This window comes from Mumia sp. zg.B21 (assembly GCF_019550855.1).
GTDB lineage: Bacteria > Actinomycetota > Actinomycetes > Propionibacteriales > Nocardioidaceae > Mumia.
This window is the reverse complement of sequence record NZ_JAHWCJ010000002.1, coordinates 56,260-112,933: the sequence shown is the minus strand read 5'-3', so window position 1 is coordinate 112,933 and position 56,674 is coordinate 56,260. Positions and strand designations below refer to the sequence as shown.

Sequence of the window (56,674 nt, the reverse complement as noted above, 5' to 3'; positions counted from 1 at the left end):
CGCCGAGAGCACCGCGATCGCGAGCACGGCTGCGACAGCGAGAACCACGACCGGCACCCCCACCCAGAGCTCGGAGAAGGCGAACCGACGATCCTGGAACCGCACCTGAGCAACCAGCGGGACGAGCAGTGCGTACCCGACGAGCCCCGCGATTGCGCCCACGGCCGCCTGTGCGGTCGCGTCGAGGACGGTCAGCCCGGCGACCTGGCTGCGCGTCGCTCCGCACAGTCGCAGCGCGGCGAGCCGGGCATCCCGCCGTTCGGCCGCCAACCTGGCGGCGGCGGCACCGAGCGTGCCGAGCGGGACGAGGATCAGGAGGACGGCGATACCGGCGAGGAACGGGTACTGGATGGCGTACGGCGTCTCCGGGGCGTCGAGACCGGCGCGGATGCCGGGGGCACCTCCCGCCCGGTCCCAGAAGGCCTGGAAGCCGCCGATCACCAGGAGGAGGACGGCTGTCGTCGTCGCGAACGCGACGACCGCGAGCACCTCGGTGAGGCGCTGCGGGTCGCGGCGCCCGGAGCCGTGCGAGCGGAGCAGGGCCCACAGGGAGATCGTGGTCCTCATCGTGCGGCCTCCTCGTGCACGTACTCGCCCGTGACCCGGCCGTCGCGCATGGTGATCATGCGTGAGCAGTGACGAGCGACAGCCTCGTCGTGGGTGACGACCACGAGGGCGGCTCCGGTCGACCGCGTGGCGGAGGTGAGGACGCTCAGCACGTCCGCGCCGGTCGCCTGGTCCAGCGCGCCGGTCGGTTCGTCGGCGAAGACCACGCCCGGTGATCCGGCGAGCGCACGCGCGATGGCGACTCGCTGCGACTGTCCCCCGGAGAGCTCACCGGGGCGCCGTTGCTCCAACCCCGCCAGCCCGAGGTGGGCGAGCCAGGCGGCAGCGACCCGCGTCGCCTCGGTCCGTGACGTCCCCGCGAGCATGAGCGGCAGTGCGGCGTTCTCCACCGCGGGAAGCTCGGGCAGGAGCTGCCCGGACTGGAACACGAAGCCGAAGTCGGTGCGTCGCAGCGCCGTACGTCGTCGGTCGGACAGGCTTGCGAGGTCGGCTCCCTTCCACACGATCGAGCCCGAGGTCGGCGCGAGGACTCCCGCGAGACAGTGCAGCAGCGTGGTCTTGCCCGATCCGGACGGGCCCATGATCGCGAGGGACTCACCCGGCGCGACCGAGAGACTGACGCCGGCGAGGGCGTGCGTGGCGGTCGACCCCTCGCCGTAGGTCTGGACGAGGTCGGTGGCGACGAGTGGGGAGTTCATGCCACCACGCTAGGAATCGCGACGGTGTCGGTGCGTCGGTCTGCGGGACGGGCTCGCCGCGGCCACGTCATACTCCGGTCGGAGAGCGAAGAAGCCAGACGATCACCCCGTCGTGCCGAGCGGCAGCGTCGCGCCGTCCCAGCGGGCCCGCCACCAGCGGTCGTGTGTCACCAGGACGACGGGCACGCGTGAGCTGACCAGAGCGTCCTGGAGCTCGTCCACGAGAGCGACCGAGAGGTGGTTGGTGGGCTCGTCGAGCAGGAGCAGCTGCGGCGCTCCGCTCACGACCCGGGCGAGGGAGAGCCGCCGCTGCTGCCCGACGGACAGGTCGCCCACCGCCGTGTCGAGGTCGCGGGGGTGCAGCAGGCCCGTCCGGCGAAGCGCGTCCCGCCACTCCTCGACCGGACCGTCCCGCCCGTCCGCGAACACCGTGAGCGCGCTCGCGCGGGGGTCGGCGTACGCATCCTCCTGCGGCAGGTAGCCGATCCGCAGCCGTCGCTGCCGGCGCACGGTGCCCGCCTCGGGCTCGATCGCACCGGCGAGGACGCCGAGCAGCGTCGACTTGCCCGCACCGTTGGGGCCGACGACCAGCAGGCGGCTGTCGGCGGTGACGTCGAGCGCGGCGAGGCGGAGCCTTCCGCGTACCTCCACGTCGCGGACCGAGACCAGCACACCGTCAGCAGGAGAGACCCCGACGAGGCCGGCGAACGCCCTCCGCTCGGGCGGTGGCGGGACAGGACTGGCCACCAGCCGCTCCAGCCGCGCCTCGGCGTCACGCACCCGCCGCGACACCGCCGCGTCCTTGCGCTCACCGAGGAAGTGGCCGATGAACTTGTCGTTGTCGCGGGGCGCTCGGTAGCCGTGCCCGATCTGACGGCTGCCGGTGCTGAGCACCGCCTTCGCGTCGTCGTACGCGTCCTCCCAGGCGTCGCGCGCCTGCGCCCAGCGCACGAGCGCGGACGCCTTCGCGTCGAGGTACGCCGTGTAGTCGCCGGTGTAGCGCGCAGGCCCGGTGGAGGTCGTACCGTCCGGTGCCACGTGCAGCGTCGCGTCGAGGTCCAGGATCGCCGTGCAGGTCGCGTCGAGGAACGCCCGTTCGTGCGAGACCACGACGACGACACCGCGCTGGTCCTTGAGCGAGCGCTCCAGATAGCCCACCGCGGCATCGTCCAGGTGGTTGGTCGGCTCGTCCAGCAGCATCAGGTCGGCCGACGTCACCAGCGCCAGCGCGAGGGCGAGCCGAGAGCGTTGGCCCCCCGAGAGGGTCCCGAGAGGGCGGTCGTCGCCGACGTCGCCGAGCCCGAGCCCGGCGATCGCGCGCGCCGCCCGAGAGTCTGCCGACCAGCCGTCGCGCCGCTCGTACTCGTCGAGCGCGTCGCCGTACGCCTCGAGCGCCGCGGCGTCAGGATCGCCGTCGCCATCGCGTCCTCGAGGGTCCTCATCTCGCTCTCGAGACCACGGAAGTCGGCGAGCGCACCGTCGATTGCGTCCCGCACCCGGCCGGAGTCGGGGAGGTCGGGGACCTGGCCGAGGTAGGTCACGCGCGTCGGCCGGCTGACGGTGCCGTCGTCGGGCGCCTGGAGCCCGGCCAGGACGCGGAGCAGCGTGGACTTGCCCACGCCGTTCTCCCCGACCAGGCCGAGGCGCTCGCCGGGGGACGCGGTGACGTCGAGGTCGTCGAGGACGGGACGCATCCCGTACTCGACCGTGATGCCGCGGGCGACGAGAGCACGGCTGGTCGCGGCGGCTTCCGTCGTGGAGGACGGGCTGAAGGGGAGAGACACCGATGACCTCACAGGGTCAGAAGGGGCTCGCCGGGCAAGGGCCGCCGCGGACGCGAGCGGGATCGGTGTCAGATCTTCATAGCCCGTCCATCGTGGCACGGGAGGTCAAGCGGTTAAGCCGGGCACACCGCCACGGCGCGCACTCAGTCCAGGGGTCGGCGGACGACACCGACGCCGCCCCACAGCGCGAAGCCCCGGACCCGCACGGTGGGAGCACCGGGCGCGACCTCGCTGTCGTCGCGGGGCCCGCTGAAGCCACCCATGATGCCGATGCCCTCGACGACGACACGCGTCGTCGGGTTCACGGTGATCTGCGCGCCGCCCATGATCGCGTTGACGGTGATGACCACCTCGGGAGCGCTGAAGCGGGCGCGGCGCACGTCGATGTCGGCCCCGCCCATCACGGCGGTCACCGTCAGCTCGGACGGCACCAGCCAGTCGCCGCTGCGCTCGAAGCCGCTCATGATCGCGACGCCGCGCTGGTGGGTGGGCTCGCCGACCGGGGTGACGGGCGAGACGTGGCGCGCCGGAACCGGCTGCGCGTACGGCGGAGTGGCGGGAAGGTCGTCGGTCAGGGGGACCAGGTCGGCCACGGTCTTGGCGTCGTACGCCGCCTCCAGCCGTTCGTCGAGCTCGTCGGTGTCGATCCGTCCCTCACCGGCCGCGCTGCGCAGGATCTCGGCGACCTGCTCGCGGTCGGCGTCGGAGACCCGCATCCGGCGTGCGGGCTCATCGGGAAGCTGCATGTCGGCCAGGCTACGGGAGCGGCCGGAGCGGGCGCGGGACCGACCGAGACAGGCCCCGCGCCCACGGGGGTCAGTCGCCGACCTTCTCCGCGCCGGCCTTGGTGGCCTTCGCCGCGTTGCCGGCGGTCTTGCGGGCCGACGTGGCGGCGCCCTTGGCGGCCGACTTCGTCGACGCGGTGGACTTCTTGGCGGTGGTGGTCGTCGCCTTCACCTTCGCCTCGGTGGACTTGGCCGACTTCTTGACGTCGGCGGTCGCCTGCTGCTTGCGGATGCGGCCGACGAGGGTCTCGCCACGCTCGGCCAGTCCGGCGTACGTGGTCTCCAGGTCCTTGAGCGCCTCGAGAGCAGCGGCCTGAGCCTTCTCGGGGAACACCTTGAGCTGCTCCGGCACGGTCTTGAGCTGCTCGGGCAGACCCTTGAGGTCGTTGATGACGCCGTCGACGTCATCGGACGACGGGACCGACGCGCGGACCTTCTCGACGACGATGTCGCCGGCGCCGACGACGGCGAGGAACGGTGTGGACGTCGTGAGCTGTTCCTTGATGGCCATGATTGCTTCTCCCTCGGTCGTGCGGGCCGCGCCAGGTGGCGTGGACTCCGCCTTCAGTCTTCGTGGCGCTGCTTGCATTTGCAAGCGTTTGCTAGCAGGCGAGAGCGTGAGCCCCGTCACAGGAGCCCGCCGACGCCCTGCAGCGCCACGAGGACACCGACGATTCCGACCGTCCACGCGGTCGCGCTGCCGGCGCGCTGCCCGGCCCACGAGCCGAGTCGTTCGAGCGGTCGATCGACCCAGCGTGCGGCGACGAGCCGCAGCGCGAGGATCAGCAGCGCGGGGAGAATCATCACGAGGCAGTAGACGGCCAACGTTGCGGTGGTGGCCGCCATCCCGATGTCCGCCGCGGTCAGGGCGCCGATCGCGGCCAGATAGGGCAGCATGCTCGCCGCCTCGATCCCACCGGCGACCACGGCCAGGCCGACCATTCCGCCCGGCGTGGACAGCGCCCCGGTGATGCGTTCCTGCCACCGTCGTGACGACTCGGCGGGGTCGTGGCCGCGCTTGGCCCGATACTTGGGGTCGATCCGATAGCTCAGCCAGACGAGCCCGACACCGACCACCACCATCACCACGCGACCCGGCCTCGAGGTGACGATGTCACCCAGCACCGGGACCAGTGCTTGGGCACCGGCGGCGAGCGCGATCCCGAGCACGAGGTAGAAGGCCGCGATCGTCAGGAGGTAGATCACGACCCGTCCCTGATGGCCCCGTCGCGTCGCCAGGACGAGCCACACCGGGATGATCAGCGTCCCGATGCTGGTGCTGTCGACCAGAGCCATGGCCACGAGAAATCCGGCGAGCGCGAGTGTCATCTCTCGATCATCGCCATCCAGAACGCCCCGGGCGTCGGTCTGAGGTCCAACGCCCGCTCCACCTTTGGTAGGGGGTGGTCGCTGGTGCGTCGTTCGTGCTGGGCGGCGCGCTCGCCCTCGTCTACGAGCTGATCGACGAGGCGGGACGACAGGCAGGACGGCACACCGTGATCGCGGTCGGCATGCTCGGCGGCGTCGCCCTGGCGTGCGGGTTCCTCGTGGGGCGGGGCGGTCTGCGTCGCTCGTTCACCGCAGCCGGCGACGAGGTGCCGTACGCGCACCACAGGCTCGCGACGCTGATGCTCTCGGTCGCCGCGGAGGTGGTCGTCATCGTCGGAGCGTTCCACCTGCACCACGGCGTGAGCCTCGCCGTCGTCGTCGCGGTGTTCCTCTGCGGGGTCCCCGAGGGGGTCGTCGGCACGGTCTACCTCATCGACCACGGCCACGCGGTCGGCGGGTGATGCGGAGCTGGGTGGTCCTGACGGCGTACGGCGCGGTGGTCGCCGCGGTGAGCTATCTCGTGATCGCCACCGACCGGCCGAACCTCGTCGTCGCCGTCCTCTCGGTCGCGGGTGGCGTCGGCGTTCCCGGTGGTGGCGGGGGTCGGCTGAGCGCAGTCGGGCGAGTTCGCGATCGCAGGAGAGAATGGGCTGACCTGGCTGAAAGGGGTGCGCGTGGACTTCCTTCTCGTCGGCATCGCCGGGATCGTGTGCATCGTCGCGGTCACGGTGCTCTCACCCCGGGTCGGTGTCGCGGCGCCGCTGCTCCTCGTGCTGATCGGCGTCACGATCAGCCTGCTCCCGGCTGTGCCCGCGATCGAGATCGAGCCGGAGCTGGTCCTCGCAGGGGTGCTGCCGCCGCTGCTGTACTCCACTGCCGTGTCGATGCCCGCGATGGACTTCCGTCGGGACTTCACCGCGATCAGCGGACTCTCCGTCCTCCTCGTCATCCTCAGTGCTCTCCTGCTGGGGCTGTACTTCCGTGCGGTGATCCCTGGCATCGAGCTCTCGACGGGCATCGCGCTCGGGGCGATCGTGAGCCCGACGGACGCGGTCGCGACCTCGATCGTGCGCAGGCTCGGGGTGTCGCCGCGGGTCGTCACCGTGCTGGAGGGCGAGAGTCTCCTCAACGACGCCTCCGCCCTCGTGCTGCTCCGCTCGGCGATCGCGGCGACGGCGGCGTCGGTGTCGCTGTGGGGTGTGGCCGGCGACTTCGTGTGGGCGGTCGTCGCGGCCGTCGTCATCGGTCTGCTCGTCGGCGGCGCCAACCTCCGGGTCCGCGCGAGGATCACCGAGGCCCCGCTCAACACCGCCATCTCGTTCGTCGTCCCGTTCGTCGCCTACGTTCCCGCGGAGCAGCTCGGCGCCTCAGGCCTCGTCGCTGCCGTCACCGCCGGCCTGGTCACCGGACAGGGGGCGCCGAAGTATCTGCGGCCGCAGGACCGGCTCTACGAGGCCTCGAACTGGCGGACGATCGAGCTGCTGCTCGAGGGATCGGTCTTCCTGCTCATCGGCCTCGAGCTCTACGGGGTGCTGGAGGACGTCCGGGAGGCTCACAACAGCGCTCTGAACGCCCTGCTCGTCGGTGTCAGTGCGGGCGCGATCGTGCTCGTGATCCGCGCGGCGTACGTCCTCCCGCTCCTGCTCTCGGCGCGCCGCCGCCGCCGCGCCGCGCCGCGGGTCCGCAAGCACATCGAGGGGATCCAGGACCGGCTCGACTCGGGCGAGCTCCCGGGCCGGCAGCAGGTCCTGCGCAGACGGATCCGCCGGTCGCTGGCCGACGTGAACTACATCATGGCCGAGCCCCTCGGCTGGCGAGAGGGCGTCGTGCTCGTCTGGGCGGGTCTGCGCGGCGTCGTCACCCTCGCCGCGGCACAGTCATTGCCGCAGGAGACGCCCGAGCGTTCGTCGCTCATCCTGATCGCGTTCGTCGTCGCCGTCGGCAGCCTCCTCGTCCAGGGAGGGACCCTGCCCTGGGTCGTCCGGGCGTTGGGGCTCGCCGGCCAGGCCTCCGACGACGGGTCCGAGCGACGGGCACTCTTCGGCGAGCTGGCGAAGGCGGCCGACGACCGCCTCGCGTCACCGGACCTGCGTCGGCCCGACGGCTCGCCGTACGACGAGGACGTCATGGAGCACGCTCGGAGCCTGGTCACCATCCGGCTGTCGGAGGACGAGGAGGCGGTCGAGGACAGCTCCCGGATCGTCGCGCAGTACCACGAGCTGCGGCTCCTCATCGTCGCCGCGGAGCGGGCGGCGCTGCTGCGGGCGCGCGCCCTCGGCACGTATAGCTCGGCGACGTTGTCGGAGGCGTTGAACGTCCTCGACGCGGAGCAGATCAACACCGAGCTGAGGGCGGGCCCGATGCTCGACGACGACGCAGCCGGCTGATCGCGGCCGAGAACCAGCCTGGCCTCGGGGCGGCGAAGGCGCGACGATGGGGACCTCGGCCACCACCGCGAAGGACCGACATGACGGCAACGACCTCCCCCGGGCGCGTGGAGCACCGTGTCGCCCTCCTCACCGTGGACGACGATCCGGCGGTGTCACGCTCGATCGCGCGAGACCTACGGCGCCGTTACGGCGCCACCCACCGGATCGTGCGCGCCGAGTCCGGGGAGCAGGCTCTCGAGGCGCTGCGTGAGCTCAAGCTCCGTGGCGAGGAGGTGGCGGTCCTCCTGGCCGACCACCGGATGCCCCAGATGACGGGCATCGAGTTCCTCGAGAAGGCGATCGACCTGTTCCCCGCCGCACGCCGCGTGCTCGTCACCGCCTATGCCGACACCGAGGCGGCGATCGACGCGATCAACCTCGTCGACCTGGACTACTACCTGCTCAAGCCTTGGGACCCCCCGGACGAGAAGCTCTACCCGGTGATCGACGACCAGCTCGACGCCTGGTCCCGCACCGATCGCCACCCGGTGGGCGAGACGAAGCTGGTCGGGCACCGCTGGTCGGCACGCTCGTCGGAGGTGCGCGAGTTCCTGGCACGCAACCAGGTGCCGTACCGGTGGTTCGCCTCCGACTCGGCCGAGGCACACGCGCTCTTCACGGCCGCGACTCTGGACGACCCGCAGCTCCCGGTCGTCGTCACGCCGGGCGGCGACGTGCTGGTGGCCCCCACCGACGCCGAGCTCGCCGACCGGGTCGGGTTGGTGACGCAGCCTCGGTCCGACTTCTACGACCTGATCGTCGTCGGCGGCGGGCCCGCCGGTCTCAGCGCGGCGCTCTACGGGGCGTCTGAGGGACTCAGAACCGTGCTCGTCGAGCGCACCGCCACCGGAGGGCAGGCGGGGCAGAGCTCACGGATCGAGAACTACCTCGGCTTCCCCGACGGTGTCTCGGGCGCCCAGCTCGCCGAGCGCGCACGGCGTCAGGCGCTCAAGTTCGGTGCGGAGATCGTCACCACCCGCGACGCCGTTGGGCTGGAGGTCAACGGGCCGGCACGCACCGTCCGCTTCCCCGACGGCAGCTCCCTCGACGCGCAGACGATCATCCTGGCCGGCGGAGTCACCTACCGGCGGCTCGACGGCCCCCTGTTGGACGACATGACTGGGCGAGGGCTCTACTACGGGTCGGCGCTGACCAATGTGGCCGCCTGCGCCGGCCAGGACGTGTACGTCGTCGGCGGGGCGAACTCCGCCGGCCAGGCCGCGATCGCGCTGGCCCGCGAGGCACGCAGCGTGACCATCCTCGTCCGTGGGCCGACGTTGACGCAGTCGATGTCGGCGTACCTCGTGGAGCAGGTCGAGGCGCACCCCCGGATCCGGGTGATGACGTCCACCGAGGTCGCGGGGGGATGCGGAGACGGGCACCTCGAGGGCCTGGTGCTGCGTGACCGCAGCACGGGACGTACGACCACCGTCCCCTGCGGATGGGCATTCGTCTTCATCGGCGCCGTGCCGCGGACGGAGTGGCTCGACGGTGTGGTCGTGCGCGACCGCCACGGGTTCGTCCCGACGGGCCCCGACCTCCTGCAGGACGGCGCGCGACCACCGGGGTGGACGCTCGACCGGGTGCCGTACCACCTCGAGAGCAGCGTGCCCGGAATCTTCGCCGCCGGAGACGTCCGTGCGGAGTCGGCGAAGAGAGTCGCCTCCGCCGTCGGAGAAGGAGCCATGGCCGTGATGCTGGTGCACCGCTACCTGGAGCAGCTGTGAGCACGCCCGAGCCGTTGCCGTGCGACGTCGCCGAGCTGCGCCGGATGTTCCTGTTCGAGCGCCTCGAGGACTGGCAGCTGGCGTGGCTGTGCGAGCACGGCCGGGTGGAGCACGCGAAGCCGGGATGGCTCATCCGCGAGGGCGATCCGGCGACGTGCTTCTACGTGATGCTGGAGGGGGAGATCGCCCTCTATCGCACGGTCGGCGGTGACGACGTCGAGACCTCCCGGACCGCCCAGGCCGGCGTGTACACAGGAGCCTGGTCGGCGTACCTGGGGGACCGTGCTCCGCAGGTGTACACCGGCTCGACCAAGGTGCTGGAGCCGTCGCGGTTCTTCGTCCTGGACGCCGCCGACTTCGCCAAGCTGATGGCCGACTGGTTCCCGATGGCGGTGCACCTCCTCGAGGGCCTCTTCTTCGGGACGCGCAACACCCAGGAGGCGGTCGGGCAGCGTGAGCGGCTGCTGGCTCTGGGGTCCTTGTCGGCCGGCCTCACCCACGAGCTCAACAATCCCGCGTCCGCGGCCGTACGCGCGACCGCGACACTGCGCGAGCGGGTCGCGGCGATGCGCCACAAGCTCGCGATGATCGCCGAGGGCACCCACGACCGCGAGACGATCACCGCGCTGATGGCGCTCCAGGAGGACGCACTGGCGCGTCGCGCCGACGCCGTATCGGCGGACGTGCTCGGTGTCCTCGAGGCCTCCGACCTGGAGGACCGGCTCGCCGACTGGCTCGACGACCACGGGATCGAGAACGGTTGGGAGATCGCCCCGGTGCTCGTGCAGGGCGGCATCGACGAGGGGTGGCTCGACGCCGCGGCGGCCCGGGTGGACCCCAGCGCGCTCGCCGGCGCGATGCGCTGGCTCGGCTACACGCTTGAGACCGAGGAGCTGATCGCCGAGATCGAGGATGCGACCAACCGGGTGTCGACCCTGGTCAACGCGGCGAAGCAGTACTCCCAGCTCGACCGCGCCCCGTTCGTCCGCACCGACGTCCACGAGCTGCTCGACGCGACCCTGCTGATGCTGCAGATGAAGCTGCGCGGCATCACCGTGGTCAAGCACTACGACCGCAGCATCGCACCCGTCCCGATGTTCGCGGCGGAGATGAACCAGGTCTGGACCAACTTGATCGTGAACGCGGCACAGGCGATGGCGGGAGACGGGACCCTGACTCTCACCACGCGTCGCGTAGAGGACTGGTGCGAGGTGGAGGTCGCGGACACCGGTCCGGGGATCACGCCGGGGAACCAGGAGCGGATCTTCGAGCCGTTCTTCACGACCAAGGCCGTCGGTGAAGGGACGGGACTGGGGCTCGACATCTCCTGGCGGATCGTGGTCAGGAAGCACCATGGTGACCTGACGGTGGAGTCGGAGCCCGGCAGCACCCGCTTCACGGTCCGCCTCCCGTACGACGCGGCCGGCTGACCCCCTCCCGTCCCCGAGCGTCCCTCCCGTCCCCGTCCCTCCCGTCCCCGATTTGTGCAGTTGGTCAAGGAATCCGGGTGCCGATTCCTTGAGGAGGTGCACAAATCGCGTACGGGGCGAGGCGCGGGGCGGTCAGCCGAGGGTCGACGCGCGGGCCACCAGCTCCGGGGCGAAGACGATGTGCTGGCGCTCACCGCTGCCGCCGGCCTCGATCTCGGCGAGGAGCAGCTCGGCGGCGCGCCGGCCCATCTCGCGTGAGGGCTGGCGCACCGAGGACAGCGGGATGGCTGCCGAGGCGGCGTAGTCGATGTCGTCGTAGCCGATCAGCGCGATGTCGTCGGGCGTCCTCAGCCCACCCCGGGTGAAGGCCTGGAGCATCCCCATCGCGATCAGGTCGTTGGCCGCGAACACCGCGTCAGGACGCTCGTCGGCCGGCAGCGCGACGATCCGCTCGCCCTCGGCCAGTGCCGGGGCGACGTGCATCCCTGTGATCTCGCGGTAGTCCAGCGAGGCGTTGCCGACACCCTCGACCGCTCGCCGTCCACCGGCGAGGCGGTCGCGGACCTGCTCGATGTCGGTGGAGGCACCGACGAAGGTGATGCGTCGCCGCCCGGTCTCGAGCAGGTGCTCGACCGCGAGTCGACCACCGCGCTCGTCGTCGACCGAGACTGAGCTGTACGACTCCGTCGACGCGAGCCGGTCCAGGAGGATCACCGCCATGCCGCGTGAGCGGAGGCGGTCGAGGCGGTCGAGGACGTCACCGACCGGTGAGATGAGCAGGCCGTCGACACGCTGCTCCTCGAAGAGGTCGAGATAGGCACTCTCCCGGGCGGCGTCCTCCGCGCAGTTGGCGAGCAGGACGCTGCGCGACCGCGCGGTCGCCTCGTCCTCGACACCCTGGGCGACGTCGGTGAAGAAGGGGTTGCGGATGTCGAGCACGATGAGCCCGATCGACCGGCTGTGTCCCTGACGGAGCTGACGGGCCGCCTCGTTGCGGACGAACCCGAGGTCGCGGATCGCCGCGAAGACCCGCTCCGCGGTCTGCTCCGACACCTTGGCAGGGTGGTTGAGCACGTTGGAGACCGTGCCGACGGAGACGCCTGCGAGCGCAGCGACGTCACGGAGGCTGGCTGCCGGGGTCGGTGTCGACGGGGGCTTTGCCACCGGCATCTCCTGTATCTAGGTCTGTCGCATGGCGGACGGTGCGTGAAGTCTGCCACTGAATCGTTTCAAGGGGTTCCCTTGACCCTTGTGAGTCGCCTCATATACCTTGTGAACGCCACGTTAATTGAAACGATTCAAACGCGCTACCCCTCGGTGCGTACGGAAGTCGGTGAGGAAGTCGATGGCCACAGCCGCCACCGGGACGGTCGCGCTCGCCCTGAGCGACGTCTCGAAGAGGTTCGGGCAGGTGGTCGCCCTGCGTGCAGGCAGCCTGACCGTCACCACCGGGTCCATCCACGCGCTGGTCGGCGAGAACGGCGCAGGCAAGTCGACGATGGTCAAGATCATCGCGGGCCTCTATCGGCCGGACTCCGGATCGTACGAGCTGTTCGGCGAGCCGGTCGACTTCCGGACCACCGCCGACGCCAAGGACGCCGGCATCGCGGTGATCTACCAGGAGCCGACGCTGTTCCCCGACCTCAGCGTCACCGAGAACATCTTCATGGGGCGCCAGCCGCGGTCGCGGTTCGGCAGCATCGACCGCAAGGCCATGGACACCGAGGCGCGCGCGTTGTTCGCCCGTCTCGGCGTCGCCATCGACCCGGAGCGCCCCGCTGACGGCCTGTCCATCGCGGACCAGCAGATCATCGAGATCGCGAAGGCCATCTCCCTCGACGCCCGCGTCCTCATCATGGACGAGCCGACCGCCGCACTGAGCGGCATCGAGGTCGACCGCCTGATGACGATCGCCCGCGCGCTGCGCGACGAGGGCCGCGCACTGGTCTTCATCTCCCACCGCTTCGACGAGGTCTTCAGCCTCTGCGACACGATCACCGTGATGCGCGACGGCTCGTACGTCTCGACCGACGCGGTCGCCGACGTCACCGTCGACGACATCGTGCGCCGACTCGTCGGGCGCGACGTCGAGGACCTCTATCCCAAGCAGGTCGCGCAGATCGGCGACGTCGTCCTCGAGATCGAGGGCCTCACCCGTGCCGGTGTGTTCCACGACGTCGACCTCCAGGTCCGGCGGGGCGAGATCGTCGGGCTCGCTGGTCTCGTCGGCGCCGGCCGGAGCGAGATCATGCAGGCGGCGTTCGGGGTCGACCCGTACGACTCGGGCACGGTCAGGGTGGCCGGCAAGGCCGTCCCTGCCGGGGATCCCGCGGCCGCCATCCGCCTCGGGCTCGCCCTGGTCCCGGAGGACCGGCGCAAGCACGGCCTCGTCCTCGACGCCTCGATCGCCCGCAACATCACCATGGCGATCCGCCGTCGCCTCTCGCGCGCCGGCATCCTGTCGTCCGGAGCCGAGAACGCGACAGCCCGTGACTGGGCCGCGCGCCTGGAGGTCAAGGCGGCGACGCTCGACGCTCTCGCCGGCACCCTCAGCGGCGGCAACCAGCAGAAGGTCGTGCTCGCCAAGTGGCTCAGCACCGCACCCGACGTGCTGATCGTCGACGAGCCGACCCGCGGCATCGACGTCGGCACCAAGGCCGAGGTGCACCGGCTCCTGTCTGCCCTCGCCGGCGAGGGCATGGGCATCGTCATGATCTCGTCGGAGCTGCCCGAGGTGCTCGGGATGGCCGACCGGGTCGTCGTCGTGCACGAGGGCCGGATCACGGCCGAGCTGAGCCGTGAGCAGGCGACCCCCGAGGCCGTGATGTTCGCGGCGACCAACACCGAGGGAGCCTCCGCATGAGCACCGCAGCCACGACCGCGACGACGCCGGCGCCCCCGCCGCCCCCGAGCGTCGGCGCCCGGGTCCGCAAGGTCCTCCAGGCGCGCGAGACCGGCATCGTCCTGGCCTTCCTCGTGGTCCTGGCCGTGACCACCGCGATCAACCCGTCGTTCCTCTTCAGCAAGGACGGCTGGCGCGACCTCTTCCTGACGCCGTCGATCCTCGTGGTGCTCGCCGTCGGCCAGGCGATCGTCATCATCACCCGCAACGTGGACCTGTCGGTCGGGTCGATCCTCGGTCTGGTCGCCTACGCGACCGGCCGGCTCTTCGTCGACACAGGGCTGCCGATCATCGTCGTGCTGCTGCTCGCGATCCTGCTCGGCGTCGTGCTCGGCCTGATCAACGGCGCACTCGTCGCGTTCGCCAAGGTGCCGGCGCTGGTGATCACGCTCGGCACGCTCTACGTCTATCGCGGCATCATGATGTCGTGGGCCGGCTCCGACCGGATCAACGCCTCCGACATCCCGCGCGACCTGCTCACGTTCGGTACGTCGTCGGTGCTCGGCATCCCGACGCTCGCGTGGATCTCGTTCGCCGTGCTCGGGGTCGCCATCGTCTTGATGCGCAGCTCGCGCGCCGGGCGCGAGATGTACGCCCTCGGCTCCGACCCCGAGGCCGCCACGCTCTACGGGCTGCCCAAGACCAAGCGCACCCTCGTCGCCTTCGCGGTCTCCGGCGGTCTGGCCGGGCTCGCGGCCGTCCTCTACGTCGCGCGCTACGGCACCATCAGCTCCGGCGCCGGGCTCGGCATCGAGTTCGAGGCGGTCGGCGCCGCCGTGATCGGTGGCGTCGCGATCTTCGGCGGCAGCGGCACCGTCCTCGGGGCGGCGGTCGGCGCGTACCTCCTCATGACGATCAACCGCGGTCTCCCGATCCTCGGCATCCAGGACTTCTGGCAGCGCGCGGTCGTCGGCCTGCTCATCATCGTCGCGATCGTGCTGGACAAGGTCCTCAAGGACCGACAGCACAAGAAGCTGCTGGCAGAGAGGGACGCCGAATGACCAGCCTGATCGACCCCTCCGACACCTCCACGCCCTCGCGCGACCGGACCTACCGCGACCATCAGCGTCCGCTGTGGCAGCGGGTCCTGCTCAGCCGCGACGTCGCGGTCTGGGCCGCCCTGGTCGTCGTCTACCTGTACGCCTCGGCGACCGTGCCGTTCTTCGACCGGCCGATCACCATCACGTACCTCCTCCTCGACGTCGCCCCGATCCTCCTGATCGCGCTCCCGATGACGCTCGTGATCATCACCGGAGAGATCGACCTCTCGGTCGCCAGCACCGTGGCGCTCGCGAGCGTGTCGTTCGGCGTGCTCTACGACAAGGGCACGCCCGTCGTCCTCGCGGCGGTCGCCGCCCTGCTCGTCGGGGTCGTCTGCGGTGCGTTCAACGGCTTCCTCGTCACCGTGGTCGGGCTGCCGTCGCTGGCCGTCACGATCGGCACGCTCGCGCTCTACCGCGGGATCGCGGTGGGCCTGCTCGGCACCACCGCCGTCACCGACTTCCCCGAGGCGTGGACCGACTGGGCACGCGGCCGGATCGGCGAGTCAGACATCCCGTCGATCATGATCGTGTTCGCGGTGCTGGCCGTCCTCTTCATCGTCCTGCTCCACTTCACCGCCTTCGGCCGCGGCATCTTCGCGATCGGCCTCAACGAGGGCGCCGCCCGGTTCTCCGGGATCCGGGTCGAGCGCACCAAGCTGGTGCTGTTCATGCTGACCGGTGTCGTGTCGGCCATGGCAGGCATCTACTACACGCTGCGCTACGGCAGCGCCCGCGGCGACAACGCCAACGGCATGGAGCTCCAGGTCATCGCCGCCGTGCTGCTCGGCGGCGTCTCCATCTTCGGCGGACGTGGCGCACTCCCCGGCGTGATCGCCGGCGTGCTCCTCATCGGGGCGATCGGCAGCGCACTGCGCCTGGCCGACCAGACCGCCGACGTCATCAACATCGTCACCGGCCTGCTGCTGGTCGTCTCCGTCGTGGGCTCCAGCGTCCTCGGCTGGATCGGCAGCCGGCGACGTCGTGGCGCCCCCGAGCCCAACAGCACCACCCCCCAGGCCGACCCGGACGGGCCGGTCAGCAATCGAGAGAGAGAAGACCGATGACCACACAGACCACGAGGCGACGCGGCCTCGCGCGGTTCGTCCCGGCCGTCGCCGCCGTGCTGGGCATGAGCCTGGTGCTCGCCGCCTGCGGCGGGAGCGACGACGAGGGTAACGGCGGAGGCGGCGGCGACGACGTCTCGGTCACCTTCCTCCCCAAGAACCTCGGCAACCCCTACTTCGAGACGTCCTCCAAGGGCGGCAAGGCTGCCGTCGAGGAGTTCGAGGGCACCTTCAAGGAGGTCGGCCCGTCCGAGGCGACCCCCGACTCGCAGGTCAGCTACATCAACACGCTGACCCAGCAGGGCACCGGCGCCATCGCGATCTCGGCCAACGACCCCGAGGCCATCGGCGACGCGCTCCAGGAGGCGCGTGACGCCGGCACCAAGGTCGTCACCTTCGACTCCGACACCAAGCCGGAGTACCGCGACCTCTTCGTGAACCAGGCGGATGCGAAGGGCATCGCCTCCAAGCAGGTCGAGCTCATCGCCAAGGCCATCGGCGACCAGGGCAAGATCGCGATCCTCTCGGCGTCGGCGAACGCGACGAACCAGAACGAGTGGATCAAGCTCATGGAGGAGGATCTCAAGGCGAACCACCCGAAGATCCAGCTCGTCGAGACGGTCTACGGCGACGACGACGACCAGACGTCGTTCGACAAGACCGCCGCACTCCTGCAGAAGCACCCCGACCTCAAGGGCATCGTCTCGCCCACCACGGTCGGCATCGCCGCAGCGGCGCGCTACCTCTCGGACTCGCAGTACAAGGGCAAGGTCCAGCTCACCGGTCTGGGCACGCCCGACCAGATGCGCGAGTACGTCAAGAACGGCACGGTCGGCTCCTTCGCCCTCTGGAACCCCGAGGACCTCGGCTACCTGACCGCCTTCGCCGCCAAGGCGCTCGTCGACGGCGACATCAAGGGCGAAGAGGGTGACACGTTCGAGGCGGGCAAGCTCGGCGAGTACACCGTCGGCGCCGACGGTGTCGTGCTCCTCGGCGACCCGCTCGAGTTCAACAAGGACAACATCGACGACTTCCAGTTCTGAGACCTGACGTCTCGGACGAGTCGTACGCCCGAGCACAGCACCTCTGACCAGGAGGTCTGAGCTCGCCGGGCCACCCGCCCGGCACCACGACGTGGTTCCCGGTCGCCCCTGCGGCCAGGGGTGACCGGGAACCACTCCCGAACACTTCCGGAGGAACGATGCGCCGCGTGTGCTTCCAGCTTCAGGTCCGGCAGGACCGGATCGACGAGTACCGCCGGCGCCACGCCGCGGTGTGGCCAGAGATGTTGGAGGCCCTGGACGCCGCCGGCTGGCACAACTACTCGCTGTTCCTCCGCCCCGACGGGCTCCTGATCGGCTACCTCGAGACCGAGTCGCTCGAGCGGGCCCGCGCCCAGATGGCGGCCACCGACGTCAACCGGCGGTGGCAGGCCGAGATGGCCGAGCTCTTCGAGGACCTCGACGGAGCACCTGACGAAGGCTTCCTCGAGCTGGAGGAGATCTTCCACCTCGAGGACCAGCTGGCTGCCCACCAGGCGACCGAGACTTCGACGGCACAGACGACCGCGCGCGAGACCCGTGCGCGAGGAGAGAGCAACTGACATGACGAACTTCGCCGACATCGCGTCGCGGCTCACCGAGCAGGAGATCGAGGTTCCCTCCTGGGCCTACGGCAACTCCGGCACGCGCTTCAAGGTCTTCGGCTCGCCCGGCACACCTCGTACGGTCGAGGAGAAGATCGCCGACGCGGCCGCGGTCCACCGCTTCACCGGCCTCGCCCCGCGCGTCGCGCTCCACATCCCGTGGGACCAGACCGACGACTACGCGGCGCTGCGCCGCTTCGCCGAGGACCAGGGCATCGGCCTGGGCACCATCAACAGCAACACGTTCCAGGACGACGACTACAAGCTCGGCGCCCTGACCCACACCGATCCGAAGATCCGCCAGAAGGCGATCGACCACCACTTCGAGTGCATCGACGTGATGGACGCGACCGGCTCGCGCGACCTCAAGATCTGGCTCGCCGAGGGCAGCAACTACCCCGGCCAGGCGGACATGCGCGGACGGCAGGACCGCCTCGCGGAGTCGCTCGCCACGATCTATGAGCGCCTGTCCGCCGACCAGCGTCTCGTGCTCGAGTACAAGTTCTTCGAGCCGTCCTTCTACCACACCGACGTGCCGGACTGGGGCACGGCGTACACGCAGGTCGCCGCCCTCGGGGACAACGCGGTCGTCTGCCTCGACACCGGCCACCACGCCCCCGGCACCAACATCGAGTTCATCGTCGCCCAGCTGCTGCGCCTCGGGAAGCTCGGCTCGTTCGACTTCAACTCGCGCTTCTACGCCGACGACGACCTCATCGTGGGCGCGGCGGACCCGTACCAGCTCTTCCGGATCCTGTTCGAGGTCGTCCGTGGCGGCGGGTACGGCAAGGACGGCGACGTCGCGTTCATGCTCGACCAGTGCCACAACATCGAGAAGAAGATCCCCGGGCAGATCCGCTCGGTGCTCAACGTGCAGGAGATGACCGCGCGTGCGCTGCTCGTCGACACCGCGGCGCTGACCGCGGCCCAGGCTGACGGTGACGTCCTCCTTGCCAACGAGATCTTCATGGACGCCTTCTACACCGACGTACGTACCGACCTCGCCGCATGGCGCGAGACGCAGGGCCTGCCGTCCAACCCGATGCAGGCCTACCTCGCCAGTGGCTACCAGGAACAGATCGAGGCCGATCGGGTCGGCGGGACCCAGGCCGGATGGAGCTGATGAGCACGATGTCCGACAACACCACGGCGAACGCCGCCAACGAGACCGCGAAGGCGCTCATCGAGCGCTCGAACCGCCTCGGCGCCGATCCGCGCAACACCAACTACGCCGGTGGCAACACGTCTGCCAAGGGCACCGACACCGACCCGGTCACCGGCGAGGCCGTCGAGCTCCTGTGGGTCAAGGGCTCGGGAGGCGACCTCGGCACGCTCAAGGAGTCCGGCCTCGCCGTCCTGCGCCTGGACCGCATGCGTGCGCTCGTCGACGTCTACCCGGGCGTCGAGCGCGAGGACGAGATGGTCGCGGCGTTCGACTACTGCCTCCACGGCAAGGGTGGTGCCGCTCCGTCGATCGACACCGCGATGCACGGGCTCGTCGACGCGGCGCACGTCGACCACCTGCACCCCGACTCCGGGATCGCGGTCGCGACCGCCGCCGACGGCGAGGAGCTGACCGGCAAGATCTTCGGCGACAAGGTCGTCTGGGTCCCGTGGCGTCGTCCCGGCTTCCAGCTCGGGCTCGACATCGCCGAGATCAAGGCCAAGAACCCGCAGGCGATCGGCTGCGTCCTCGGCGGGCACGGCATCACGGCGTGGGGCGACACCTCCGAGGAGGCCGAGCAGAACTCGCTGTGGATCATCCGCACCGCGGCGGCCTACATCGAGGAGCACAGCAAGCCCGAGCCGTTCGGCCCCGCCCTCGACGGGTACACCGCGCTGCCGGAGGACGAGCGGCGCGCCAAGGCTGCCGCGCTCGCGCCGACGATCCGCGGGATCGCGAGCCAGGACCGCCCGATGGTCGGCCACTTCACCGACTCCGACGTGGTGCTCGACTTCCTCTCGCACGCCGAGCACCCGCGGCTCGCCGAGCTCGGCACCTCGTGCCCCGACCACTTCCTCCGTACGAAGGTCAAGCCGCTCGTGCTCGACCTCCCCGCGGACGCGTCGGTCGAGGACTCGATCGCCCGCCTGAAGGAGCTCGCGGGGTCCTACCGCGAGGACTACCAGGCGTACTACGACCGGCACGCGACGTCGGACAGCCCCGCGATCCGTGGTGCCGATCCGCTCATCGTGCTGGTCCCGGGTGTCGGCATGTTCAGCTTCGGCAAGGACAAGCAGACCGCCCGCGTCGCCGGTGAGTTCTACGTCAACGCGATCAACGTGATGCGCGGCGCCGAGGGGCTCTCGACATACGCGCCGATCGACGAGTCGGAGAAGTTCCGCATCGAGTACTGGGCGCTGGAGGAGGCCAAGCTCCAGCGGATGCCGAAGCCCAAGCCGCTGGCCACCCGCGTCGCGCTCGTCACCGGCGCTGCGTCCGGCATCGGCAGGGCCACCGCGGAGAAGCTCGCCGCCGAGGGCGCCTGCGTCGTCATCGCCGACCTCGATCTGGAGAAGGCCCAGGAGGCTGCGGCCGAGCTCGGGAGCACCGACGTCGCGGTCGGCGTCCAGGTCGACGTCTCCGACGCCGACGCCGTCCAGGCAGCCGTGGACGCGGCGGTGCTCGCGTTCGGCGGTGTCGACCTCGTCGTCAACAACGCCGGCCTCTCGCTCTCGCGCTCGCTGCTGGAGACCACCGAGAAGGACTGGGACCTCCAGCACGACGTCATGGCCAAGGGGTCGTTCCTCGTCTCGAAGGCCACGGCGAAGGTGATGATCGAGCAGGAGATGGGCGGCGACATCGTCTACATCTCCTCGAAGAACTCGATCTTCGCCGGCCCCAACAACGTGGCGTACGGCGCGGCGAAGGCCGACCAGGCGCACCAGGTCCGGTTGCTCGCGGCCGAGCTCGGCGCGTATGGCATCAAGGTCAACGGCGTGAACCCCGACGGTGTCGTCCAGGGCTCGGGCATCTTCGCCAGCGGCTGGGGCGCGAACCGCGCCGCGGTCTACGGCGTGGAGGAGAAGGACCTCGGCAAGTTCTACGCGCAGCGGACCATCCTCAAGCGCGAGGTGCTGCCTGCCAACATCGCCAACGCGGTGTTCGTCCTCTGCAGCGCCGAGCTGAGCCACACGACCGGGCTGCACATCCCCGTGGACGCCGGCGTCGCCGCCGCGTTCCTGCGCTGAGGCCGGTGCATGTCTGAGCCTGTCCACGTCGCCTCGGTCGACCTCGGCGCCACCAGCGGACGCGTGGTGGTGGCCGAGGTCGGCCCGGACGGTGCGCGGCTGGAGGTCGTGCACCGGTTCGCGAACGCACCGGTGCGGCTGCCCGACGGTCTGCACTGGGACGTCGTCGGGCTCTTCCGCGAGGTCGTCGACGGCCTGCGGCTCGCCGTACGCTCCACGCCCGGCCTCGCCGGCGTGGCGGTCGACAGCTGGGCGGTCGACTACGCCCTGCTGCGGGACGGGCGGATGGTCTCGACGCCGTTCCACTACCGCGACAGCCGCACCGCGGCCGCCGTGGAGTCCGTGCACGCGACTGTGGCGCCCGCTGCCCTCTATGCGCGCAACGGGCTGCAGCACCTGCCGTTCAACACGGTCTTCCAGCTCGTCGCCGACGGCACCCACCTGGAGCACGCCGACACGATGCTGATGGTGCCGGACCTCATCGGGCACTGGCTGAGCGGCCACGTCGGGACCGAGCTCACCAACGCCTCGACCACGGGCCTGCTCGACGTGACGACCGGCACCTGGGACACCGACCTCGCCAAGACGCTCGGCATCGCGCCGGACCTCCTGGCGCCGCTGGTCGCCCCGGGGACCACGCTCGGAGGGCTGCTGCCGCACATCGCGGCGGAGCTCGGCGGGCACGACCTGACCGTCACCACGGTGGGCTCGCACGACACGGCCTCGGCGGTCGCCGGCACGGTGCTGGGGCCGGACGACGCGTACGTGTCGTGCGGCACCTGGGGGCTGGCCGGGCTCGAGCTCGAGCGACCTGTCCTCGACGACGCGGCACGGCAGGCAGGCTTCACGAACGAGGGGGGCGTCGACGGGCGCGTCCGGTTCCTCCACAACGTGATGGGTCTGTGGCTGCTGAGCGAGTCCGTACGCACGTGGGAGCGCGAGGACGGGCGACCGGTCGAGCTGGCGTCCCTGCTGGCTGCCGCCGCCGAGGTCGAGACACCGCTGCTCTTCGACGTCGACGACCCGCGCTTCCTCCCGCCGGGCGACGTCCCGGCGCGGATCCGCGCGTACGCCGCAGAGCACGGCCTGCGGCCGCCGACCGGTCGCCCGGAGACGACACGCGCGATCCTCGAGAGCCTCGCCGAGGCGTTCGCGACCACGCTCCGCCGCGCCGCGGAGCTCGCGGGTCGCCGGGTCCGCCGGATCCAGATCGTCGGTGGTGGCGCGCTCAACGGGCTGCTGTGCCAGCTCACCGCCGACCGATCGGGGCTCGAGGTGCTCGCCGGACCGGTGGAGGCCACCGCGCTCGGCAACGCGCTCGTGCAGGGCCGGACGCTCGGCGCCTTGTCCGGCGACCTGGACGCGCTCCGCGCTCTCGTCGGGAGCACGCTGGACCAGCAGCACTATCTTCCTCGCCCGCTCGGAAAGGTCTCCTGATGGATCGACGCGTACCCCACCCCCGCGATCTCGGACCGCTGCTGAAGTTCAAGAAGCCGGTCCTCAGCCCGCGCGAGCGTCGGCTCGCGTCGGCCCTCACGATCGACGATCTCCGTACGATCGCGAAGCGGCGGACCCCACGCCCGGCGTTCGACTACACCGACGGAGCCGCTGAGGAGGAGCTGTCGCTGGCCCGAGCGCGTCAGGCGTTCCAGGACGTGACGTTCCACCCTCGGATCCTCCGCGACGTCTCCAAGGTCGACACCTCGTGCCAGGTCCTCGGCGCCACGTCGGCGCTGCCGTTCGGGATCGCGCCGACCGGCTTCACCCGCATGATGCAGACCGAGGGCGAGTACGCCGGGGCGGGCGCGGCGGGAGCGGCCGGCATCCCGTTCGCGCTGTCGACGATGGGCACTGCCTCGATCGAGGACGTACGGGCAGCCAACCCGGCAGGGCGCAACTGGTTCCAGCTCTACATGTGGAAGGACCGCGAGCGGTCGATGGCGCTGGTCGAGCGCGCCGCCGCGGCGGGGTTCGAGGCGCTCGTCGTGACCGTCGACGTCCCGGTGGCCGGCGCGCGGCTCCGCGACACCCGCAACGGCATGACGATCCCGCCCACGCTCACGCCGCGGACAGTGGTCAACGCGATCCCGCGGCCGGCCTGGTGGATCAACTTCCTCACGACCGAGCCCCTGGCGTTCGCCTCGCTCGACCGCTGGTCGGGCACGGTCGCCGAGCTCCTCGACACGATGTTCGACCCGACGGTCGACTACGAGGACCTCGCGTGGATCAAGGAGCAGTGGCCGGGCAAGCTCGTCGTCAAGGGGGTGCAGAGCGTCGAGGACGCCTCGCGTCTCGCCGAGATGGGTGTCGATGCGATCGTGCTCTCCAACCACGGTGGCCGTCAGCTCGACCGAGCGCCCATCCCGTTCCACCTGCTGCCGGACGTCGCCCGCGAGGTCAAGGGCACGACCGAGATCCACCTCGACACCGGCATCATGTCCGGCGCCGACATCGTCGCGGCGCTCGCCCTGGGGGCCGACTTCACGCTCATCGGACGCGCCTACCTGTACGGGTTGATGGCCGGTGGACGGGCCGGTGTCGACCGCGCGATCGAGATCCTCTCCACCCAGCTCGAGCGCACCATGCGCCTGCTGGGAGTCAGCAGCGTCGACGAGCTGCAGCCGTCGCACGTCACCCAGCTCCTACGGCTGATCCCCAGGGGGTAACCACAACGTGCGGGGGGACGGGGGAACGGTGACACGGCACGGCCAGGGTCGGCTCGACCGTGACGACCTCGTCCTGCTCGCTCTCGTCGCGAAAGGGCTCACGGTCGAGGCGGTCGGCCGTCGCCTCCTCCTGTCGGAGCGGACCGTACGGCGCCGTCTGCGCACGGGTGTGCTCGGCGCTCGAGGTCTCGACACCGATCGAGGCCGTCGTCTGGGCCGTACGCCACGACCTCATCTGACCCGACCACCCGCGGGTCACCCTCTGGGACTCGCGGGTCACTCTCTGGGACTCGCGGGTCGCCCTCGACCGGGAGAGTGACCCGCGGGCCGAGGAGAGTGACCCGCGAGCCAAAGCGAGTGACCCGCGAGCGGGGTGCGGGGTGCCTACGAGACCGGGAGCGACCAGACGTCGGCGATCGACGGGTCGTAGTCGGCGCCGGTGTCCTGGAACCTCACGCGCACCGTGCCGTCTGCGGTGAGGTCGGGCCGGTCGACGAGCACCTGGTACGTCTGCGTGCCCTCGCCACCCTCCGTACGCCTCGTGTCGTGCGAGTGCACGACCACACCGTCCACGACGATGTCGTACGTCTTGCGGCGCGCCCCGTCGTACGTCTCGACGGCCCGCAGCACGAACGCCTTGCCCGCCGGCACGCCGAGGTCCATCTCGAACCAGCCACCCGGGTACGACGAGTGCGTGTAGCGGCGGGTCAGTCCGGCTTCGACGTTCGTGCCGCTGTTCGGCGACGCGGTCAGGCCGTGCGCCTGCTCCGACGCGGAGAGGCCCACGTCGACGTGGTCGACGGCACCGGGCGGCGGCGTCGTCAACGTCACGCCGAGGGTCGCCGCCGCCTTCTGCGACTCCGTCGCTCCCGTCGAGGCGGTGAGTGTCAGCGGGCCTGCGACGACCGTCGTCGGAACCGTCACCGTCACCGGCACGTCCGCCGTGGCGCCGGCCGGCACCGTGTACGACGTCGGTGCCGGCGAGGTCACCCCGGGGCCTGACACCGTCAGCTCGCCCGAGGCCGGCCGCGTGCTGTGGTTGCGGACGACCGCCGTCACCGTCACCTCGTCGCCTGCGGTCGCGGCCTGTGGCGCCACGGCCGCGGAGTCGAGCGTGAGCGTGGGGGAGACGACGACGTCGGCGGAGACCGGGAGCGTGGCCCTGCCCCAGCTCTGGCGGTACGACACCGTGCCCGTCAGCGTCTCCGTACCGATCGGAGTGCCGTCAGGCACGACCACGTCGTACAGGTGGGTGACCGTCGTCCCGGCGCCGACCGTGGCCGGCCGCGCCCCGACCGGCTCCACTGTCCAGCCCGATGCCGAGCGCAGCGCGCTCGTCACGTTCGGCAGGGACTTCGTGCCGGTGTTCTGCAACGTCACCGCGACCCGTACGGTGTCGCCCGCCAGGTGGACCGGGCCCCGCGGCTCGGCCTTGGCGACCGCCCCGACGATGACGCCCGACGCGGCCGAGAGATGCCCGTCGATGCGCGCGAGCGTCGCCTTCAGCGACGCGGCGGTCGGTGTGTCGACCAGCCGCAGCACGCGCTGCAGGTCAACCCACAGCTCGAGCGCCGACACGGTGGCGAGCGCCTGGTGAGTTCGTGTTGCCGCGGTGTCACGGTCGCCCTCGGCGCGAGCCGCGCGAGCCTGCTCGACCTGGCGGTCCAGCGTGGCGACCTCGGCCTGCAGGTGCCGCTTCAGCAGCCGCGTCAGCAGGCCCTTCGTCGCCAGCGCGTCGACCTGCCCGGCCAGCACGTCCACGTCCGCGGCCGCCTCACCCAGCTCGCCGAGCGCGCGGTCGATGCCGAAGCGGTAGTCGCCCGACCCCACCTCGTACACGGCGTGCCCGTCCTCGTACGCGACGAACCGCACCCCGTCGGCCGACTCCGCGGCACCACCGCCCTCGGTCACCGCCCAGCGGCCTGGTGCCGGGATCCGGATCTCCGCCGTCGTGTTCGCCGGCACGGACACCTCGAGATCGAGCCCGCCGCTGACCTTCTTCCACGCGCTGCGGACCGTGCCGTAGCGCGTCTCGACCGCAAACGTCACGTGGTCGATGCCCTCGCCCGGCTCCGGCGCGACCAGCACCTTGCGGTAGCCCGGCTCGAGCTCGGAGACCCCGGCCATCGTCCGGTACATCCACTCGCCGACAGCGCCGTACGCGTAGTGGTTGAACGAGTTCATGCCGACGTCGTTGAAGGTGCCGTCGGGGTTGATCGAGTTCCAGCGCTCCCAGATCGTGGTCGCGCCCTTGCCGATCTCGTACCCCCAGGAGGGGTAGTCCTCGTTCTGCAGGAGCCGGTACGCGATGTCGGTGCGGCCCGCCTTCGTCAGCGCCGGCAGCAGTCCGTCGACCCCGAGGAAGCCGGTCGAGAGGTGGTAGTCGCGGCGCTCGAGCGTCTCGACGAACTGGTCGACCACCGCGTCGAGCCGGTCGGCCGGTGCCAGGTCGTTGATGATCGTGAGGATGTACGAGGTCTGGCTGTCGCCCTTCACCGTCCCGTCGGCGGCGACGAAGGCGTCCTGGTACGCAGCGCGGATCGCCTCGTACCGTGCCTGGTAGGCCGCAGCGTCCGCGTCGTTGCCGATCGCCTCAGCCATCTGCGCGAACTCGCGGGTGCTCTTCGCGACGAAGGCGGTGTCCAGCACGTCGGCCGGCGTCGGGTCGTCGAGGTTGAGCCAGTCGAGGTATCCGCCGGCCGACCGGATGTGGTTGGTCGAGTCGGCGTCGAGGAAGTCGACGTACTTCTTCATCATCGTGTAGTTGTCGCGGATCACCTCGGTGTCTCCGTACGCCCGCCACAGCGTCCACGGCACGTGCACGCCGGCGTCCATCCACCCCGCCGACTCGTACCCGCCGTCGAACCGTCCGGGCACGATCGGCGCGACGCCCGGCAGCGACCCGTTGGCGCGCTGGGTGTCGCGGAGGTCCTGGAGCCACTTGTCGAGGAACGTCTGCGCGTCCATGTCGTAGCCCGCCGTGCGGGCGAACACGTTGATGTCACCGGTCCACCCCATCCGCTCGTCGCGAGCCGGGGTGTCGGTCGGGATCGAGAGGAAGTTGCCCCGCATGCCCCAGACGATGTTGCGGTGGAGCTGGTCGACGAGGTCGGAGGAGGTGTCGAGCTCGGAGGTGAGCTCTCCGTCGGTGCCCACGACGACACCCACGACGTCCTCGGCGTCCGGCGCTTCATCGACGCCGGTGACCTCGACGTAGCGGAATCCGTGGAACGTGAACGCGGGCTCGTACGTCTCGGGGCCGTCGGAGCCGAGCGTGTAGTAGTCGGTCGCCTTCGCGCTGCGGAGGTTGGCGGTGTAGAGGGTGCCGTCGGGATTGAGCACCTCGCCGTGACGGATCCGGACCGTGTCGCCCTTGTCGCCGTCGAGGGTCAGGCGGACGTGGCCGACCATGTTCTGGCCGAGGTCGTAGAGGTGGGCACCGTCGGTCGGAGAGTCGATCCGGCGGGTCTCGGTGAGCTCCTGGGTCACGCGGACCGGCGGCGCGGTCTGGGGCTCGAGCGTGTCCACCGGCTCGTCGCGGACGACCACGTCGGTCCAGCCCTCGGGCTCGTACGACGGCTCGTCCCAGTCACCGAGGGCGTCGGCACGCCGCCGGTCGAAGGTCTCGCCGTCGAGCAGGTCGGCCGCGCGCACAGGGCCGTCGGTCGCGTTCCAGGAGCCGTCGGTCGCGACCGTGGTCGAGGTGCCGTCGGTGAAGTCGACCACGAGCTGGGCGATCAGGGAGGTGTCGGTGCCGTACGTGTTGGGGCCGAACATCGCGATGTTGCCGGTGTACCAGCCGCGGGAGAGCTCGGCCCCGAAGGCGTTGTCGCCGGAGCGGACGAGGTCGGTGACGTCGTACGTCTGGTGGTCGATGCGCTTGTCGTACGCGGTCCAGCCGGGGGCGAGCTCGTGGTCGCCGACACGCTCGCCGTTGAGGTGCAGGCGGTAGACGCCGCGCGCGGACGCGTAGACGCGCGCACGCTCCACCTCTTTGCCCGCCAGGTCGAACTCCTTGCGGAGCAGGGGGACGGGATCGTCGCGTCGCAGCCACACCTCGGGGCCGGCGGCGTCGACCTTGAGCGTGCCGTCGGCGACCGTGCCGGCAGAGAAGGTGCGGTCGCCAGCGGGGAAGGTGGTGTCGACGAGCGTGGTGCCGTCGTCGGAGGTGACCACCACGTCGTGCACCAGCCCGGTCTCGGGTGCGCTGGTGCGGAAGCCGAGGGCGCCGGGGCCGGTGAAGGTTGCGTCGGTGCGCTCGTCGAGCAGCGCCCCGTCCACCGAGGTCCTGATCGTCGTGCCGTCGACCTCGACGCGGTAGCGGTGCTCGGCCGCGAAGTCGAAGCCGGCAGGGAACGGCGTGGCCGGGAGGACTCGGTATCCGCCGTCCTTGACGTGCGGTCGCAGCGACTTCTCCGCCTCGCTGATCTGCCACATGTAGGCGTGTTCGGTGTCGCGGCCGCGGAAGTAGACGCCGAGGGCGCCGGAGATGCGCGAGGCCGTGAACTCGATCGTGTAGTCCGTCCACTGCGCGCCCAGCTCTGGGCGGGCGGCGCCGACCCACGCGGCCTTCCAGTCCGAGGCCGTGAGGAGACCGGTCTCGAACGTGGCGGGGTCGCTCCACGACGACGCCGCGCCCGTGTCGTCCCAGACCCGGACCGACCACACGTAGCCGGTGCCGGAGGCAAGCGCAGGCCCGCCGTAAGGCACCTCGACGGACTGGCGGGACTCGACCTTGCCGCTGTCCCACACGTGGGGGTCGCTCAGCCGCGCTTCGCTGCGCGCCACGCGGACCTGGTAGGCGCTCTGGGTGACGCCGCGGCGGTCCGCGTCGAGCTGCCAGCCCAGGCGTGGTTTCCTGCCGTCGATCCCGAGCGGGTTCTCCGTTCCGTTGACCCGGAGCGCGCCGACCGTCGGCGGAGCGGACGACGCGGTGGCGGCGGTGGAGGCTGAGGCGTCGATCGTGGCGGCGGCGGGCGTCTGGAGGCCGAGCAGGAGTGCGGCTGCGGCGACGAGAACGAGAGGGCGGGGTGGGATTCCCACGGTGGCTCCTTCGCTGGAAACGTTTGGAACGTTTCAACAGACGCTAGAGTGACGTAGGTCACTCCGCTAGCCCTGTGACCGGTTCCGGCCACGGGCCCCGGCAACCGGATGACAACTCGCTCGTCCGAGAACTGTCAGTTGCGTACGTTTTCCTGTGGGTGTGGCGGTGGGAAACTGCTGCGGATGGGGGAGGGACCATGACGGCCATTGCAACGACCGAGCTCGAGCTCGAGACCTATCGCCGGGAGCTGACCGGCTACTGCTACCGCATGCTGGGCTCTGCGTTCGATGCCGAGGACGCCGTCCAGGAGACGATGGTTCGCGCCTGGCGAAGCCTCGACAAGTTCGAGGGCCGATCGTCCCTGCGGTCCTGGCTCTACCGGATCGCGACCAACGTCTGCATGGACATCCTCGGCTCCGGCCAGCGGCGCGCCCGCCCGATGGACCTCTCCGCGACCGCCTGGCAGCCGGTCGTCCACTCGCTCGCGGCGCAGCGCGCCAACGAGGCGTGGATGGAGCCGATGCTCGACGAGCGCATCATCCCCGACTCGGCCGATCCCGCGGAGGTGGCAGCAGGCCGTGAGTCGATCAGACTCGCGTTCGTGGCGGCTCTGCAGCATCTGCCGCCGCGTCAGCGTGCGGTGCTGGTGCTCCGTGAGGTGCTCCGGTGGAGGGCTGCCGAGGTCGCCGACCTCCTCGACACGTCGGTCGCCTCCGTCAACAGCGCGCTCCAGCGGGCCCGGGCGACCTTGAGCACGGTGCGGTCGACGTCCGGAGACACCTACGACGAGCTCGACGCCGATCAGCAGGAGCTTCTCGCGAAGTACGTCGCCGCGTTCGAGGCGTACGACATGGACACCTTCGTGTCCCTGTTGAGAGAGGACGCCACGCAGAGCATGCCCCCTTTTGTCATGTGGCTCCAGGGACGGGAGGACATCCGGACGTGGATGGAGGGGCCCGGCAAGGAGTGTCTGGGATCTCGCGTGGAGCCGATGAGTGTCAACGGCGCTCCAGCGCTGGCGCAGTGGCGGCCCGCGCCCGAGGGCGGGTTCGTCCCGTGGTCGATCACTGTCCTCGACGTCCAGGGCGGCGAGGTCACGAACATCTCGACCTTCCTGGACACCCGCCTGTTCCCGTTGCTCGGACTCCCGGGGACGCCCCCGGAGCGACCGTACGAGGTCCCATAACGCCACATGTCACACCGGCGCCCGCTGCGCCGTCCCCTCAGTAGGAGCACTTCCACAGCGAAGGGGACGACAATGAGGGTCGCAGTCATCGGGGGGACGGGCACGCTGGGCAGCGTGGTGGTCGCCGCGTTGCAGGCGCGCGGTCACGAGGTGCGGCGGGCGAGCCGCAGCAGCGCGAGTCATCCGGTGGACCTGAGCACCGGAGCGGGTCTGCGCGAGGTGCTCGACGGGTGCGCGGCGGTCGTGGACGCGAGCAACGGGTTCGGCTCCAAGGCAGCGCAGGCGGTCCTGATCGACGGATCCCGGCGTCTCCTGGAGGTGGAGAGCGCGGTCGGGGTAGCCCACCACGTGGTGGTCTCCATCGTCGGCTGCGACAAGGTCCAGAACGCGGGCGGATTCGGGTACTACCGGGCCAAGGTCGAGCAGGAGGAGGTCGTACGGACGGGGCCCGTCCCGTGGACGCTCGTGCGGGCGACCCAGTTCCACGACCTCCTCGACACGCTGTTCGCCGGCGCCGCCAAGGTCGGGATCCGCCCCTCCGTGGAGGCGCCCCTGCAACCGGTCGACGTCGGCGACGTCGCTCACGCGATCGCCGACGCCGTCGACTCGGGCCCGGTGGGTCGCACGCTCGCGGTCGCCGGCCCGCAGGTGGCATCTCTGCGAGATCTTGGTCGGACATGGTCCGTGGCAACCGGTCACCGACGCCTCCCGGTGCGTGTGCCCGCGTGGGGGCCGCTGCGCGAGGTCGGAGCCGGGGCGCTGGTCGACGACGACCCCGACGTGCGAGGGATGACCACGTTCGCCTCGTGGCTGAAGGCGCGGTACGCATGATCGACGACGTGCGCCCTCCCGGCGGCGAGACCACCGCCGACGAGCTCCTCGCCGTGGGGTTCGAGGAGCACCGGGCACACCTGGAGCGGGTGGCCTACGCCGTCACCGGCTCCCGTGCGGCTGCCGAGGACTGTGTCCAGGAGTCCTGGCTGCGGCTCCAGCGGGCCGACCGCGGAGCGATCCGAGACCTGCGCGCGTGGCTCACGACCACCGTGGGACACCTCGCTCTCGACCAGCTAGGGAGCGCCCAAGCCCGGCGCGAGCGTTACGTCGGCACGTGGCTGCCGGAGCCCGTCGTGGAGCCGCTCCCGCCGCTCGCCGCCGCCTCTCGCGCGATCGACCCAGCCGACCGGGTGACCCTCGACGAGTCGGTCAGCATGGCCCTGCTCGTCGTCCTCGAGCAGCTGACACCGGCGCAGCGGGTGGCCTACCTGTTCCACGACGTCTTCGGGATGTCCTTCGACGAGGTGGCCCGTGTCGTCGGTCGGACGCCGGCAGCGGTGCGGCAGCTCGCGGCGCGGGCGCGCAAGGACGTCCGCGAGGGTGCCCCGAGGGCGAACCCGTCGGTCCGCGAGCAGCGCGAGGTCGTCGAGGCCTTCGTCGCCGCCTGCGCCGGGGGTGACCTGGCGGCGTTGGTCAGCGTGCTCGATCCGGACGTCGTGATGCGCTCGGACGGCGGGGGCAATGTGCCCGCCCCTCGTGCCGCGCAGCACGGGGCCGTGCAGGTGGCCCGCATCATGCTCGGGTTCCTGCGGCGACCGCCGCGCGAGGTGCGTCCGGCCCTCGTGAACGGCGGCTACGGCATCGTCATGTGCGACTCGACGGGCACCTGGTCGGTCACGTCGTTCACGGTGGTCGACGGCCTCGTCGCGGCCATCGACATCGTCCGCAACCCCGACAAGCTGGGAGACCTGGCGCGTCCTGACCGGTGAGATCAGTGCGTCAGCAGAGCCCGGGCTCGGCACCGCCAGCCGGCACGCTCGACGCGCTGTGCCGGTCGCTGGGCGCGCTGTGCCGGTCGCGAGGCGCCGACCCAGCGAGACGGAAGGTCGACACCCGCCGTGCTCCGGGCACGCCGACGGTGGTCGGCGTGGGCGCGCGCGAGCACCTCGTGGTCGGCGTACGCGTCGAGCAGCGCGGCGGTTCCGTCGAGAACCTGAGCGGTCTCGCGCCAGACGCGCTCGACGGCGGCCTGGTCGCCGTACCCGCCCTGCTCGAGCAGGTGGTCGAGGCGTGCCTCGAAGGTGCGGACCCAGTGCGCATGCGCGGCGAGCAGGAGGGAGTCGAGCGAGCCGAACGTCTCCGACCGGGCGCGGCGCACGGCAGCCGGCAGCGCGGTGGGGTCCTGGCTGATGGTTTCGGTGAGCGCGTGGAGGGCGCGCTGGCGCCGCGTGGTCTGCTCCCACGCGGAGCGGTCGATCGTCGAGGTGGTCATCGGAGTCCTCTCGTCCCGGGGCCTCGAGCCGGTTCGACAGACGCGGAGTCTCTGACCTGCGCCCTGTCGGTCACATACACAGTGTATGTCATATGCTGGGAGTATGCCACGCCCCCGCAGCAGACGCGAGCAGTACTCCGAGGAGACGCGTGAGGCGTTGCTCACGACGGCGACCTCGATGTTCGTCGAGCGCGGGTTCACCAAGACGGCCCTCTCCGAGGTCGCGTCGGCGGCGCAGGTCACGCGCGGCGCGGTCTATCACCACTTCAAGGACAAGCAGGACCTCTACCGCGCCGTGCTGGAGCGGACGGAGACCGAAGGGCTGGGCGCAGCCCGCGATGCCTTCCTCGCCCACGAGGACCCTGTTGCGGGCGCGTTCGCCGCGATGAGCGCCTATCTCGACCACGCCACGAACTCCGACTACGCCGAGATCGTGCTCCGGCAAGGCCCCATCGCGCTGGGCTGGGAGCAGTGGAAGGCGTGCGAGGAGGAGTACGCCGCAGGGCTGATCGAGCAGATCGTGACCCGCCTGGTCTCCTCCGGGCGCATCCCGGCCCTCCCGATCGAGACCACCTCGTCGGTGGCGTTCACGATGCTCGGGGGGTGCGCGATGACGATCGCCGCGGCGTCGCCCGACGACCGTCCTCGCGTCCGGGAGGAGTGCGGCGAGGTCCTGAGCCGACTGGTCCGAGGCCTGCTGGTCTGACGGTCACCGCCGGCGGAGGCGGGTGACGGCCACCCCCACCAGGCACAGCACGCCGCCGGCGAACCCGAGAAGGGTGGGCACCTCGGCGAGGAACAGCCAGGAGAGACCGATCGCGATCGCCGGCACCAGATAGGTGGTGGCGCTGGCGGGACCGGCACCGACGCGGCGGAGCGCGTACGCCCAGACCGTGAACGCGAGAGCGGTGGGGAAGAGCCCGAGGTAGACGACACCGAGGATCGCGCTGGTGGGCGCGTCGGCGGTCTCCTCCACCAGCTGCCCGACGAAGGGCAGGCACGTCACGACACCGATGACGCAGCCGAGCCAGGTCACCGTGAGCGGGCTGACCGTGCCCATGACCGGCTTCTGGAGCAGCACGCCCGCCGCGTACAGCACGGCCGCGAGGACGCAGAGGACGACCCCGACCAGGTCGTTGCGGGAGCCGTCACCGCCGAGCGCGATCAGCGTGACGCCGGCGAACCCGATCGCCAGGCCGATCACCAGGGTCTTGGGGAACCCCTCGCCGAGGAAGAGGCCGGCGATCACGGCGATGAGGATCGGGCCGAGCTGGACGAGCATCGCGGCGGTGCCCGCGTCGACGTGCTGCTCCCCGGCGTTGAGCGCGACGTTGTAGGCGCCGAACCACAGCACGCCGTAGCCGGCGATCAACCAGGCCGTGCGCCCCCGCGGCAGGCGCTCGCGTCGGGCCGACAGCTGCCGCGGGACGAAGAGCACCGAGAGTGCGATCGCCGCCACGGCCAGCCGACCGAGCGAGAGGGCACCGGGAGAGTAGCTCTCGCCGATCGCACGGATGCCGACGAACGCCGACGCCCAGAGGAGGACGGTGACGCCGAGCGCGGCGAAGGACAGGTCTCGCCCGGCGGGGACGGTGGTGCCGGGCTGGCCGGTGCCGGTGGTCGAGGTAGTCACCGCTCGACAATAAGGATCAGGTACGACAGCACACCATGCGACTCCTGCCGATCCCGCGTACGGATCGCGCCACCCACCAACCGGCGGTCTGGCACGCTGATGTCCGTGACCGACCCGATTCCCACCGGTGTCCCCACTCGTCCAGGACCGCGGCCGCGCGTCGTGGTGCCGTACCCGCGCCTGACCCCCGGGCTCCGTCGCTACTTCGCGACCGAGGGTGGGGGCGCCACGCTCCTGCTGGCCGCGTCGACCGCCGCGCTGGTCTGGGCCAACCTTCCGGGCGAGTCGTACGAGCACCTCTGGGAGACCGCGACGACCCTCGAGGTGGGGAGCTGGGGCGTGCACCTGTCCCTGCACGACTGGGTCAACGACGCCTTGATGGCGATCTTCTTCCTCGTCGTCGGACTCGAGGTCAACCGAGAGCTGACCGTCGGCGAGCTGCGCAGCTTCCGTGCAGCGTCGGTCCCGCTGTTCGCCGCGGTCGGAGGTCTCGCCGTCCCGATCGCTCTCTATCTCCTCATCGCGCCCTCGGGGCCGGACTCGGCGGGGTGGGGCGTCCCGATGTCGACCGACACCGCGTTCGTGATCGGCGTGCTCGCCCTCGTCGGCCCGCGGTGCCCCGACCAGCTGCGGGTCTTCCTCCTCACGCTCGCGATCTTCGACGACATCGGCGCGATCGCGCTCCTCGGCGCGTTCTACGCCGACGACCTGTCGATCAAGGCGCTCGTGCTGAGCGGTGTCCTCGTCGCGGTCCTGTTCGGGATGCGGTGGGTCGGCATCTGGCAGATCCCCCCGTACATCCTCGTCGGCATCGGGCTCTGGGTCACCGTCCTCGAGTCGGGCCTGCACCCGACCCTCGCGGGTGTCCTGGTCGGCCTGTCGGTCCCGACCCGACGGCGCGGTCGCGAGGACGAGGTTAGGCGCTACCTGGGGTTCTACGGTCGTGCGCTGATCGAGGACCTCGAGTCGTCGCGGTCGCGCCTGGCCGTCACCGCCGTACGCTCGGCCATCCCCACCAGCGACCGGCTGCTCGACGCGCTCCACCCGCTCAGCTCGTACCTGATCGTGCCGTTGTTCGGTCTGGCCAACGCAGGCGTGGTTCTGACCGGCGGCGCGATCGGCGACGCCATGAGCAGCCCGATCACGCTCGGTGTGGTCGCCGGCCTGCTCGTCGGCAAGGTCGTCGGCGTCACCCTCGGGGCGTTCGTCGCGCTCCGCACCGGGCTCGGGTCGCTCCCCGGGCGCGTCCAGTACGGGCACGTGGTCGGCGGCGCCTTCCTCTGCGGCATCGGCTTCACCATCGCGCTGTTCGTCAGCGAGCTCGCCTTCGACGACGAGGCGCTGCGCAACGAGGCCAAGGTCGGCATCCTCCTCGGGTCCTTGACTGCAGGGCTGGTCGGAGCGCTGGTGCTGCGCTACTTCGGCGACCGCCTGCCGTTGTGCTCTCCCGACGAGGCCGATGGGCCGCCTCCGCTACCGGAGGGGCCGTGGCGCGCGCCGGCGTGACAGCCCGACGGCTTCGCGGAGGTCCTTGACGGTGACCGCGTCGGTGTACGGCTCTCCGTTGACGAACAGCGTGGGGGTCCCGTGCACCCCTGCCTCGATGCCCTCGACGTAGTCGGCGCGGACCGCACTGGCGTAGGCCTGCGCCGCGTCACCGACGAGCTGGTCGGTGTCGAGGTCGAGCTGCTTCCCGTACCGCACGATCGAGGCGTCGTCGAGGCTGTTCTGGTTCTTGAAGAGCAGACCGGCCATCGGCCAGAACGCTCCTTGGTTGCCGGCGGCCTCCGCGGCCAACGCGGCGGTGAGCGCGAACGGATGCACCGTGAACAGCGGGAAATGGCGCCAGATCAGGCGAACCTGTCCCTCGGAGCCCTCGATCAGGTCGTGCAGCACCGGCTTGGCCGCCCCGCAGTAGGGGCACTCGAAGTCCCCGAACTCCACGATCGTGAACGGCGCCTCAGGGTTGCCGTACGACCAGCGGAAGGCGAACTCGTTGTCGTGCTCGCGCTCCTCCTCGTCAGCCATGGCTCCATCGTGGCACGGGCTTCGACAGGTGGCGGGCGACCGGGCGACGTAGCCTGTGACGGGACCCGAAGGGGGGCTGCCATGACGGACGGCATCGACGTGAGCGTGCCACCGAGCGGACCTGGGTGCGCGGAGTGCGACGCGGCCGACCCGCAGGGGTGGTGGTTCCACCTGAGGCGCTGCGCCCAGTGCGGGCACGTCGGCTGCTGCGACTCCTCGCCGGCCGCGCACGCCACGGCCCACTGGAAAGCCACCGGGCACCGCTATGTCCAGTCGTACGAGCCGGGCGAGGACTGGTTCTACGACTACGAGGAGGAGTCGATCCTCACCGGCCCCCAGCTGGCGCCGCCGACCTCGCACCCGGACGACCAGCCGTCCCCGGGACCCGCCGGCCGGGTGCCTCGCGACTGGATGATGCACGTACCGCGCTGAGCGGTGACGATGTCGGGACGCGGTCCTACGCTCTCCCCATGACCGACACGACCGAGGACCGTGACATCGCGTGGGCCCGCGGGCGGACCGACGAGCTCGGCGACCTCATGCGGACCAGTGGCCAGATCGGCGACGAGGTCCCGGTCGGGCCCGAGGCGTCCGGGACCGAGCGGCTGGTCGCCTTCCTGGGTCGCCGGTCCTAGGTTGTCGGTCCGACCGTGGCGCCGACCTGGTCCGGGCTAGCGTGACCTCCATGCCTGACGTGCTGCGCTACACCGCGTTCTCCGACCACCCGGCGGGCGGCAATCCCGCTGGCGTCGTGCTCGACGCTGCTGGGATGACCGAGTCGGAGATGCTCGCGACGGCGGCCGAGGTCGGCTACTCGGAGACGGCGTTCCTCGTGCCCCGTGACGAGGGCGGGCGGGTCTACGACGTCCGCTACTTCGCCCCCGAGGCGGAGGTCCCGTTCTGCGGGCACGCGACCATCGCGTCCGCCGTCGCGGTGGCCGAGCGCGCGGGTGCCGGCGCGCTCACCATGCACACGCCGGCCGGGACGATCGACGTGGACACGGTCGAACGCGACGGTCGGCTGTGGGCGACGCTGACCAGCGTGGACCCGCAGGTCGTCCCGGCCGACACGTCCCTCGTCGCCGAGGTGCTCGACGCGCTCGGATGGGCTCGCGACGACCTCGACCCCCGCTATCCGGTCTCGTGCGCCAACGCCGGCGTCTGGCACCTCGTCCTCGTCACCCGAACCCGCGAGCGGCTCGCACGACTGTCGTACGACTTCGACCAGCTCCGCGACGTCATGGAGCGGTCTCGGCTCACCACCCTCCAGCTCGTCTGGCCCGACCACTACGACACCTACCAGTCGCGCAATCCTTTCCCGGTCGGTGGTGTGGTCGAGGACCCTGCCACCGGAGCGGCCGCAGCTGCCTTCGGGGCCTACCTCGCTCACCACGGCCTCGCCTCGCCGGCCGCGTCGTTCACCATCGAGCAGGGTGTCGACATGGGCCGGCCGAGCCTCATCCATGTGACCCTGAGCAGCGACTCGCCGCGCGTGCGGGTCAGCGGCAAGGCCGTCGCGCTGTGAGCGACGCACCCCTGGTCAACGGTGGAGTCTCCTACTGGATGAGCGAGCTCGGCCGTACCAAGCCCACCCGTCCGCCGCTCGGGGGCGACCACCGGGTCGACGTCGCGATCGTGGGCGGGGGCTTCACCGGACTCTGGACCGCCTACTACCTCGCACAGGCCGAGCCGACCCTGCGGATCGCGGTGCTCGAGCGCGAGGTCTGCGGCTACGGTGCGTCGGGTCGCAACGGTGGCTGGCTCACGTCGGCGATGGCGGGCTCGCGGGAGGTGTACGCCGCAGCCCGTGGCCGCGAGGGCGTCGTGGCGCTCAGCGAGGCGATGAAGGCGACGGTCGACGAGGTGATCGCCGTCGCAGCTTCCGAGGGCATCGACGCCGACGTGGTCAAGGGCGGCGAGCTCACCGTCGCCTGCAACGCGGCGCAGGACGAGCGGCTCCGGGCCGACCACGCGTACGCCGAGTCCTGGGGCGACCACGACCACGAGCTGCTGGACGCCGGCGACGTCGCCGCCCGGGTCGCCGTCGCCGAGGCGGTCAGCGGCCTCTGGACCCCGCACTGCGCACGCCTCCACCCCGCCAAGCTGGTCACCGGGCTGGCCGCCGCGGTCGAGCGCCTGGGCGTCGAGGTGTACGAGGGCACTGCGGTGACCGCGATCGAGCCGCGTCGCGTCCGGTTCCGGAGCGGGTCGGCGACGGGCACCGTCGCCGCGACGTACGTCGTGCGGGCGACCGAGGGCTTCACCGCTTCCCTGCCAGGTCTGCGGCGCACCTGGCTCCCGATGAACTCCGCGATGGTCGTCACCGAACCGCTGGGCGCGGCCGTCTGGGACACCATCGGCTGGTCGGGCTACGAGACGGTCGGCGACCAGGCCCACGCCTACATGTACGCCCAGCGGACGGCCGACGACCGGATCGCGATCGGCGGTCGCGGCGTGCCGTACCGCTATGGCTCGCGCACCGACCACGACGGCGCGACCCAGCGCGCGACCATCGACAGCCTTCGTGACGTGCTCGCGCGGCGCTTCCCCGCAGCCGCCGGCGCTCGTCTGGACCATGCCTGGGCGGGGGTGCTCGGGGTCCCGCGCGACTGGTGCGCGACGGTCACGCTCGACCGTACGACCGGGCTGGCGGCCGCGGGCGGCTACACCGGGCACGGGGTGGCGACCACGAACCTGGCCGGGCGGACGCTGCGCGACCTCGTCCTCGGCGAGGAGAGCGCCCTGACGGCGCTGCCGTGGGTCGGTCACCGCACCCGGCGCTGGGAGCCCGAGCCGCTGCGGTGGCTGGGGGTGCAGGCGATGTACGCGGCCTATCGTGCGGCGGATCGCCGCGAGGACTCGCGAGGCGGGCGGACGTCGCGGATCGCCCGGCTCGCCGATGCCGTCAGCGGCCGGTGAGACAGCACCGCGCGCCTGAAGGCGCTGCGGGCGAAGACGGGTGTGCGGACGGGCTCGGGGGTCGTGGTGGTGGCCTCGCGCCTGCGCCGAGCCGCGGCGTCGTGCCGACCGAGCGCCAGACCGACGGTGGAACAACCCCACGCCCCGACGACCAGCCCGGGTGAGAGCACCAGGAGGTCGTCGCGGAGCAGCGTCACGTCGGTGCCTCCAGCGGCGATCGCGCTCGCGGCCCACTGCCAGGTGACGCAGACGACGGCGGACACGACGCCGACGCAGGCCCACAGGGGGTAGGGCTTGGGGAGCCCTCGCCGCCCGTCGCGGAGCGCGACGGCTCCGGCCGTCGCGAACCACACCGCTGTGGTCACGACCGCGGATGCGATCGTCGCGTCGGGGGTGCCGCCGACCAGGAGCCCGACGGTCCGTCCGAGGACGATCCAGACTCCCAGCAGCACGACAACCCGGAGCGCGACGTCCCCCGAACGTCGCATGAGGACATCATGACCCGAGTCGGCTGATACGGCACGAGAGTGACCGATCCGGTCAGCGGCGCCGGTGGTCCATCAGGGTGAGGCGAGGGCCGCGGCGCGGACGGCGGAGCACCCCGTCGGCGTACAGCAGGTTGATCACCCGGCCCCGGTGGCCGCGCCAGGGCTCCAGGATCTCGAGCATCGCCGCGTCGTCGACCGGCTCGCCGACGAAGGCCCAGCCGACGTCCTTGGCCAGGTTGTAGTCGCCGACCGAGACGGCGTCGGGGTCACCGAGACGCTGCCTCACCTCGGCGCTGGTCCACACGCCGATGCCCGGGAGCGACCGCAGCCCCGCCGACACCTCGGCGTACGACCGGTCGACGAGCCGCTCGACGGCCGTGGCCCGCTGCGCGGCCTGCACGACGGTGCGGGACCGTGCAGGGTCGACTCCGGCGCGGTGCCACGCCCACGAGGGGAGCGCGCGCCACTGCTCGGGCGCGAGCGGGACGACCATCGGGACCGGGGTAGGTCCGGGGGCGGGCTCGCCGTGAGCGCGGAGCAGACGCCGCCAGGCTGCGTACGCGTCGACGGAGGGCACCCGCTGCTCGAGGATCGCGGGGACGAGCGTCTCGAAGATCCGGCGCTGGGTGGGCAGGCGGAGGCCCGGGTGACGCTGCAGAGCACGCGCGACGAGCGGGATGCGCGGCTCGAACCCCGACCAGTCGTCTTGGTGGCCGAGCAGCCCGGGGACCTCGTCCAGCAGCTCGTCGGTGCCGTCGCCCCAGGCGTCGACGGTGATCTCTCCGGCGACCTCGGCGACCCGGTAGGTGACCGGGCCGGACCGCATGCGCCCCGCTCGCCACACCGCACCGTCCGAGGCGACGTGGTGCGCCGGGTCGTACGGCCCCTTGCCGAGCCTGCCCAGCGTCCAGCGCACGTCGACCGCGCCGGCAGGACGCCAGGTGCGCGAGGCGCCGGAGCGAAGTGCGGGAGAGGTCGTCACCCTTCGATCGTGACACGTGCCCCCGACTCTCCTGCGTAGGATGCCGTCCTGATGAGTGGAACTCTCTGCCTGGCGCACCCATGAACGGCCGCTACGCCCCGAGCCCGTCGGGTGACCTCCACGTCGGCAACCTGCGGACCGCGATGCTCGCGTGGATGTTCGCCCGCTCGACCGGTCGGGGCTTCCGGATGCGGGTGGAGGACCTCGACCGGGTCCGCCCAGGAGCCCAGGAGCGGCAGCTCGCCGACCTCGCTGCGCTCGGCATCGACTGGGACCCCCCGGTGGTCCTCCAGTCGTCGCGGCAGGCGGACTACGCGGACGCCGTCGCGACGCTCGCCGCGCGGGGACTGACCTACGAGTGCTTCTGCACGCGCCGCGAGATCGCCGAGGCTGCGTCGGCCCCGCACGGCGTCCCGGGCCACTACCCGGGGACGTGCCGCCGGCTGAGCGACGCCGAGCGTGAGGCCCGCCGCTCGCAGCGCCCCGCGGCGCTCAGGCTCGCGTCGGACGTCGACGAGTTCGCCGTCCACGACGTCCTCCACGGCACCGTCACCGGGCCGGTCGACGACCTCGTCCTGGTCCGCAACGACGGTGTGGCGGCGTACAACCTGGCAGTCGTCGTCGACGACGCCGCGATGGACGTCGACCAGGTCGTGCGGGGCGACGACCTGCTCACGTCGGCGCCTCGGCAGGCCTACCTGGCGACGCTCCTCGGCATCACGCCGCCGGAGTACGCCCACGTCCCGCTCGCGCTCAACACCGAGGGCAAGCGACTGGCCAAGCGCGACGGCGCCGTGACCCTCGCAGACCTCGAGGTGCTGGGGTGGACGTCGGCCGACCTGGTCGCGGCGATCGCGGACTCGTTGGGGATGTCAGCGCGCGACGCCGCGGGGATGCTGGCCGAGTTCGACCCCGCCGCGCTGCCCCGTACCCCGTGGGTCTTCGTCCCACCCGAGGCTCCGGCTGCTTGACTCGGAGGCGTGCTCGACGCCTACTTCCGCGAGACGCCGCTGTCCGGCATCGGCGTCGTGCTGGCGCTCCTCCTCGCCACCACGCTGGCGGCGGTGGCGCTCCGGACGGGGACCGTCTCGCCGCTGCGGGTCTGGTTGTACGCCGCCGCGCTGGGGTCGTACGCCGCCGTCACGATGATGCCGGGGGCACTCGACCAGGGCTGGCGCTGGGTCAGCCCGTTGGGTCTGCACGTCGACCCGCCACGGTGGGATGCCCTGCTGACCGGGATCGACTCCCGCTCGCTCAACGTCTGGGCCGGGCTAGCGCTAGGAGCCTCGGCCGTGCTGCTCTCGCTGGAGCTGCGCCAATGGTGGCCGTCGCTCGTCGTCCTCGCCGCCCCGTGGCTTGTGGAGTGGTGGCAGGCGGTCATGCCCACCGCCCGCGACGGGTTGTCGGGTGAGGACGTGGGGGACAACCTCTACGGGATCGCGGTCGGGGCCGTGATCGGTCTGCTCCTCCACGCGGGGCTGGTGCTGGTCGAGCGTCGAGCGGGTACCCACGACGTGTAACGGTCTGGTCGGCGCGGGCGACATCTCGCCCCGTGCACCGGCGGGGCCGTCGCGAGAGGATCGTCGGGAACGCCGCGTACGTACGAGGAGGTCACCATGCCGGTGAACGGTGGAGTTCTGCAGGGTCGCGAGTCCGAGGTCGTCGCCGGGGTGCATCCCCAGCTCTTCATCGGAGGCAAGTGGCGTGACGCCGAGGGTCAGAAGACCTTCGCCGTCGAGGACCCGTCCACCGGCGAGACGATCGCGCACGTCGCCGACGCGTCGGTCGCCGACGGGCAGGCCGCGCTCGACGCCGCGGTGGAGGCACAGTCCGACTGGGCCAGGACGCCGCCGCGAGAGCGCGGCGAGATCCTCCGTACCGCCTTCGAGCTGATCACCGCCCGCGCCGACGACCTCGCGCTGCTGATGACGCTGGAGATGGGCAAGCCGCTGTCGGAGTCCAAGGCCGAGATCGCGTACGGCGCGGAGTTCTTCCGCTGGTTCTCCGAGGAGGCCGTACGCATCAACGGCCGCTACGCCGTCGCGCCCAACGGGGCGACGCGTCTGCTCACGCTCAAGCAGCCGGTCGGGCCGTGCCTGATGATCACGCCGTGGAACTTCCCCCTCGCGATGGGCACCCGCAAGATCGGCCCGGCGATCGCCGCGGGCTGCACGATGGTCGTCAAGCCGGCCGGGCTCACGCCGTTGACGATGCTCGCGCTCGCCGACCTCCTCACCGAGGCAGGGCTGCCGGAGGGCGTCCTGAACGTCGTGACGACGAGCTCGACCGGCGAGGTGATGGAGCCGCTGATCCGCGACCCGCGCCTGCGCAAGCTCACGTTCACCGGGTCGACGCCGGTGGGCCGCAAGCTCATCGAGCAGAGCGCCGAAGGCATCCTGCGGGTGTCGATGGAGCTCGGCGGCAACGCGCCCTTCCTCGTCTTCGAGGACGCGGATCTCGACAAGGCCGTGGACGGCGCGATGCTCGCCAAGATGCGCAACGTGGGTGAGGCCTGCACCGCGGCCAACCGCTTCCTCGTCCACGAGTCCGTCGCCGACGAGTTCGGCCGCCGGCTCGCCGAGCGGATGGGCGCGATGAGCATCGGGCGCGGCTCGGAGGAGGGCGTCGAGGTCGGTCCGCTGGTGGAGGGGAAGGCGCGCGACAAGGTCGCCGAGCTGGTCTCCGACGCCGTCGAGACCGGCGCGACCGTGCTCACCGGCGGCGAGGTCCCGGACGGGCCGGGCTACTTCTACCCGCCCACCGTCCTCGCCGGAGTCAGCCCGGACGCCCAGGTCTTCCGCGAGGAGATCTTCGGACCCGTCGCGCCGGTCTTCACGTTCTCCTCCGACGAGGAGGCGATCCGGATGGCGAACGACACCGAGTACGGCCTCGTCGCGTACGCGTTCACGGAGAGCCTCGCGCGCGCCGTACGGGTCTATGAGGGTCTCGAGACCGGGATGGTCGGGATCAACCAGGGCGTCGTCTCCAACCCCGCCGCGCCGTTCGGGGGCGTGAAGGCCTCCGGCTTCGGCCGTGAGGGTGGCGCGGAGGGCATCGACGAGTACCTCGAGGTGAAGTACGTGGGCCTCGCGCTCTAGGGCCCGGCCCGCGCCCATTTCCCCCGCCCCCGTCCCCGATTTGTGCAGTTGGTGAAGGTTCTTCGACGCGAGACCTTCACCAACTGCACAAATCGGGGACGGGACGGACGGGACCGGTCGGCTAGAGGTGGCGGCCCTCGGCGAGGAACGCCAGCCGACGGAGCGACTCACGGTTGCGCGCCTGGAGGCCGACGGACTCCACGGGCTTCGGAAGGAGCTTCGCGGGCCCGCTGACGGTGTGCTCCTCCATCTCGACCGTCGTCGTCGCCCCGTTGTCCTCGAGCGTGAGACGGACGACGCCCTCGCCGAGCGGCCACGCGCGGACGCGGAGCTCGAGCCGCCGTCCCGGATCGCAGGCGACGACGCTCGTGGTGTCGTCGATGAGCATCGGCCACGTCCCGACCGAGTGGTGGATCTTGGTGCCCGGCTCAGGGAACCCGTCGTCGACCCGACGGATGCGGGAGGCGCCGACGACCCATCCGGCATAGGTCCAGCCGTCGGCGAGGACGGCGAAGACCTGGTCGGCGGGGGCGGCGATCTCACGTGAGACGACGGTCATCAGGTGCTCCTTCTCGAAGGGTGGGGACATCTCCGCGGCGCAGACGGGCGACGAGCGGACGCGCGCGGCGGAGCAGGGCAGGTTCGGCGAGCACGGCGCGGGCCGCGTTCGCCCCGGGGGCTCCGTGCACACCGCCGCCGGGGTGGGCCGACGCCGAGGCCAGGAACAGACCGGGCACCGGGGTCGAGGCTCGACCGTTGCCCGGGACGGGACGGAAGACGAGCTGTTGGTGGATCGCGGAGGTGCCGCCGTTGATGGCACCCCCGACGAGGTTCGCGTCCCGAGCCTCGAGCTCGCGCGGACCGAGGACCCGTCGAGCGACGATCCGGCTCGCGAGGTCCGGGGCATGGGCCTCGAGCCGGCGTTGCATCCGATCGGCGAAGCGCTCGACCTCGTCGCGGTCCCAGCGACCCGTGATGCGGTCACCGCCGGCGTCGTGCCGGACGTCCTGGGGCACGTGCGCGTAAGCCCAGAGGGCCTCGGTCCCCGCCGGGGAGCGGGTCGGGTCGGCGGTGGTCATCTGGCCGACGAGGACGAACGGCTCGCCGGGCACGGTGTGCGCGTTGATCTGCGCGGTCGTCTCGGCGATCTCGCTCACGGAGTCGGCGAGATGGACTGTGCCGGGCGGGGCGTCCGGCGGCGACGACCAGGGCACCGGGCCGTCGAGCGCCCAGTCGACCTTGATCGTCCCCGGGTCGAGCTGGAACCGCTGCATCCGACGGCGCAGGCGCGCGGGGAGCTCGGCCTCCGGGATCAGGTCGCCGTACAGCGACGAGGCCACGACGTCGGCCACGACCGCACGTCGGGCGGTGACGACCTCGCCGTCCGCGACCCGGACGCCGACCGCTCGTCCGTCGCGGAGCAGGACACGGTCGACGCGCGACGAGGTACGGATGTCGCCCCCCAGGGAGGCGAACCGCCGTGCCAGCGCCGCCGAGAGCCGGCCGGCCCCACCCCGAGGCACCGGGAACCCGACGGTCTGCCCCAGCATCGTCATGAGTAGACCCATCAACCCCGAGCCGGCGGCGTCGGCGGGGATGTCGGCGTGCGCGGCGTTGCCTGCGATCAGCAGGCCCGCGCCTGGACCCTCGAAGCCGTCGCTGCCGAGGGCGGCCGCGGGCTCCAGCAGACGGCGTACGTAGTCGATCCCTCCGACCGAGCGCAGCGCCCACAACGTCCTGGCCCCGGCACGCAGCGGCGGGAACGGCGTCGTCAGGGCGTCGACCATCGCGTCGCCGACGTGACGCCAATCGTCGACCCAGGCGCGCCAGCGGTCGCCGTCGCCGGAGCCGAGCGCCTCGAGGGACCGGGCGGTCGCGTCGACGTCACGGTGCAGCATCGCCCACGAGCCGTCAGGGAGCGGGTGCCCGAGGACGGCGGGCGCGTGGCTCCACTCCAGACCGTGCCTCTCGAGGCCGAGCCCGCCGATCGCGCCCGACGCCGCCGCGAGGGGATAGAACGAGCTGAACGTGTCGTGCTCGTAGTCGGGGTGCACGTCGCGCGCGCTGCGCACGGCTCCACCCACCTCCGGCTGCGCCTCGAGGACGACCACGTCGAGTCCCGCGTCGGCGAGGAGGTTCGCCGCCACGAGACCGTTCGGCCCGGCCCCGACGACGACCGCGTCGTACTCGGTCGTGGCCACGTGAACTCCCTCTCGGATCCGGTAGACGGCCCCCCGGCGGTACCCCTGGAGGGCGGTCTGAAACCCCGCGTGTCCTGCGCGAGGCTGGGTACCGGTGAGCCCGACGGAAGGAACGAACCCGATGCACTCCTGGTGGTACGACCAGAACCCTGACCGCCCGACCTACTCCCCGCTGAGCGAGGACCTCTCGTGCGACGTCGTCGTCGTGGGCGCGGGCCTGGTCGGGGCCACGACCGCGCTCGCGCTCGCTCGCGCCGGAACCTCGGTCGTCGTGCTCGAAGGGCGCACCGTCGCTGCCGGGACGACAGGGGGTACGACCGGCAAGGTGAGCCTCCTCCAGGGCTCGCGCCTCTCGACGCTCCAGCGGCACCACCCCGAGCGCCTCCGGGGCTACGTCGAGGCCAACCGCTCCGGCCAGGAGTGGATCCGAGCGTTCTGCCAGAGCAGCGGTCTGCCGTACGACGTCCGCGACGCGGTGACGTACGCGACGACCGCGCACGGCGAGAGCCAGCTGCGGCGCGAGCACGAGGCGTGCGTGGAGGCAGGACTGCCGGTGGTGTGGGAGGACAGCCTCGAGCTCCCGTACGAGGTGCGAGGCGCGATCCGGCTCGCCGGGCAGGGGCAGATCGATGCCGTCGCGGTCACCGACCGCATCATGGCCGATGCCGTCGAGGCGGGGGCGCGGCTCTTCGAGCAGACCCGTGTCCTTCGCGTGGACGGCGGTGAGAGGCCCCGGGTCCGGACCGAGCACGCGACGGTCGACGCGCGCCACGTCGTCCTCGCCACCGGGATACCGATCCTCGACCGTGGCGGCTTCTTCGCCCGCCTCTCCCCGGAGCGGTCGTACGCCGCCGCCTTCCGCACCGACGGTCCCGCGGTGGACGCGATGCACCTGTCGATCGACACTCCGACCCGCTCCCTGCGGACGTCGACGCCCGACGAGTCGGTGCTCGTCGTCGGCGGCAACGGGCACACCACCGGGCGCGCCCGGTCCGAGGCGCAGAAGGTCGACGACCTCGTCGCCTGGTCCCAGAGCACCTTCGGCGTGGGGGACCCGCTGGCCACGTGGTCGGCGCAGGACTACGCGCCCGCCTCCGGTCTGCCCTACGTCGGCAAGCTGCTGCCGAACCGCGGGGCGGTCCACGTCGCGACCGGCTTCAACAAGTGGGGGTTGGCGATGGGTGCGGCCGCGGGCCTCGCCCTCGCCGGTGACCTCTTGGGCGAGACGCCCTCGTGGCGCGACGCTGTCAGCTCCTGGCGCCGACCCGCGCTGCGTGATGCGGCGAAGGCGGCTGAGCTCAACGCGTCGGTCGGTGTGGAGATGGGCAAGGGATGGGTCTCGGCCGCGGTGACGCGCGACGGCGCCCCGCCGTCGGTCGGCGGGGTGCCGCCCTGCGCGGACTCCGGTAACGGCGCGCCGGTCTCGGCGGTCTGCACCCACCTCGGCGGGATCGTGGAGTGGAACGACGCCGAGCGGTCCTGGGACTGCCCCCTGCACGGGTCGCGGTTCGCCGAGGACGGCTCGGTCATCGAGGGTCCGGCGACCCGTCCGCTCAAGCCGTGCCGGTGAGTTCCGCACGCTGAGCCGGTCAGCACCGGGAGGGTCCGGACGTGACCCCGCAAGGAGGGCGACCATGCTTGCCGACTCACCGGCCTTCAGCGGCTTCTCGGTCGACGACACCGCGGCCGCGCAGGCCTTCTACTCCGACACGCTCGGCCTCGACGTGGAGGAGCAGGACGGGATGCTGACGCTGCACCTCGCGGGCGGCCGCGACACGCTCGTCTACCCCAAGGGCGACCAGCACCAGCCGGCGTCGTTCACCGTCCTGAACTTCCCGGTGCCCGACATCGAGACGGCCGTGGACACCCTCGCCGGGCGCGGTGTGTCGTTCGAGAGGTACGAGGGCACGCCCATGGCCACCGATGCCACGGGCATCTTCCGTGGAGGAGGACCGCTCATCGCGTGGTTCACCGACCCCGCGGGCAACGTGCTCTCGGTGATCCAGCAGTAGCCAGACGCGAGGCAGGTCAGAGCGGGACGTCGGCGCGGACGTGGTCCTCACGGTCGTGGAACACCGCGCCGTCGCGGAACACGACACCGTCGCGGAAGCGGCCCTCGATCTCGCCGCCGCCGAACTGCTCGACGTAGAGCCGCGAGTACAGCCCGCCCTCGGCGAGCAGCTCTGCGTGTGTGCCCTGCTCCACCAGCCGGCCCTCCTCGAGCCCGAAGATGACGTCGGCGTTCTGGATCGTCGACAACCGGTGCGCGATCGCGATCGTGGTGCGCCCGACGGTCGCGCGCTCGAGAGCGTCCTGGACGAGGCGCTCGGTCTCGGTGTCGAGCGCCGACGTCGCCTCGTCGAGGATGAGGACCCTGGGGTTCATCAGGAACACTCGCGCGATCGCGATCCGCTGCTTCTCGCCCCCTGACAGCCGGTAGCCGCGCTCACCGGTCACCGTCTGGTAGCCCTCGGCGAAGCTCATGATCCGGTCGTGGATGTTGGCGTCGCGCGCAGCCTGCTCGACCTCCTCCGGCGTCGCGCCCTCCTTGGCGTACGCGATGTTGTCGTAGACGGTGCCGTGGAAGAGGTACGGCTCCTGCGTCACCATCCCGGCCGTGGTCGCCAGCGAGTGCTCGGTCGCGTCGCGGACGTCGACGCCGTCGATGAGGACGGCGCCGTCGGTCACGTCGTAGAAGCGGGGTACGAGGTACGTCATGGTGGTCTTGCCCGATCCCGACGGCCCCACGATGGCCGCGAGCTGACCCGGCTCGACCGTCAGCGAGACGTCCTGCAACGTCCAGCGCTCCTCCGTCACGGGGTCCTGGTCGTCGGTGCCGCGGGGCTGCTGGATGCCCACGAGCCGCGGTGGCGGGTAGCGGAACCACACGCCGCGGAACTCGACGCGTCCTCCCTCTCCGGTGTCGGGAAGCGGCCGGGCGTCGGGCCGCTCGACGATCGCCGGCTCCAGGTCGAGGTACTCGAAGATCCGTCGGAACAGCGCGAGCGACGTCTGGACGTCGAGGGTGACGCGCATGAGCTGGATCAGGGGCATCTGCAGCCGGGCTTGCAGCGTGGTGAACGCGACGAGGGTGCCCGCCGTGAGCGCGGCGCCGGAGGAGTCCAGCCGCCCGGTCAGCATCAGGCCCGAGACGAGATAGATCAGGGCCGGTGTGATCGCGAAGAACGTCTGGACCATCGCGAAGAACGTCCGGCCCGTCATCGCGGCCCTGACCTGGAGGTGGGTCTGGCGGTGGTTCTCGTCGCGGTAGCGCAGCGTCTCGCTCTCGGCGCGGTTGAACACCTTGGCGAGGAGGATCCCGGAGACCGACAGCGCCTCCTCGGTGATCGCGGTCATCTCCGACAGCGACTCCTGGGTCTTGCGGGCGAGCCGTTGGCGCCGCCGCCCGACCCGCACCTGGATGACGACGAACACCGGCATCAGGATCAACGTGATGATCGTGAGCTGCCAGGACAGGATCACCATCGCGACGAAGGCCGAGAGCACCGTGACGGCGTTCTGGAGGATGGTGGTCGCGGTGTCGGTCAGCACCGTCCGTACGCCGCTGACGTCGTTGGCCAGGCGCGACTGGATCGCCCCGGTCTTCGTCGCGGTGAAGAAGCCGAGCTCCATCGTCTGCAGGTGCGCGAACAGTCGTCCGCGCAGGTCCGCCATCGCGGAGTTCCCGATCGTCGACGTCAGATAGTTCTGGCCGATCGCGATCAGCGAGGTGACGACCGGGATCGCGCACAGCCCGGCGACCAGCCACCCGAGGAGCCCGAGGTCGGGGCCACCACCACCGGGCGGGAACAAGGCGTCGTCGAACACCGCCTTGGTCAGGAACGGCGCGAGCGATGCCAGCACGGCGCCGGCGACGACGGCGAGGCCGACGAGCAGCATCTTGCGCTTGTACGGCGCGAGGAGGTGGGCGATCCGCGGCAGCACCCGCCCCGCGTCCTCCCGGGTGACGGCGCGGCGCGCGGCCCGCGCCGTCTCCTCCATCGATGACGTCATGGGTCGAGCGTAGGTCGCATCCGGCGGGGCGAAGGTGTGACGGCTCCCCACGTGGGTACCTGGCGGAGGCAACCTTCCGCTAGTCGAGAGGAGACATCTGATGTCCAAGCCCGACCTCAGCGGACGCCGAGTCCTGGCCCTGGTCAGCAACTACGGCGTCGAGCAGGACGAGCTCGTGGTGCCCGTCGACCACCTGCGTGAGCACGGGGCCGAGGTCGATGTCGCCGCGGTGGAGGACGACCCGATCGAGACCCTGGTCGGCGACAAGGACCCCGGCAAGTCGGTCACTCCCACGACGACGATCTCGCAGGTGGACCCGTCGGCGTACGACCTGTTGCTGCTCCCGGGCGGCACCATCAACGCCGACCAGCTCCGCCTCGACGAGGACGCGGTCGGGGTCGTGACGGCGTTCGAGAGCAACGGCCGTCCGATCGCCGCGATCTGTCACGGTCCGTGGGCGCTGGTCGAGGCCGGCGTCGTCGACGGCCGACGGCTCACGTCGTACGCCTCGCTGCAGACCGACATCCGCAACGCCGGAGGCCAGTGGGTCGACGACGCCGCGGTGGTCGACGACAGCCGGACGCCGACCTTGATCACCTCGCGGACGCCGAAGGACCTCGAGGACTTCCTCCGGGAGATCGACAGGGCGCTTTCGGGGTCCCGATAGCTCGCGTGCGGACCCGTCGCGTGACACGCTCCACGACGGGTCCGTGCGCGACCAGCTCCTGGCGTGCCAGGGTTGCCCGGTGAATCCAGCGGCGTCCTCCTCACCCCATCCCGCAGCCCGGCTCGCGGTGACCGGCGACCCGACGGTGCGCTCGGCGCTGGAGAAGGCGCTGGTCTTCGACGGCCACAACGACCTCGCGTGGGAGTCGCGGGTCGAGGCGGCGTACGCGACGGACGGCCTGGGAGAGGTCGCTCCGCACGGGCGCTTCCACACCGACGTCCCGCGCCTGCGCCGTGGCGGGGTCGGCGCACAGTTCTGGTCGGTGTTCGTGCCGACGTCGCTCGCGGGTGCCGACGCGGTCGAGGCGACCCTCGAGCAGATCGACTTCGTCCACCGGCTGGTGGCGGCCTACCCGGACGACCTCGCGCTCGCACGGACGGGCGACGACGTCCGGGCGGTGTGGGCCGACGGCAAGGTGGCCTCCCTGCTGGGCGCCGAGGGCGGTCACAGCATCGACGACTCGCTCGCCGTGCTGCGGGTGCTCTCGCGGCTCGGCGTCGCCTACATGACCCTCACGCACAACGACAACACGGCGTGGGCCGACTCCGCGACCGACGAGCCGGTCCACGGCGGTCTCACCGACCTCGGTCGCGACGTGGTTCGGGAGATGAACTGGCTCGGGATGCTCGTCGACCTGTCCCACGTGGCGACGACGACCATGCACGACGCCCTCGACGTCACGGCGGCGCCGGTGATCTTCAGCCACTCCAGCTGCCGCGCGGTGACCGACCACCCTCGCAACGTGCCGGACGACGTGCTGCTCCGCCTGCGTGACAACGGGGGCGTGCTGATGGTGGCCTTCGTGCCGAGCTTCCTCAGCGAGAGCTGGGCGCGCTGGCGTCACGGCGGCGAGGTCGGCCCCGAGCCTCGGGTCACCGTCCAAGACGTCGTGGACCACATCGAGCACGCTCGTGAGGTGATGGGCGTCGAGCACGTCGGGCTGGGCGGTGACTACGACGGCTTCGTGCGGTTCCCCGTCGGTCTGGAGGACGTCTCGACCTACCCGCGCGTCCTCGAGGCGCTCGCAACCCGGGGGTGGAGTGCCGACGACATGGCGGCGCTCGCGGGCGGCAACGCGCTCCGCGTGCTCGACGCGGTCACGTCCGGCGGCCGCTGAACACCTCCGCCACCGTGGTCGCGGGGCGCCCCAGCAGCGCGGGAACGTCGTCGCTCACGTGCTCCAGCTCGCCGTCGGCGACGGCGGTGTAGGTGCTGACCCACGCCTCGACCAGCCAGCGCGGTGCCTCGTACCGTGCCCGGCTGGCGAACGCCTCCTGCACCGTCTCGGCGACGTACCGGTGAGGTCTGCCGGTCGCCGTGGTGAGGAGCGCCGCGATCTCGTCGAGCGTCAGGGCCTCGGGCCCGGTGAGCTCGTACGTCCTGCCCGTGTGCGCTGTGGGGTCCTCGAGCACGTGTGCGACCACCGCCGCCACGTCGGCCTGGGAGACGGAGGCGACCCTGCCGCGACCGGCAGGCCCGCGGATCACGCCGTCGTCGCCGAACATCGCCTGGATCGCCTCGGTGTAGAGGTTGTCGCGCAGGAACGTCCACTCCACCGGAGCGGCGGCGATCAGCTCCTCGGTCGCGCCGTGGTCGCGGGCGAGGAGGAACCCTGCGTCCGGACCCGCCCCGACGAACGACAGGTAGACCAGCTGGCGTACGCCCGCAGCGACCGCCGCGTCGACCGCCGTACGGTGCTGGGCGACGCGGTCGGCCGACTCTGTCGCCGAGACCAGAAAGAGGGTGTCGAGCCCTTCGTACGCCGCCCGGCATGCGTGCGCGTCGTCGTACGAGGCGACCGCGACCTCCGCCCGGGGCAGAGTCGGCGTGCGTGCCGGATCGCGGACGATCAGCCGCGTGGCATACCCGCCGTCGGCGAGGTGGCGTGCGGCCGCCCGGCCGACGCGGCCGGTCGCTCCCGTGATGCCGATGAGGGTGGTCATGCCCCCGATCGTGGCACGGGAGTCTGGGGGTGCGTCGCCTCTCCGCTCTGAGAACGTGGCGTCACCTCAGGTGCCGGGCGAAGAACCTGGCCGCGTCGTCCGCCGCGAACGGCGGAACCCCGGTGTGCCCGCCCATGTTGGCTTGCAGCGTCTTCTCCTGGGAGCCGAAGGCATCGAAGAGGTCCAGTGCCCGCTGCCGGTCATTCCCTTCGTCGTCCCACTGCAGAAGGACGTGCAGCGGCACGGTGATCTGACGGGCCTCGTCGAACATGACGCGCGGCACGAAGGTTCCGGCGAACAGCCCTAGCGCCGCGATGCGTGGCTCGACCAGCGCCAGCCTGATCCCGAGGGCGGTCACCCCGCCCGAGTAACCGACCGGGCCGCTGATCCCTGGCAGCGCGAGGAGGTCGTCCAGGAGCGTCCGCCACTCGGGGACGGCGTTCTCGACCAGGGGAAGGACCAGCCTGTCGACGATCTCGTCGACGGGCTCGCCGGCCAGCACCGCTCGCCGCAGGTCGGCCCGGGCCTGCTCGGCGTCGGCCGACGGAGGTCGACCGCCGGCCCCTGGCAGCTCGATCGTGGCCGCGGCGAAGCCGTTCGCTGCGGAGTGTCTCGCTCGCCCCACCAGCCGCGGGTACATCGTTCGAAGCCCGCCAGGGTGACCCATGAGGAGCACCGGCGCTGGCGAGGACGTGGGGGTCCACAGCATGCCGGGGATGCCGCCGAGGGTGAACTCTCGTTCGAGGACGCCGTCGTCGAGGCGCTCTTCGGAGGTGATGCGCATGGTCGTGCCTTTCGGAAGTGCTTGAACGGCGCTCCCGGACGACCTATCGCCCGGCTGTGACCTCACCGAGGAGCACCCACGTCATTGCGTTCACGGGTAGCACCTCCTCGTTCTGTCGCACAGCGTGCGGAAAGGCTAGCAAGGACCCTTGTCCGGGTCGACCAATGTGGGGCTCCCGCCTCCGCTGATCGGTCTCGGTGCGCGTCGCCTCAGTCCTTGGGCTGGCTGTGGGTCGCGATCGCCTGGAGCTCCGACCGCAGGCGCTGCGCGTCGCGGTTGCCGTTGCCGACGCGGAACGCCGGGAAGCGTGGGCTGGTCGTGATCAGATGCTTTCGTGAATGCCTCATGGCAACAACCATGCGCTCGTACAGATCGAGACAGAAGGTGTGTAAAAGTCGTTGACCGCACAGATCCTGCCACGTAGCGTCGACTCCATGATCCGTACGGTCTCTGCCTTGGTCACCGACGACGTCACCGCCTTCGAGCTGGGGGTGGTGTGCGAGGTCTTCGGGATCGACCGGACCGAGGATGGCGTCCCGCCGTTCGACTTCCGGATCTGCGGCCCGGAGGCAGGAGTTCCCGTCCGCCTCTCGGTCGGCGGGTCGATCGTCCCCGACCATGGTCTCGACGGGCTGCTGGGGGCCGATCTCGTCGCCGTCGTCCCGTCGTGGCGACGGACCGGCGAGGCGCTCGCGCCGCTGGACGAGGCGATCCTGTCCGCTCTGCGCGCCGCTCACGCCTCCGGAGCCACGATGCTCAGTCTCTGCAGCGGCGCGTTCATCCTCGCGGAGGCGGGGCTGCTCGACGGGCGCCCGTGCACGACCCACTGGCGCCATGCCGCCCTGCTCCGCACGATGTTCCCGGTCGCGGAGGTCAACGAGGACGTCCTCTTCGTCGACGACGGTGACATCGTCACGAGCGCCGGTACGGCGGCCGGGATCGACGCCGCACTCCACCTCGTGCGCCGGGAGATCGGGAGCGAGGCCGCCAACGCGATCGCGCGCCGCATGGTGGTGGCGCCGCAGCGCGACGGTGGTCAGCGGCAGTTCATCGACCATCCCGTGCCCGAGTGCAGCGACGACATGTTCGCCGAGGTGCTCGACTGGATGGTCGAGCACCTGGAGGAGCAGCAGCCGGTCTCGCGCCTGGCGGAGCTCGCCGGGATGTCGCCGCGGACGTTCGCTCGTCGCTTCACCGCAGAGACGGGGACGACGCCGATCCAGTGGCTGGCTCAGCAGCGGATCCTCCGGGCCCGCACTCTCCTGGAGTCGACCGACCTCGACATCGACCACGTCGCGCACCGCTGCGGCTTCTCGTCCGGCACGCTGCTGCGTCACCACTTCCGGCGGCTCGTCGGGGTGACGCCGGGGGAGTACCGCAAGACCTTCGCCCTGGCGTGAGCGAGGCGCGGCGCGGGACGGGTCAGAGGTTGCGCAGCCGCAGCGAGTTCGTGACGACGAGCACCGAGCTCGCGGCCATCGCGGCGCCGGCGATCAGCGGGTTGAGGAAGCCGGCCGCCGCGAGCGGGATCGCCGCCACGTTGTAGCCGAACGCCCATCCGAGGTTCTGCTTGATGGTGCGCAGCGTACGGCGCGACAGCTCGATGGCCCGGGGAGCGAGACGCAGGTCGCCGCGGACGAGGGTCAGGTCCGACGCCTCGATCGCCACGTCGGTGCCGGTGCCCATGGCGATCCCGAGATCGGCGACGGCGAGGGCCGGTGCGTCGTTGACCCCGTCACCGACCATCGCGACCGTACGCCCGCGGGCCTGCAGGTCGGCGACGGCCGCGGCCTTGTCCTCCGGCAGCACCTCGGCGACGACCTCGGTGATGCCGACCTCGCGCGCCACGTCCTCGGCGACCGAGCGTCGGTCGCCGGTGAGGAGGACTGGCTCGAGGCCGAGCGCGCGCAGCCGGCGTACGGCCTCGGCCGACGTCGGCTTGACCCGGTCCGCCACCGCGACGACCCCACGAACCTCGCCGTCGACCGCCACGTGGACCGGCGTGGTCGCAGGACCGGTGTCCGGCAGGCCGTCAGGAAGGCTCGATCCCTGCTCGAGGAGCCACGGGAGGCGTCCGACGAGAACCTTGCGGTCCTCGACCACGCCGCCGACCCCGAGCCCAGTCGTGGTGACGAACTCGTGCACCTCGGGCAGGTCCCCCGCCTCGCGGGCCGCCGTCGTCACCGCACGGGCCAGGGGGTGCTCCGACGCCGCCTCGACCGCACCGGCGAGCCGCAGGAGCTCGCCGGCGTCGGTGCCGGCGACGGTCTCCACGCCGACGACGTGCATCGCTCCCTCGGTCACCGTGCCGGTCTTGTCGAGCACGACGGTGTCGACCCGGCGGGTGGACTCGAGGATCTCCGGGCCCTTGACGAGGATGCCCATCTGCGCCCCGCGGCCGGTCCCGGCCAGGAGCGCCGTCGGCGTCGCGAGCCCGAGAGCGCAGGGGCAGGCGATGATGAGGACCGCGACCGCCGCGGTGAACGCCTCCGTGGGCGTCCCGCCCGCCAGCAACCACCCGGCGAGCGTGGCGAGGGCGATCACGATGACGACCGGCACGAAGACGGCGGAGATGCGGTCCGCGAGGCGCTGGACCGGCGCCTTCCCGCTCTGCGCGTTCTCCACCAGGCGTGCCATCTGAGCGAGCTGCGTGCCCCCGCCGACGGCCGTGGCGCGGACGACGAGCCGGCCGCCGGCGGCGACCGTCCCGCCCACGACACGGTCACCGGGCGTGACGTCCACCGGGACGCTCTCGCCGGTCAGCATCGCAGCGTCGATCGAGGCGCTGCCCGAGACGATGTCACCGTCGGCGGCGACCTTCTCGCCCGGTCGCACCACGAACGTGTCGCCGACCCCGAGCTCGGCGACGGGGACCTCGACCTCTCGGTCGCCACGGAGCACGGTGACCCGCTTGGCGCCCAGGGAGAGGAGCGCACGGAGGGCGGCGCCGGAGTCCCGCTTGGCGCGCTGCTCGAGATAGCGACCGAGCAGGATGAAGACGGTGACCGCGCTGGCCACCTCCAGATAGATCTCATCGGCGCCCGACCCCTGGGCGAACCAGGTGAGCTCCATCGTCATGCCGGTCATGCCGGCCTGACCCCAGAACAGCGCATAGACGGACCAGGCGAACGCGGCGGTGACGCCGATCGAGATCAGCGTGTCCATCGTCGCGGCACCGTGGCGCGCGTTGACCAGCGCGGCACGGTGGAACGGCCAGGCGCCCCACACCGCGACCGGAGCGGCGAGCGTGAGCGCGAGCCACTGCCAGTTGTCGAACTGCCACGCGGGAACCATCGACAGCACCAGGACCGGGGCCGCGAGGAGCGCCGAGACCACGAGCCGCTGCCGCAGGGACACCAGCTCGGGATCCTCGTCGGGCGTGGCGCCGGAGCCGGTCGCGTCCCCCGTCGCGGCCGGCTCCGGCAGATCACGGACGGGAGCGGCGGAGTAGCCCGTCTTCTCGACGGTGGCGACGAGGTCGGCCACGTCGACGAACGCCGGCGCGGACACGTACGCCCGCTCGGTCGCGAAGTTGACGGACGCCTCGACGCCCTCGAGCTTGTTGAGCTTCTTCTCGACACGGGCGGCGCACGAGGCGCAGGTCATCCCGCCGATGTCGAGCTCGTGGGTCTGGAGCGTCACGACCCCACGACCTGATAGCTCCCCGCCTCGTCGACCGCGGCCGCGACGGCGGCGTCGTCGAGCGGGACGTCGCTGGTCACGTGCACCGACGAGGTGCCGCCGGCGACGAGGTCGACGTCCACGGACCGGACGCCCTCCAGCGCCCCGATCTCCTCCTTGACGGCGCCTGCGCAGTGGCCGCAGGTCATCCCGGTGACGTGGTAGGTCGTGTTCATGATGGGCTCCTCGAGAGTCGGTCGAGCAGGGTACGGGGAAGGGCTGGGGTCACGACCGCACGAGGCGAGCGATCGCGGCGGAGGCCTCGGCGATCTTTTCCTCAGCCCTGTCGCCGGAGGCGATGGCGTCGTGGACGCAGTGCGAGAGGTGCTCGTCGAGCAAGGTCAGGGCGACGGACTCCAGCGCCTTGGTGGCGGCGGAGACCTGGGTGAGGACGTCGATGCAGTAGACGTCCTCCTCGA

General features: G+C 71.3%; 53 protein-coding genes (2 of these 53 running past the window's edge). 30 read left to right on the top strand and 23 right to left on the bottom strand.

Annotated elements, in window-relative coordinates; translation table 11 throughout:
- The 7 genes from KV100_RS09230 to KV100_RS09200 all read right to left on the bottom strand — a co-directional run.
- Window positions 1-567, bottom strand: partial view of an FtsX-like permease family protein gene (locus KV100_RS09230; RefSeq protein ID WP_220342667.1) — the 5' end (the start) only. The gene continues 792 nt to the left of window position 1, outside the view; 567 of the gene's 1,359 nt are visible here — the first part of the coding sequence; its start codon is at window positions 565-567; its stop codon lies beyond the left edge, outside the window.
- On the bottom strand, window positions 564-1,265 hold the full coding sequence (locus KV100_RS09225; RefSeq protein WP_220342666.1) for an ABC transporter ATP-binding protein: 702 nt from the start codon (window positions 1,263-1,265) through the stop codon (window positions 564-566). The genes KV100_RS09230 and KV100_RS09225 overlap by 4 nt, the downstream gene beginning before the upstream one ends.
- Window positions 1,266-1,367: 102 nt before the next feature.
- The gene (locus KV100_RS09220) at window positions 1,368-2,579 is read right to left on the bottom strand and encodes an ATP-binding cassette domain-containing protein (protein WP_374226664.1); all 1,212 of its coding nucleotides are present in this window, start codon (window positions 2,577-2,579) and stop codon (window positions 1,368-1,370) included.
- Complete coding sequence (locus KV100_RS09215) at window positions 2,480-3,049, bottom strand: ATP-binding cassette domain-containing protein (RefSeq protein WP_220342664.1); 570 nt, start codon at window positions 3,047-3,049, stop codon at window positions 2,480-2,482. Before KV100_RS09215 ends, KV100_RS09220 begins: the two co-directional genes overlap by 100 nt.
- Window positions 3,050-3,192: 143 nt before the next feature.
- Window positions 3,193-3,795, bottom strand: a complete 603-nt coding sequence (locus tag KV100_RS09210; protein ID WP_220342663.1) for a DUF1707 domain-containing protein — start codon at window positions 3,793-3,795, stop codon at window positions 3,193-3,195.
- Window positions 3,796-3,865: 70 nt separating this feature from the next.
- Window positions 3,866-4,345, bottom strand: coding sequence for a hypothetical protein (locus KV100_RS09205; RefSeq protein WP_220342662.1), 480 nt, complete (start codon window positions 4,343-4,345; stop codon window positions 3,866-3,868).
- 116 nt (window positions 4,346-4,461) lie between these two features.
- On the bottom strand, window positions 4,462-5,163 hold the full coding sequence (locus KV100_RS09200) for a GAP family protein (RefSeq protein ID WP_220342661.1): 702 nt from the start codon (window positions 5,161-5,163) through the stop codon (window positions 4,462-4,464).
- Between the two features lie 74 nt (window positions 5,164-5,237).
- Here KV100_RS09200 and KV100_RS09195 point away from each other — a divergent pair, with 74 nt between their 5' ends.
- The 4 genes from KV100_RS09195 (at window position 5,238) to KV100_RS09180 (ending at window position 10,749) form a co-directional block, all read left to right on the top strand.
- A complete protein-coding gene (locus KV100_RS09195; protein ID WP_220342660.1) occupies window positions 5,238-5,624 on the top strand; it encodes a hypothetical protein in 387 nt (128 codons plus the stop codon).
- Window positions 5,625-5,837: 213 nt separating this feature from the next.
- Window positions 5,838-7,550 carry a cation:proton antiporter gene (locus KV100_RS09190; RefSeq protein WP_308290244.1) on the top strand — a complete coding sequence of 571 codons (1,713 nt, stop codon included), beginning with the start codon at window positions 5,838-5,840 and terminating at the stop codon, window positions 7,548-7,550.
- A gap of 80 nt (window positions 7,551-7,630) precedes the next feature.
- The gene (locus KV100_RS09185) at window positions 7,631-9,319 is read left to right on the top strand and encodes an FAD-dependent oxidoreductase (RefSeq protein ID WP_220342658.1); all 1,689 of its coding nucleotides are present in this window, start codon (window positions 7,631-7,633) and stop codon (window positions 9,317-9,319) included.
- Window positions 9,316-10,749, top strand: coding sequence for an ATP-binding protein (locus KV100_RS09180; RefSeq protein WP_308291402.1), 1,434 nt, complete (start codon window positions 9,316-9,318; stop codon window positions 10,747-10,749). The genes KV100_RS09185 and KV100_RS09180 overlap by 4 nt, the downstream gene beginning before the upstream one ends.
- A gap of 132 nt (window positions 10,750-10,881) precedes the next feature.
- On the opposite strand, the gene KV100_RS09175 is transcribed toward KV100_RS09180, so the two are convergent.
- Window positions 10,882-11,913 (bottom strand): LacI family DNA-binding transcriptional regulator, encoded by a 1,032-nt coding sequence (locus tag KV100_RS09175; RefSeq protein WP_301021954.1) that lies wholly within the window; start codon window positions 11,911-11,913, stop codon window positions 10,882-10,884.
- Window positions 11,914-12,094: 181 nt separating this feature from the next.
- Here KV100_RS09175 and KV100_RS09170 point away from each other — a divergent pair, with 181 nt between their 5' ends.
- The 9 genes from KV100_RS09170 (at window position 12,095) to KV100_RS09130 (ending at window position 23,261) form a co-directional block, all read left to right on the top strand.
- Entirely contained in the window at window positions 12,095-13,612 is a 1,518-nt protein-coding gene (locus KV100_RS09170; protein WP_220342656.1) for a sugar ABC transporter ATP-binding protein, read from the top strand.
- Window positions 13,609-14,652, top strand: coding sequence for an ABC transporter permease (locus tag KV100_RS09165; RefSeq protein ID WP_220342655.1), 1,044 nt, complete (start codon window positions 13,609-13,611; stop codon window positions 14,650-14,652). The genes KV100_RS09170 and KV100_RS09165 overlap by 4 nt, the downstream gene beginning before the upstream one ends.
- Window positions 14,649-15,758 (top strand): ABC transporter permease, encoded by a 1,110-nt coding sequence (locus KV100_RS09160; RefSeq protein WP_220342654.1) that lies wholly within the window; start codon window positions 14,649-14,651, stop codon window positions 15,756-15,758. Before KV100_RS09165 ends, KV100_RS09160 begins: the two co-directional genes overlap by 4 nt.
- The gene (gene rhaS, locus KV100_RS09155) at window positions 15,755-16,801 is read left to right on the top strand and encodes a rhamnose ABC transporter substrate-binding protein (protein WP_220342653.1); all 1,047 of its coding nucleotides are present in this window, start codon (window positions 15,755-15,757) and stop codon (window positions 16,799-16,801) included. The genes KV100_RS09160 and rhaS overlap by 4 nt, the downstream gene beginning before the upstream one ends.
- 167 nt (window positions 16,802-16,968) lie before the next feature.
- Window positions 16,969-17,361: an L-rhamnose mutarotase gene (locus KV100_RS09150; RefSeq protein WP_301021956.1), complete on the top strand. Its 393-nt coding sequence runs from the start codon at window positions 16,969-16,971 to the stop codon at window positions 17,359-17,361.
- A gap of 1 nt (window position 17,362) precedes the next feature.
- Complete coding sequence (gene rhaI, locus KV100_RS09145) at window positions 17,363-18,526, top strand: L-rhamnose isomerase (protein ID WP_220342651.1); 1,164 nt, start codon at window positions 17,363-17,365, stop codon at window positions 18,524-18,526.
- A complete protein-coding gene (locus KV100_RS09140; RefSeq protein WP_255566105.1) occupies window positions 18,526-20,595 on the top strand; it encodes a bifunctional aldolase/short-chain dehydrogenase in 2,070 nt (689 codons plus the stop codon). Before rhaI ends, KV100_RS09140 begins: the two co-directional genes overlap by 1 nt.
- Before the next feature lie 9 nt (window positions 20,596-20,604).
- On the top strand, window positions 20,605-22,032 hold the full coding sequence (locus KV100_RS09135) for a rhamnulokinase family protein (RefSeq protein WP_220342650.1): 1,428 nt from the start codon (window positions 20,605-20,607) through the stop codon (window positions 22,030-22,032).
- On the top strand, window positions 22,032-23,261 hold the full coding sequence (locus KV100_RS09130) for an alpha-hydroxy acid oxidase (RefSeq protein WP_220342649.1): 1,230 nt from the start codon (window positions 22,032-22,034) through the stop codon (window positions 23,259-23,261). The genes KV100_RS09135 and KV100_RS09130 overlap by 1 nt, the downstream gene beginning before the upstream one ends.
- A gap of 384 nt (window positions 23,262-23,645) precedes the next feature.
- Here KV100_RS09130 and KV100_RS09125 read toward each other — a convergent pair whose 3' ends face one another.
- Window positions 23,646-28,304, bottom strand: coding sequence for a family 78 glycoside hydrolase catalytic domain (locus KV100_RS09125; protein WP_308291401.1), 4,659 nt, complete (start codon window positions 28,302-28,304; stop codon window positions 23,646-23,648).
- A 197-nt stretch (window positions 28,305-28,501) separates the two neighbouring features.
- Between KV100_RS09125 and KV100_RS09120 the strand changes: the two genes are divergently transcribed.
- The 3 genes from KV100_RS09120 to sigJ all read left to right on the top strand — a co-directional run bounded on the left by KV100_RS09120 (window position 28,502) and on the right by sigJ (window position 31,254).
- Window positions 28,502-29,491, top strand: coding sequence for a sigma-70 family RNA polymerase sigma factor (locus KV100_RS09120; RefSeq protein WP_220342648.1), 990 nt, complete (start codon window positions 28,502-28,504; stop codon window positions 29,489-29,491).
- A 72-nt stretch (window positions 29,492-29,563) separates the two neighbouring features.
- Window positions 29,564-30,322, top strand: a complete 759-nt coding sequence (locus KV100_RS09115) for an SDR family oxidoreductase (protein ID WP_220342647.1) — start codon at window positions 29,564-29,566, stop codon at window positions 30,320-30,322.
- Entirely contained in the window at window positions 30,298-31,254 is a 957-nt protein-coding gene (gene sigJ / locus KV100_RS09110) for an RNA polymerase sigma factor SigJ (protein ID WP_308291400.1), read from the top strand. Before KV100_RS09115 ends, sigJ begins: the two co-directional genes overlap by 25 nt.
- A gap of 2 nt (window positions 31,255-31,256) precedes the next feature.
- Here the strand turns inward: sigJ and KV100_RS09105 are convergent, their stop codons facing one another.
- Window positions 31,257-31,757: a hypothetical protein gene (locus KV100_RS09105; RefSeq protein ID WP_220342646.1), complete on the bottom strand. Its 501-nt coding sequence runs from the start codon at window positions 31,755-31,757 to the stop codon at window positions 31,257-31,259.
- Window positions 31,758-31,860: 103 nt separating this feature from the next.
- On the opposite strand from KV100_RS09105, the gene KV100_RS09100 reads away from it, so the two are divergent.
- A complete protein-coding gene (locus KV100_RS09100) occupies window positions 31,861-32,463 on the top strand; it encodes a TetR/AcrR family transcriptional regulator (RefSeq protein ID WP_220342645.1) in 603 nt (200 codons plus the stop codon).
- Window positions 32,464-32,466: 3 nt separating this feature from the next.
- On the opposite strand, the gene KV100_RS09095 is transcribed toward KV100_RS09100, so the two are convergent.
- Window positions 32,467-33,390: a DMT family transporter gene (locus tag KV100_RS09095; RefSeq protein ID WP_301022665.1), complete on the bottom strand. Its 924-nt coding sequence runs from the start codon at window positions 33,388-33,390 to the stop codon at window positions 32,467-32,469.
- 105 nt (window positions 33,391-33,495) lie between these two features.
- On the opposite strand from KV100_RS09095, the gene nhaA reads away from it, so the two are divergent.
- Complete coding sequence (gene nhaA / locus KV100_RS09090) at window positions 33,496-34,896, top strand: Na+/H+ antiporter NhaA (protein ID WP_220342644.1); 1,401 nt, start codon at window positions 33,496-33,498, stop codon at window positions 34,894-34,896.
- Here nhaA and KV100_RS09085 read toward each other — a convergent pair.
- Entirely contained in the window at window positions 34,864-35,418 is a 555-nt protein-coding gene (locus KV100_RS09085) for a DsbA family protein (protein WP_220342643.1), read from the bottom strand. The two genes, nhaA and KV100_RS09085, sit on opposite strands and share 33 nt — an antisense overlap.
- 81 nt (window positions 35,419-35,499) lie before the next feature.
- Here KV100_RS09085 and KV100_RS09080 point away from each other — a divergent pair, with 81 nt between their 5' ends.
- The 4 genes from KV100_RS09080 to KV100_RS09065 are packed head-to-tail and all read left to right on the top strand — an operon-like array spanning window position 35,500 to window position 38,337.
- Window positions 35,500-35,850, top strand: coding sequence for a UBP-type zinc finger domain-containing protein (locus KV100_RS09080; protein ID WP_220342642.1), 351 nt, complete (start codon window positions 35,500-35,502; stop codon window positions 35,848-35,850).
- Window positions 35,851-35,888: 38 nt separating this feature from the next.
- Window positions 35,889-36,053, top strand: a complete 165-nt coding sequence (locus KV100_RS09075) for a hypothetical protein (protein ID WP_220342641.1) — start codon at window positions 35,889-35,891, stop codon at window positions 36,051-36,053.
- A gap of 50 nt (window positions 36,054-36,103) precedes the next feature.
- Window positions 36,104-36,943 (top strand): PhzF family phenazine biosynthesis protein, encoded by an 840-nt coding sequence (locus tag KV100_RS09070; protein ID WP_220342640.1) that lies wholly within the window; start codon window positions 36,104-36,106, stop codon window positions 36,941-36,943.
- Window positions 36,940-38,337: an FAD-binding oxidoreductase gene (locus KV100_RS09065; protein ID WP_308291399.1), complete on the top strand. Its 1,398-nt coding sequence runs from the start codon at window positions 36,940-36,942 to the stop codon at window positions 38,335-38,337. The genes KV100_RS09070 and KV100_RS09065 overlap by 4 nt, the downstream gene beginning before the upstream one ends.
- Here KV100_RS09065 and KV100_RS09060 read toward each other — a convergent pair.
- The gene (locus KV100_RS09060) at window positions 38,250-38,825 is read right to left on the bottom strand and encodes a hypothetical protein (protein ID WP_220342639.1); all 576 of its coding nucleotides are present in this window, start codon (window positions 38,823-38,825) and stop codon (window positions 38,250-38,252) included. The genes KV100_RS09065 and KV100_RS09060 overlap by 88 nt on opposite strands.
- A 52-nt stretch (window positions 38,826-38,877) precedes the next feature.
- Window positions 38,878-39,807: a DNA-3-methyladenine glycosylase gene (locus KV100_RS09055; protein ID WP_255560567.1), complete on the bottom strand. Its 930-nt coding sequence runs from the start codon at window positions 39,805-39,807 to the stop codon at window positions 38,878-38,880.
- A gap of 80 nt (window positions 39,808-39,887) precedes the next feature.
- Here KV100_RS09055 and gluQRS point away from each other — a divergent pair, with 80 nt between their 5' ends.
- From gluQRS to KV100_RS09040, 3 genes are all read left to right on the top strand, one after another.
- Window positions 39,888-40,778: a tRNA glutamyl-Q(34) synthetase GluQRS gene (gene gluQRS, locus KV100_RS09050; RefSeq protein ID WP_220342638.1), complete on the top strand. Its 891-nt coding sequence runs from the start codon at window positions 39,888-39,890 to the stop codon at window positions 40,776-40,778.
- A gap of 9 nt (window positions 40,779-40,787) precedes the next feature.
- Window positions 40,788-41,327: a hypothetical protein gene (locus KV100_RS09045; protein WP_220342637.1), complete on the top strand. Its 540-nt coding sequence runs from the start codon at window positions 40,788-40,790 to the stop codon at window positions 41,325-41,327.
- A gap of 96 nt (window positions 41,328-41,423) precedes the next feature.
- Entirely contained in the window at window positions 41,424-42,905 is a 1,482-nt protein-coding gene (locus KV100_RS09040) for an NAD-dependent succinate-semialdehyde dehydrogenase (protein WP_220342636.1), read from the top strand.
- Window positions 42,906-43,026: 121 nt separating this feature from the next.
- On the opposite strand, the gene KV100_RS09035 is transcribed toward KV100_RS09040, so the two are convergent.
- Entirely contained in the window at window positions 43,027-43,464 is a 438-nt protein-coding gene (locus KV100_RS09035) for an SRPBCC family protein (protein ID WP_220342635.1), read from the bottom strand.
- A complete protein-coding gene (locus tag KV100_RS20150) occupies window positions 43,445-45,106 on the bottom strand; it encodes an NAD(P)/FAD-dependent oxidoreductase (protein WP_220342634.1) in 1,662 nt (553 codons plus the stop codon). Before KV100_RS20150 ends, KV100_RS09035 begins: the two co-directional genes overlap by 20 nt.
- 121 nt (window positions 45,107-45,227) lie before the next feature.
- Here KV100_RS20150 and KV100_RS09025 point away from each other — a divergent pair, with 121 nt between their 5' ends.
- Both KV100_RS09025 and KV100_RS09020 read left to right on the top strand, forming a co-directional pair.
- Entirely contained in the window at window positions 45,228-46,676 is a 1,449-nt protein-coding gene (locus KV100_RS09025) for an FAD-dependent oxidoreductase (RefSeq protein WP_220342633.1), read from the top strand.
- Between the two features lie 64 nt (window positions 46,677-46,740).
- Window positions 46,741-47,118 (top strand): VOC family protein, encoded by a 378-nt coding sequence (locus KV100_RS09020; RefSeq protein WP_220342632.1) that lies wholly within the window; start codon window positions 46,741-46,743, stop codon window positions 47,116-47,118.
- A 16-nt stretch (window positions 47,119-47,134) separates the two neighbouring features.
- Here the strand turns inward: KV100_RS09020 and KV100_RS09015 are convergent, their stop codons facing one another.
- Window positions 47,135-49,120 (bottom strand): ABC transporter ATP-binding protein, encoded by a 1,986-nt coding sequence (locus KV100_RS09015; RefSeq protein WP_255559825.1) that lies wholly within the window; start codon window positions 49,118-49,120, stop codon window positions 47,135-47,137.
- A gap of 100 nt (window positions 49,121-49,220) precedes the next feature.
- On the opposite strand from KV100_RS09015, the gene KV100_RS09010 reads away from it, so the two are divergent.
- Window positions 49,221-49,787 (top strand): DJ-1/PfpI/YhbO family deglycase/protease, encoded by a 567-nt coding sequence (locus KV100_RS09010; RefSeq protein ID WP_220342631.1) that lies wholly within the window; start codon window positions 49,221-49,223, stop codon window positions 49,785-49,787.
- A 79-nt stretch (window positions 49,788-49,866) separates the two neighbouring features.
- The gene (locus KV100_RS09005) at window positions 49,867-50,964 is read left to right on the top strand and encodes a dipeptidase (RefSeq protein ID WP_308291398.1); all 1,098 of its coding nucleotides are present in this window, start codon (window positions 49,867-49,869) and stop codon (window positions 50,962-50,964) included.
- On the opposite strand, the gene KV100_RS09000 is transcribed toward KV100_RS09005, so the two are convergent.
- The 3 genes from KV100_RS09000 to KV100_RS08990 all read right to left on the bottom strand — a co-directional run bounded on the left by KV100_RS09000 (window position 50,945) and on the right by KV100_RS08990 (window position 52,921).
- Window positions 50,945-51,790 (bottom strand): NAD(P)H-binding protein, encoded by an 846-nt coding sequence (locus KV100_RS09000; protein WP_220342630.1) that lies wholly within the window; start codon window positions 51,788-51,790, stop codon window positions 50,945-50,947. The genes KV100_RS09005 and KV100_RS09000 overlap by 20 nt on opposite strands.
- 61 nt (window positions 51,791-51,851) lie before the next feature.
- Window positions 51,852-52,574, bottom strand: coding sequence for an alpha/beta hydrolase (locus tag KV100_RS08995; protein ID WP_255566103.1), 723 nt, complete (start codon window positions 52,572-52,574; stop codon window positions 51,852-51,854).
- A 209-nt stretch (window positions 52,575-52,783) separates the two neighbouring features.
- The gene (locus KV100_RS08990) at window positions 52,784-52,921 is read right to left on the bottom strand and encodes a hypothetical protein (RefSeq protein WP_220342628.1); all 138 of its coding nucleotides are present in this window, start codon (window positions 52,919-52,921) and stop codon (window positions 52,784-52,786) included.
- 87 nt (window positions 52,922-53,008) lie between these two features.
- Here KV100_RS08990 and KV100_RS08985 point away from each other — a divergent pair, with 87 nt between their 5' ends.
- Window positions 53,009-53,974 (top strand): GlxA family transcriptional regulator, encoded by a 966-nt coding sequence (locus KV100_RS08985; protein ID WP_220342627.1) that lies wholly within the window; start codon window positions 53,009-53,011, stop codon window positions 53,972-53,974.
- Between the two features lie 22 nt (window positions 53,975-53,996).
- On the opposite strand, the gene KV100_RS08980 is transcribed toward KV100_RS08985, so the two are convergent.
- The 3 genes in view from KV100_RS08980 to KV100_RS08970 are tightly spaced (at most 49 nt apart) and all read right to left on the bottom strand, a layout consistent with a single transcriptional unit that may run on beyond the window.
- Window positions 53,997-56,216, bottom strand: a complete 2,220-nt coding sequence (locus tag KV100_RS08980) for a heavy metal translocating P-type ATPase (protein WP_308291397.1) — start codon at window positions 56,214-56,216, stop codon at window positions 53,997-53,999.
- The gene (locus KV100_RS08975; protein WP_220342626.1) at window positions 56,213-56,431 is read right to left on the bottom strand and encodes a heavy-metal-associated domain-containing protein; all 219 of its coding nucleotides are present in this window, start codon (window positions 56,429-56,431) and stop codon (window positions 56,213-56,215) included. Before KV100_RS08975 ends, KV100_RS08980 begins: the two co-directional genes overlap by 4 nt.
- A 49-nt stretch (window positions 56,432-56,480) precedes the next feature.
- Window positions 56,481-56,674, bottom strand: partial view of a metal-sensitive transcriptional regulator gene (locus tag KV100_RS08970; protein WP_220342625.1) — the 3' portion only. It continues 97 nt past the right edge of the window; 194 of the gene's 291 nt are visible here — the last part of the coding sequence; the start codon falls outside the window, past its right edge — the gene reads right to left on this strand; it ends in the stop codon at window positions 56,481-56,483.

Bases quoted from the DNA above. Each gene is read 5' to 3' on its own strand.
- KV100_RS09200 (WP_220342661.1), bottom strand. From the start codon at position 5,163: ATGACACTCGCGCTCGCCGGATTTCTCGTGGCCATGGCTCTGGTCGAC.
- KV100_RS09160 (WP_220342654.1), top strand. From the start codon at position 14,649: ATGACCAGCCTGATCGACCCCTCCGACACCTCCACGCCCTCGCGCGAC.
- KV100_RS09105 (WP_220342646.1), bottom strand. From the start codon at position 31,757: ATGACCACCTCGACGATCGACCGCTCCGCGTGGGAGCAGACCACGCGG.
- KV100_RS08990 (WP_220342628.1), bottom strand. From the start codon at position 52,921: ATGAGGCATTCACGAAAGCATCTGATCACGACCAGCCCACGCTTCCCG.
- KV100_RS09020 (WP_220342632.1), top strand. From the start codon at position 46,741: ATGCTTGCCGACTCACCGGCCTTCAGCGGCTTCTCGGTCGACGACACC.
- KV100_RS09170 (WP_220342656.1), top strand. From the start codon at position 12,095: ATGGCCACAGCCGCCACCGGGACGGTCGCGCTCGCCCTGAGCGACGTC.
- KV100_RS09075 (WP_220342641.1), top strand. From the start codon at position 35,889: ATGACCGACACGACCGAGGACCGTGACATCGCGTGGGCCCGCGGGCGG.
- gluQRS (WP_220342638.1), top strand. From the start codon at position 39,888: ATGAACGGCCGCTACGCCCCGAGCCCGTCGGGTGACCTCCACGTCGGC.
- KV100_RS08995 (WP_255566103.1), bottom strand. From the start codon at position 52,574: ATGCGCATCACCTCCGAAGAGCGCCTCGACGACGGCGTCCTCGAACGA.
- KV100_RS09015 (WP_255559825.1), bottom strand. From the start codon at position 49,120: ATGACGTCATCGATGGAGGAGACGGCGCGGGCCGCGCGCCGCGCCGTC.
- KV100_RS09010 (WP_220342631.1), top strand. From the start codon at position 49,221: ATGTCCAAGCCCGACCTCAGCGGACGCCGAGTCCTGGCCCTGGTCAGC.
- KV100_RS09070 (WP_220342640.1), top strand. From the start codon at position 36,104: ATGCCTGACGTGCTGCGCTACACCGCGTTCTCCGACCACCCGGCGGGC.
- KV100_RS09165 (WP_220342655.1), top strand. From the start codon at position 13,609: ATGAGCACCGCAGCCACGACCGCGACGACGCCGGCGCCCCCGCCGCCC.
- KV100_RS09185 (WP_220342658.1), top strand. From the start codon at position 7,631: ATGACGGCAACGACCTCCCCCGGGCGCGTGGAGCACCGTGTCGCCCTC.
- KV100_RS08975 (WP_220342626.1), bottom strand. From the start codon at position 56,431: ATGAACACGACCTACCACGTCACCGGGATGACCTGCGGCCACTGCGCA.
- KV100_RS09210 (WP_220342663.1), bottom strand. From the start codon at position 3,795: ATGCAGCTTCCCGATGAGCCCGCACGCCGGATGCGGGTCTCCGACGCC.
- rhaI (WP_220342651.1), top strand. From the start codon at position 17,363: ATGACGAACTTCGCCGACATCGCGTCGCGGCTCACCGAGCAGGAGATC.
- KV100_RS09100 (WP_220342645.1), top strand. From the start codon at position 31,861: ATGCCACGCCCCCGCAGCAGACGCGAGCAGTACTCCGAGGAGACGCGT.
- KV100_RS09035 (WP_220342635.1), bottom strand. From the start codon at position 43,464: ATGACCGTCGTCTCACGTGAGATCGCCGCCCCCGCCGACCAGGTCTTC.
- KV100_RS09205 (WP_220342662.1), bottom strand. From the start codon at position 4,345: ATGGCCATCAAGGAACAGCTCACGACGTCCACACCGTTCCTCGCCGTC.
- KV100_RS09040 (WP_220342636.1), top strand. From the start codon at position 41,424: ATGCCGGTGAACGGTGGAGTTCTGCAGGGTCGCGAGTCCGAGGTCGTC.
- rhaS (WP_220342653.1), top strand. From the start codon at position 15,755: ATGACCACACAGACCACGAGGCGACGCGGCCTCGCGCGGTTCGTCCCG.
- KV100_RS09135 (WP_220342650.1), top strand. From the start codon at position 20,605: ATGTCTGAGCCTGTCCACGTCGCCTCGGTCGACCTCGGCGCCACCAGC.
- KV100_RS09000 (WP_220342630.1), bottom strand. From the start codon at position 51,790: ATGACCACCCTCATCGGCATCACGGGAGCGACCGGCCGCGTCGGCCGG.
- KV100_RS09225 (WP_220342666.1), bottom strand. From the start codon at position 1,265: ATGAACTCCCCACTCGTCGCCACCGACCTCGTCCAGACCTACGGCGAG.
- KV100_RS09140 (WP_255566105.1), top strand. From the start codon at position 18,526: ATGAGCACGATGTCCGACAACACCACGGCGAACGCCGCCAACGAGACC.
- KV100_RS09120 (WP_220342648.1), top strand. From the start codon at position 28,502: ATGACGGCCATTGCAACGACCGAGCTCGAGCTCGAGACCTATCGCCGG.
- KV100_RS09115 (WP_220342647.1), top strand. From the start codon at position 29,564: ATGAGGGTCGCAGTCATCGGGGGGACGGGCACGCTGGGCAGCGTGGTG.
- KV100_RS09060 (WP_220342639.1), bottom strand. From the start codon at position 38,825: ATGCGACGTTCGGGGGACGTCGCGCTCCGGGTTGTCGTGCTGCTGGGA.
- KV100_RS09080 (WP_220342642.1), top strand. From the start codon at position 35,500: ATGACGGACGGCATCGACGTGAGCGTGCCACCGAGCGGACCTGGGTGC.
- KV100_RS09085 (WP_220342643.1), bottom strand. From the start codon at position 35,418: ATGGCTGACGAGGAGGAGCGCGAGCACGACAACGAGTTCGCCTTCCGC.
- KV100_RS09130 (WP_220342649.1), top strand. From the start codon at position 22,032: ATGGATCGACGCGTACCCCACCCCCGCGATCTCGGACCGCTGCTGAAG.
- KV100_RS09025 (WP_220342633.1), top strand. From the start codon at position 45,228: ATGCACTCCTGGTGGTACGACCAGAACCCTGACCGCCCGACCTACTCC.
- KV100_RS08985 (WP_220342627.1), top strand. From the start codon at position 53,009: ATGATCCGTACGGTCTCTGCCTTGGTCACCGACGACGTCACCGCCTTC.